Source organism: Roseibium sp. AS2 (assembly GCF_038900065.1).
GTDB lineage: Bacteria > Pseudomonadota > Alphaproteobacteria > Rhizobiales > Stappiaceae > Roseibium.
This window is the reverse complement of the sequence record NZ_JBBMQN010000004.1, coordinates 450,313-505,976: the sequence shown is the minus strand read 5'-3', so window position 1 is coordinate 505,976 and position 55,664 is coordinate 450,313. Positions and strand designations below refer to the sequence as shown.

Here is a 55,664-nt window from a genome sequence, read left to right as displayed (position 1 = left end):
GATGCCATGCGTCAGTTCACGCCGATGGAGGAAAAGCTCTACACCTGGTGGAGTTACCGCGCCAAGGACTGGGCGGCCGCCGACAAGGGCCGCCGCCTCGATCATGTCTGGGTCTCGGCACCGCTGGCGCCCTACATCAAGGGAACAAGCGTGCTGCGGGACGCGCGTGGATGGGAAAAACCCTCCGACCATGCCCCCGTGATCGCCGAGTTTTCCGTCTGAGGACATAGAACTGCCGGCTCTGCCGCCCGATTGTCCCGTGCAGATTCTCAAGGCGTCAGGATGACCTTGCCGCGCACGCGGCGCGCGGCGATTTCCGCAAGGGCGGTGGCAATGTCCTCCAGAGGATAGATCCCGTGAACATGCGGTTTCAGCCGGCCGTCCTCAATCCAGGAAAGGACCTGGACCATGTTGGCCCGGTGGCCGTCCGGGTCCCGGTCGAGCGCGGCGCCCCAGAACACGCCGCGCATGTCGCAGCCTTTCAGCAGCAACAGGTTGAGCGGAATTTTGGGGATCTCTCCGGCGGCAAATCCGACCACCAGGAACCGGCCTTCCCAGGCGGTCGCCCGCAGGGCCTGTTCCGACAGGTCGCCGCCGACCGGGTCATAGACGACATCGACTCCCCTGCCGCCCGTGAGGTCCTTCAGGGTGTCCTTGAGCGGCTGTGTTGAATAGTCGACGGTCAGCTCGGCGCCGAGTGTCCGTGCAAACGCCAGCTTGTCCTCCGACGAGGCGCAGGCAATCACCTTTGCCCCCATGATCGCGGCAATTTCCACCGCCGCCTGGCCGACCCCGCCCGAAGCGCCAAGGACGGCGACGGTCTCTCCGGCCTTCAGCCCGGCCCGGTCCCGGTAGGCATGCAGCGTGGTGCCATAGGTGACCGACAGACCGGCGGCGGTTTCAAAGGACACGTCGTCCGGCAGACCCACCAAGGCGTTCTCGCCGACCACGACCTTTTCCCGCGCCGCGCCCCAGCGCATGTACCCCATGACCCGGTCGCCCGGCGATACCGACGTGACGCCGTCTCCGACCGAATCGACAACACCGGCAAATTCGGCGCTGGGTGAAAACGGCAGGTCGGGCTTGTACTGGTATTTGCCCCTGATGATCAGCGTGTCGAAGAAATTGAGCGCGCAGGCCCTGACCCGTACCAGAACCTCGCCCGGACCGGCCACCGGTTCCGCGATGTCTTCAAAGACCAGGCTTTCGGGCGGACCGAAGGATTTGCAAAGGCAGGCTTTCACGGCAATCTCTTGTATCTTGAGCGCGGGAACGCACCGGTTAAAGGCAAGGCAAGGGTAGCAAGTCATGCGTCCAGCAGGAATTGGCATTCCGGATTAGGAAGCGGTTGAGATACGCCGGAAAACTTTCTGCCCCGGCCGAATTCGGGTATGAGGCTGCAAACCGAGAAATGGACGGATGAATGCGCGGGTATTTTGCGATCGGGGCCGAAGGCCTCTCGAAACGGATGAACCTCGGCACGCTGATGCGCTCGGCGCACGCGTTCGGGGCGAACTTCTTCTTCACGGTGGACGCCGACAGGAAAATCCGCAACGCACCGCCGTCCGACACGTCCAAGAGCCCCGGCCACCTGCCCGTGTTCACCTGGGACAGCGTCGATGCCATGGATCTGCCGAGAGGCTGTCAGCTTGTTGGCATCGAACTGACGGACGAAAGCATCGACCTGCCCAGCTTCGGCCACCCGCTTCAGGCGGCCTATGTACTCGGTCCCGAGCGCGGCTCGCTGTCGCCGGACATGCTGGCCAGATGCGACCACGTTGTGAAGATCCCGACCAGTTTCTGCATCAACGTGGCGATGGCCGGCGCGATCGTCATGTACGACCGCCACAGGGCGCTCGGACGCTTTGCGGACCGCCCGGTCACCGCGGGCGCACCCAAGACCGAACGTCCGAAACACGTCAGCGGCGGCCCGGTCATGCGCAGTGGACGGAAGGTGCCGGGGACCTAGCCTGCCGCCTCACATTTGCAAGGCCGTGACCTAATCCACATCGACGGCCTCGTCCGCCTCGATGATCTGGCGCAACCTGCCGAAGGCAAGGCGTATCCGCGATTTGACGGTGCCAAGCGGCAGGCCGGATGCTTCGGCGATTTCGCTGTGCGACTGGCCGATGAAAAAGGCGAGCCTGACGACTTCCCTCTGCTCTTCCGGCAATTGGGCCAGAGCCGACCGCACGCGCTCCTCCCGGAGCCGGGCATCCATTTCATCGGCGATATCAGGCAGGGGTGTCGGCTGAAGCGCGGGCTCTTCCGGATTGAGATCGGCAGCCTTGCGCCGCCGCAACCGGTCGATCCGGCGGTTGCGTGCAACCCGGTAGAGCCAGGTGCTGGCGGACGATTTGGTCGGATCGAACAGTGCGGCCTTGCGCCACAGCGTGACCATGACGTCCTGGGCGACTTCCTCGGCCGTGGCCTCGTCAGCGCCCTGTTTCATCAGATAACCCTTCAGGCGTGGCGCGAAGTGGTCGAACAATTCGACGAAGGCGGCCTTGTCCCGTTCGGCCGCAACCTTGACGATAAGACCCGATAAGTACTGTGCATGCGCCAACGACCGTAACACTCCCTGCCAATCCTCGGGCCCTCGACAATCTTTAGAGCGTTTCTCGCTTGTAGGAAACCATTTGATGGCGATTTACGATCCACCCGGCAAGGCCCGCGGCTTGGCGCGCGATGCGTTCCTTGTTCAAGGTGGCGCCACGGTGCGGGTGGCCCGTTTGTCATCAGCCTTGAAGGATCCGGCTTCGCGGAAGCCGTTCGACCCGAAAGTGTCCGAGCCACGCGGGTGGCCGGCACCGGAACCAGACTGTCCCGGTCGCACAAGACCATTTGTGCGGGAACGGCTCCGGCAGGTTCGCGACGATTCGAAAGAAGGCAGCGGCCTTCGCCACACTGTTGCCGCCTTTTGCCGCAACAGCCTGTGGGACAATCAGGGACGCCGGGAAACAGACAAAAATCGATTGTCGGGCTTCAACCCTTTCGTAACCCGCTTTAAGTTATCATTAAAGCAAGGTTTATATGTCAAACGGCAATTGAATAGAATTTGACGGAAACTCAAAGCCAAACGGTGTGGAGATGATGAAAGCAAAATCGCTGGTTCTAGCCCTCGCAGGTCTGGCCGTTTCGAGTGCAGTGGCTTTCGCGCAAACCCCGACGCTCCTGAAGCAGCACAAGGATTGGGCGGCCTATGCGCTGACCGGCGGAAGCGGAAAGGTCTGTTATGCGCTGACCAAGCCAACCACAATGCTCCCGGGCGACCGCAATCACGGAGATGTCTTCTTCTTCGTGACATCGCGGCCCGCCGAGGGTGTCAGCTCCGAACCGAGCCTGCTGGTCGGCTACCCCTTCAAGGACAAGTCTTCCGTGACCGTCAATATCGACGGCAAGGACTTCTCCCTGTTCACCAACAATGACGGGGCCTGGGTGGAAAACGCGGCGACGGAAGCGCAGCTGGTGGCTGCCATGAAAGCCGGGCGCGAAATGTCGGTCAACGGCGAATCCAGCCGTGGGACCCGCACCACCTACAAGTTCTCGTTGTCCGGCGTCACCGCCGCGATCGACACCGCGGCCCAGGCCTGCCGGTAACGGCGTCTGTTGCCGCTGCAACACGGATGGAACCCGGATCGGCACGCCAGTGCCGGTCCGGGTTTTCGCATTCAACGGCCCCGCTCCTGCGCGCATGGCTCCCCTGCGCAGCGGAAACCTTGATTTTTCCGCCCGATTGTGGTTTTGGAGGCCCTTAGGTTCCTACCTGCTGGCCAGGTAACCCGGCGGCCGCGTTCGAAACTGAAACGCCCTGACATGCGCCGGACGAAACAACGGATCATGACATGGCGATTACGCTCGACATCGCGCGGGACAATCCGAACGCGCAAACCGTCCCAGGTGCAGCGGGCCCGCTCCTGCAGGCCGAGGACAAGCCGACACTGATCGGCCTGTCCCGCGACGAGCTTGGCGAGGCCCTCGGCACGATCGGCGTGCCTCAGAAACAGTGGCGGATGCGATCCTCCCAGCTGTGGCACTGGCTCTATGTACGGGGCGTGTCCGACTTCGCGCATATGACCAATATCGCCAAGGACCTGCGCCAGAAACTCGCCGAGGCCTTCACGATTGCCCGTCCGGAAATCGTCACCGAGCAGATTTCCGTCGACGGCACCCGCAAGTGGCTGTTCCGCTTTCCACCGCGCGGCGCCGGCCGTCCCGTCGAGGTCGAGACCGTCTATATTCCCGAAGAAGGCCGGGGAACCCTTTGCGTCTCCTCCCAGGTCGGCTGCACGCTCACCTGCACCTTCTGCCACACCGGCACCCAGAAACTGGTCCGCAACCTGACTGCGGAGGAAGTCCTCTCGCAGATCCTGCTGGCGCGCGACCGTCTCGGCGATTTTCCCGACGCCCACACGCCCCAGGGCGCTGTCGTTCCCTCCGAGGGCCGGCTGGTCACCAACATCGTCATGATGGGCATGGGCGAGCCGCTCTACAATTTCGACAACGTCAAGAAGGCGCTTCTGATCGCTTCCGACGGCGACGGCCTGTCGCTGTCCAAGCGCCGGATCACCCTGTCGACATCCGGCGTGGTGCCGGAAATCTTCCGCACCGGCGACGAGATCGGCTGCATGCTGGCAATTTCACTGCATGCGGTTCGCGACGACCTGCGTGATGTTCTGGTTCCGATCAACAAGAAGTGGAACCTCGAGGCGCTGCTGGAGGCCTGCCGCAACTATCCGGGCCTGTCCAACGCCAAGCGCATCACCTTCGAATATGTCATGCTGAAGGACATCAACGACAGCAACAAGGACGCGCTCGATCTGGTCCGCCTGCTGAAGGGCATTCCGGCCAAGATCAATCTGATCCCCTTCAACCCCTGGCCGGGCTCCGAGTACGAGTGCTCCGACTGGGAACGGATCGAGGAATTCGCCGACATCGTCAACCGCGCCGGCTACGCCTCCCCCATCCGCACCCCGCGCGGCCGCGACATCTTCGCCGCCTGCGGCCAGCTCAAGTCCGCTTCGGAACGCATGCGCAAGAAGGATCGGGACGCACTGGCGGCTGTCTGACAAGGCCCGCCTGCATTCCCGTCCTGAACTGATTTACGTTCCGAGCGTCTTCCAGACATCGAGTTGCGACCAGTCTTCCAGAAACCCGTAAGGATATGCGGGCAGGCCGGGTGAGGACACTTTCGTCAAGGCTTCCAGTTCAGGCGTTGCCAGAACCAGATCCCTGGCCGCAAGATTGTCGGCCAGTTGCTCCGCGGTGCGCGCGCCCAGCAGGATCGAGGCAACGCCGGGGCGGCTGCCAAGCCAGGCGAGCGCCACATGGGCAGGAGGCCGGCCGTGGTCGGATGCGATGGACCTGAGCGTCTCGAGAACGGCATGCGTCCGGCTGGTGTTGCGCAGGTCATAGGCCTCCACGCCCCGGTCAGGATCCTCTCCCAGCCGGGTCGCTCCGGTTGGCCGCGCGTCAGCGGTATATTTGCCGGTCAGCCAGCCGCCGCCCAAAGGCGACCACGGCGTCAGTGACATTCCCTCCTCCAGGCAGCACGGCAGGACTTCGAGTTCGATCCCCCGGTCCAGTAGATTGTATTGAGGCTGGACGGCCACGGGAACGGGATACCGCTGTGCCCGGGCCGTCGAGACAATTTTCTGAATCTGCCACCCACAGACATTCGACCACGCGATATTATGGATTTTGCCCGCGCTGACGAGGTCGTCCAGCGTGGCCAGGCTCTCGGCGACATCGGTGTGGCGATCCCAGCCGTGAATGAAATAAACATCGATGGCCTCGACCTGCAGCCGCTTGAGGCTGGCATCCACGGATCGCACGATAGCGCGCCGAGAGGCGCCGTGGCTTCCTGGCGGCGGCGCGAACCGTCCCTTGGTCGCAAGAACAAGCTCTCCCATGCCGCCGCGCCGGCGCCCCCATTTGCCGATGATTTCTTCCGAGGTCCCGCCGCCATATACATCGGCGGTATCAAGGAAGGTTCCGCCCTGGTCGACGAAAAGATCGAGCTGCCGGAAAGACTCTTCCTCGTCCGTCTCCGCGCCGAAGGTCATGGTACCGAGCCCCATTCGGGAAACCAGCGGGCCTGCCTGTCCCAAGGCGGTTTTTGCCATGGAGGGACTGCTGTTCTTGGCTTGCGTCATACATGCTCCTGTTTTGACACTGCGGAAGGTTCCGGGCTTGCCTTTAGAAAAGTCCGCAGAAATTTGAGAAACCGCCGCCACAAGGGCTCACCGCCAGACGCGATCGCTTCGACAATTCGAAACAGCACGACGCAACCGGCACCGCCATGCGCCTCCAGAAAGGCGTCTTCATCGCGTCGTGCCTGCGTTTGCCGGGCGTGGGGAAACAGCACTTCGCCCGTTCCCAGGTTCGGGGGAAACTTCATATCCGTCTCCGTCACTTCTCGGGCCGGCGTGCTTCACTCCGTCCTTTTCTCCCGCAGAGGGCTTGCCGGACCACGGCTACGGCACTTGACCTGCCCATAAAATAAAGTCTTTGTCTGAATGACGAAATGAAACTGTTTGAACGGATCTTTTCATGGCTGAAAAGGATTTGGACTGGAGCGATCTGCATCTCTTCCTCGCGGTGGCTCGGGATGGCGGCCTTTCGGCGGCTGCGAAATCGACCCGGCGCAGCCCCGCGACCCTGGGTCGCCGAATGCACGCGCTGGAACGGACGTTGAAGCGCGAATTGTTTATCCGGCACGACCGCGGCTACGAATTGACCGCCGAGGGGCGCGACTTGATGGTGGCGCTCACCGAAATCGAGACCCGCATCCTCAGACTGGCGGCGACGCCGGAACAGACCGAGCGGCCACTGATCAAGATTTCTGCCGGAACGTGGACAACCCTGGCCCTGCTGGAGTGCCTCGATGACATCACGGGCAGGCCGCCGGATATCCGGCTGCGATTCATTTCGGCGGAAAAAACCCTGAACATTCCGCACCGCGAAGTTGTGATCGGTTTCCGCAATCAACGCCCCTCTGGAGAAAACCTCGCGGGCCGAAAACTCATGCAAGTCGAGTTCGCACCTTACGCCCTGCCCGGCGCGCCCGAACGGTGGATCAAGGTGCTGGCGGACACACCCTCTGCGCGATGGCTGGACAGGACCGTCGGGAATGATGCTCTCTGCGAGGTCAATGCGCCGCGCAACAGTCTGGATCTGGCGTTGGCGGGCATGGGCATCGCCCTCCTGCCAACGTTTATCGGCGACGGGCAACAGGCCCTGCAGCGGACCGGAAACACGATACCGGAACTGTCCCACGACCAGTGGCTCGTCACACATCAGGACGATCGCCACCTTCCCGAAGTGAGACGCACCATTGACCGGCTCTGCAACGTGCTGAAAAGACCCGGCCCACCGCGTCCGTGACATCTTTCTGAACCCGCATTTTCGGCCGGGAAGTGACCTTTCCCTGGCTCGATGTCATTTTACGGAAGCACCCTCCGGCTGATCCGTGAGCGTCAAACCGACAAATTGCGCAAGGTGATCCGAATTTCCCTCCGGATCGAGTTGCTCAAACCGGTCAACCCGGATGTCATTGCGGATCAGGAACCAGTCGTTGCGCCACAGTTTCGGCAGCTGTCCTCCGACCCGCCACGTGGCCGGATACACGATCGAGCTGAAGGCGGCGGCGTCCTGGCTCACGGCGAGAAGCTCCCGATTGTCGCCCATTGCCGGGCTGGTATTGAAATCTCCGGCGACGACGAGCGGCAATTGGTTCCGGGAGACATCCGCCGTCAGAGCCGCGAACTCGTCCTTTCGGATGAAATGACGCCGCCTGATTTCGTTGTAGAAATCCCATGAGAACCAGTTTTTCTCGATGATGATCTGGATCGGCATGTGGATGTTGTAGGTGGACAGGACCCGTTCACCGACACGCACATCGACTTTCAACGCGTAAGGTGGCGGCGGCAGCTGCAGGATAGGTGGGTTGTCGGAGCGCACAATGGCGTGTTCCGACACCGGCAGACGGCTCAGTGTCAGCAGGGTTCCCGCCGCGATCGCCTGATATTCGGGAAAGACTTTCGCGACATCCGACAGATCCGTCACCGGGGGCGCGGTATTGCCCACCCGCTGCATATGTTCCTGCAACAGGTAGACATCGGCGTCCAGGGACCGCAGGTACGCCAGCATGGCGTCCTTGTTTCTCGGATCCGTGAGCGTTCCGTCGCGGAGTTGGCCCCAGTAGTCCGTGTTCATCTGAACCACCGAGACCGCGAGGCCGGGCTGTACGGCTTCCGCCCGGGGCGCCAGCACCGAGAAGTTAAGTCCGGTTGATGGCACGGAAACAACAAACGCGGCCAGGGCGACCAGAAAAACGGCACCCCTGTAGGATCGGATGAACACAGTCAGGATCGCGAGAACAAGGGGAACCGCCGCGAACAGGATCGGCGGCGCCACTCCGGGAACAACCCAGAGCCAGAACCTTCCGGTCAGGATCTCATGCGTTATGGCGAATGCGAGCCACAGGACGGACAGGGCAAGGACCGTTTTCGACAAGATCCCGCCGCGGATACGCGTGCCCGGCTTCCTGTGCCATAAGTGTCTCACCCAAGATCCAGCGTTGCGTTCAAACATCCCGATCGCCTCGAATTTGTAATTTTAAAACATGCACTTGGCCAGACCGAGCGCGCCTTGCTTCCAGGGTTCCCGACTCGTGCGACCGGTCTGCCGGCTGGCCGCCTTCGACATGTTCTGCTGCCGCCACCACTGAAACGTCCTCAGGATGGCATGCCTGCTTGAATGTCTCGGACGGAACCCGAGCGTGGTTTCCGCATGACTGGTGCTGACATAGGCATCGCGGCTCAGCTTGTAGATAAGCCGCTTGTAAACTGGCGAGACCCCCGACATTTCCAGAAGGCGCAGCAACCCGATTGCCGGGCCGACTGGCAGCGGGATGACTTTCTTGCCCTTGCCCGCAGCGTCGAGCACAGCCTGGAAATCGTCGTGAAGTGTCGTGAAGTCGGTTGCGGCGACATTGAAATTGTCGTTCACCTGAACGTCCGGCAGGGTCATCGCCGCCACGACCACGTCGACCAGATCGTCGACGTCAAGCAGCTGACTCCGGTAATGGCCGCCTCCGATAAGCGGAAAATTGCGTCCCTCCTCGGCCCACTCGAACAGCATCGAGAAGATGCCAAGCCGATGGGGCCCCAGAAAGGTCTTCGGCCGCAGAATGGGAATGCACATGCCCTTGGCCCGATACGCTTCACAAATCAGCTCCGCGTCGATCTTGGCGCAATTGTACGGATCGACTCGCTCCCGCGGATAGTCTTCCGTTGTCGGCACCACATCGGGCAGTCCATAGACCGCCGAAGAGGATATCTGAAGAACCCGTTCGGTCCCGGCCGCATGGCAGGCATCCATGACGGTCTGGGTGCCGCCGACGGAGATGGACCGGATGTCCTGCGGGCGGTAGCTTGGCAATGCCGCAGCCGCATGGATCACAATGTCCGCACCCGAAATCGCCTGTGCCACAGTCCCTTCATCCCGGATATCGCCAATGATCTGCCTGCAGTTCTCGATTTCCGGCATGGGGGACAGATCCAGGCTGGTGACACGATGCCCCATCGCGACAAGCCGCCTTGTCAGGTTTCGGCCCAGGACACCCGAGCCGCCGGTTAGCGTGACTTCCATCTTCATCTCCTGATCATCGGCATTGGGTCAGAACTGCGCCACAGGGCCTCGCGTTGCGCCGTCATTCCTTGACGGCCATTGCGACAGCGGAACGGGTATCGACCGCCTGGGTTCTCGAAAGGCGGGAAAACAGCGCGGCATACCGCTCGATACAGCTTTGCGCGCTGTAGAGCGCCCGTGCCTTTTCAGCCAGGGATCGCTTTTGCGCGGCAGGAAAGTCGCGCAATTCGCTCAGTGCGGCGGCGATGCCGGAAACATCGCGCGGCCGGGTAAGGATGCCGAATCCGGTCTCCACGACCGGCACGCGCCCGCCCGGCAGATCGGAGCCCACGACCGGCAGCCCGCACATCATCGCTTCGGCCTGGACGATCCCGAACGACTCCGCGACCGAAGTCAGCGCGAAAGTGTCGATCGAGGCATAGAAATCCCGTGTCTCGTCCCGTTTGAGCGCCCCCAGGAAAAGGATGCGCGGATCGCCGTCCACCAGTTCATGGAGCCGTGCGATATTGCTGCCGCCGGCGACGGTGTCGTATTCGCCCCCCAGGAGCAACCGGTCTTCAGGCCGCGCCGTGCGCAGGAATGCCTGGATGAGAAACTCGATGCCCTTGTCGGGCACGATCCGGCCGAGGAAGCCGACGTGGTGCCCGTCCCCGTCGCGGTAGACCGGATAACCGCCGCGCGGGTCCAGACAGGGCGCGGCAATGGACGACCACGGGACCGAATCGATCGACGGCCAAAGCAGCGAATGATGCGCCTGGTCGTCGCTGTTGACCACCACGTGATCACTGCGGCGGAGCGCGATACGTGCCGACAGGTTGACCGCAGCGATCTGTAGCCGGCTGGTTAGCGAGGGCGCCAGCCAAAGGTCGATATGGTAGGTCGAGACAACCGGAATGCGCGGAGCGATGGCCGCGATTGCTCCTGCTTCCAGCATCGGCAGATGCAGATGCAGAGCCTTCGAGCGCGCCGCAATCCGCCGGGCCAGTGTCAGAAAACCCGGGCTGACCGGTCCCCGCCCGACCTTGAAGAGAACCGGTGCCCGGAAGACATGGACACCGCCAATGATTTCTTCCTCGGGGAGCCCCGGCTCGTGCCGGGTCGCCACCACGGCCACTTTCCAGCCCCGCTCCGCCAGCCCCTCGGCCACGACACGGGCAGTCTCCGTCAGGCCCGAAACATAGGGCGCGTAATAGTTCAACAGGACCGCGACGTCGAAGTCTTGCTGCGGCATGGGAGGGTCCTTTCGTTCAGGTGTGAACATTGATCCGGCGTCCCAGCGCTAGGGCGGCGGCCCCGGTTCCGATGACGTCTCCGGCGATGATCAGGGCCCGGCTCAGCAGTGCCAGCATCAGGGCGTCCGCCGGCGCCAACTGCAGGGAAAGGATCGCCAGCAACGCGCCGTCACGGATACCGACCGCCCCGGGCAGCACCGCGAAAACGATGCCGGCGATGGCAGAGAAGCTGTAGGCCGACACAAGGAACACGGCGCCTGCCCCGGTATGCAGACCCAGTGCGGCCAGATGCAGCCCGGTCAGGGTCCAGGCGCCCGCCATGATCGCCACCGTTGCCGCGAAAGGGACCGGAGCGGGAACGCCTATGCGCTCAAGGCTCCGTGGCACCACAGGCCAACGCCGCATCCGGCAGGCAAGCCCCAGCCCAGCCACCGTGGCAAGGACTGCCGGCACACCAAGGACCCAGACATTGATACCGAACAGGGCGGACACCGCGGGCAACCCGATCAGAGCGGCCGCGAGACAGGCAGCCAGCGCCGTGCCCACGAAGACCCGCAGCAGGAGGATGCTTCCGGCATTCTCCGCGCGCAGAAGCCGATGCTGAATCGCGAAAGCCAGCACGCCCCCCGGCGTGTACTTCCCGATCCCTGAACGGAGATAGACCAGAACACCGCGCGCGGCAGGCACGCCGGGCAGTTCCCGGGCCAGGAGCCGTTGCCAGGCCAGTGCGCCCGGCAACAGGCCAACCAGGACCCAAAGCATTGCGCTGCCCAGCGCGCCCGGATCGATTTCGGTGAGGGCCAGGACCAGTTTCTCGCGATGCTGGTTGAAGAAGGCCGCGATCCAGACAAGCGCGACGAGGGTGAGCGCGGACCGGACTACGGTCAGGGCAAGACGGGCATTCAACATGGCATCCTCCTGGGTCGGGGCCGCTGCAATTCTGCCGTAGCCCTCAGTGCGCGGCATGTGCGGTCTGCAGCGCGGTAATCCCGTCGAAAGTCCCGAAACTGTCCAGAAGCGCGGAAGAGCCCAGCACCAGGGCCCAGACCACAAAGGCCACGTGGATGGTCCGGTCGGAAAGGAGCAGGCGTGTGGGATTGCCTGTCCCGGTCCCGGCAAAGGCAAGCAGAAGATAGCGTTTGAAGAGATAGACCGCGAATGGCAGACTGATGAAGAACAGCACGCGCTGGTCCAGCGCATCGAAGAACTGGATCATGGTGGCCAGGCCCGTACCGAGACAGGCAACTGCCGCGACCAGAAGATACGCATCCAGAAGTGGCTCGGAATAGTGCCTCAGCACCGGCCGGTGATCCGCGGAAGTCTTGACGCGGCGCAGCTCGTCCCGCCGTTTGCCCACAGTCAGAAGCAGGCTCCCCGACAGCACAGTCGCGATCACCCAGGGGTCGGGAACAACACCGAAGGCCACATAGCCTGATACTGTCCGCAAGGCGAAGCCGGCGGGAACAATCAGCATCTCGACGATCGGTACGTGCTTCAGCCAGAAACTGTAGCTCAGATTGCACAGCAGGTAGAGGACAACGATCACCGTCAGGAGGGCCGGGAGAACAATCGCCAGCAGGGTCAGAGCCGTCAGCAGCCCGGCCAGCATCCACAGGGCCGCCTGCGGTGTCACCACGCCCGAAGCGAGCGGCCGGTTGCGCTTGCTTGGATGCGCCCGGTCCCGTTCTATGTCCGAGAGATCGTTGACGACATACACTGCGGCCGAGGCAAGGCTGAACATCGTGATCGTCCCTGCCAGGACAAGCAGGCCGGGACCTGTTGCATCGCCGATCATCAGCACGGGACCGATCGGGATCGCGATCAGCGACTTGCTCCAGTGCGAGGGGCGCAGGAGTGAAACATGCTGCCAGAGGCGCCGCACCTGTTGATCGGAGGAAGGGCGGGCAAGGCCAATCTCGTGTGTCATATCAACCGACTCCGGTTATTGGTGACGAAAGATGCAAAAGTCCGTTCACCGCGGCGATGCCGGCGATGGTGTATGAAGTCATCCTGAGTTGAGCTTTCCGACCGGATGTCGGGTCTCGGCGTATCGCGTGCCGATTGCGCTTTTGTCCGTACCCTAGTTCAGCAACAGGGCCTCGAAGGTCTGCCCGCGGGCCTGGTCATACGGGTAGTTCAGGTAGATTTCGATGGGGCCCAGGCGGGGCGGCTTGGCCGTCTCCTCAAAGCGCGCTTCCTCAAGGAGGCTGTAGCAACCCTCAAAACAGCCGTAGATCCCGGTAACGCCCTGTGCCTTGACCGCATAGTAAAGATCTTCGGGAATGAAATACTGCTTGTAGTCGTCGAGGTTGGACGGCACCGCCTCCGGCGCCTCCTTGAAACAGGTTACCTTGACTACGCTATCTTGCTCATTTTCGTAACGCGCCGCGAATTTGCCCGTATCCAAACCGCATTCACGGATCTGCATTGCGAATTCGGTTACAAAATCGGCAACGCTTTTCTTGTCGACGACAGCTTCTGTTCCCAGTGCCCAGTAACCGCCATGACGCAGTTTCCGAACCTGCTTTTCCTGACATGCAAAATACGTTTCCAGCTTCTGTAGCGCGTCGTGAGTGCTTGCGACGGAGGCATGCAGCAGATCTCTTATCGCGTCCACTTCCTTCAGGGGCGCCGCCGGGCCCGGACGCAGAATCTCCTCGATTTGCGCGATCGGGACGCCGGCCTGACGCAGCGATTTGATCAGGATGGCTGACTCCACATCTTCCTGGCGGTAGACCGCTTGCCGTTTCGCATTCAGTCCCTGGACCAGCAGCCCTTTTTCCTCGTAGATGCGCAGGGCTTTTCGCGTAAGGCCTGCTTGCAACTGCAATTCCGATCTGGTCAGCATGTTCTTGCCCATCGTGAATTCGAAGACCTACTTCTAGTAAATGCTGCATAGCACAATTACTATTTCAAGTTGAACCGGCCCCAAGGGCCAATGCAAGTGACTCAATACAATTTTTTTGGCCAAAAAAACGCCATTTTCCTGCGGTCAAGCCACGAAGCATTTGATTTAAAAGAAAAAAATCCGTCAGAAAGCCTGTCTTGAAACCTTCTCCAATTGCCCTGACAACGAAAAAAAGGCCGCCCGGGGGCAGCCTTTTTCTTTTCGCACAGCACAATAAGTCTACACGACACCTGCCCTGGAGAACGGCAAACTCGTGATCCAGTCGCCCTTCGCAGCGGCGATCGCGTTGGCGACGGCCGGGCCGATCGGGGGTGTGCCGGGCTCGCCGATGCCGGTCGGTGCTTCGTTCGAGGCGACGATATGCACCTCGACTTCCGGCATGTCGGACATCCTGAGCGGCTCGTAGGTGTCGAAGTTGGTTTCCTCGACCACGCCGTCGACCAGGCTCACCTGGTTGCGCAGGATCGCCCCGAGACCGTAACCGATGCCGCCCTCAACCTGGGCCCGGATGTTGTCCGGGTTGATCGGCGTTCCGCAATCGACCGCCGCCACGACTTTCTCCACCTTGACGGTGTCGTCATCGCGCAGGGAGATTTCGGCCACTTCGGCGACATAGGATCCGAAGGACTTGTGCACGGCAACGCCCCGGAACCGGCCGTCCGGCACAGGCGTGTCCCAGCCGGCCTTTTCTGCCGCCAGTTTCAGCACGGCCACCTTGCGCGGATCGTCCCGGATCATTTCCAGGCGATAGGCGACCGGGTCCTTGCCGGCTTCCTTCGCCAGCCGGTCGATCATGGTTTCCATGACATAGGCCGTGTGCGTGTGTCCGACAGAGCGCCACCACAGAACCGGAACCTTGGTTTCCTGGTAGGCCAGATCCATGTTCATCAGCGGGAAGGCGTAGGATGTATCATGCGCGCCCTCGGTCATGCTGTGATCGACACCATCCTTCATGAGCGCAGCCTCGAACGCCGTGCCCTTGACGATCGATTTTGCCGCGATGTTGTACTTGAACGCGGTGACACCGCCCGCCGCATCGAGGCCGACCCGGATCCGGTGCGCCGACATCGGCCGGTAATACCCGCCCGCCATGTCGTCTTCGCGGGCCCAGACGACCTTCACCGGCGCGGGCGCCATTCCGGCCGCCTGCATCGCCTTGGCCAGCGTCGCGATTTCGGCAACGGGATGGGCATCGGCCTGGGCCCGCCTGCCGAACGACCCGCCTGCCCAGAGCGTGTTGATCCGGACCTTCTCGAACGGGATGCCGAGCACGGTCGCCGCCACGTTGTGGTCGATGGTCTGGATCTGGGATCCGAACCAGAACTCCGCATTCTCGCCGTCGAACATCAGCGCGATGTCGAGCGGCTCCATGGCGCCATGGGCCAGGAAGGGAAATTCGTAATCCGCCTCGATCACCCTGGCAGAGGCCTCCAGGGCCGCGTCGACGTCGCCATCCTCGCGGACCTTAACACCGGGTTTCCCGGTCATGTCCTTCAGTTCGGCGAGCATGGCATCGCTGGACCGGGTTTCGGCCTCGCTGTCATCCCATTCGATTTCGAGCAGGGACCGGCCCTTGATCGCCGGCCAGGTGCTCTCGGCGAGCACCGCGACCCCGTTCGGGATTTCCAGAACGTCGACCACACCGGAGACTTTCTTCGCCTCCGCCGCGTCGAATGATTTGACCTTGCCGCCGAAGCGGGGGGACCGTGCGACGGTTGCCACCAGGAGACCATCCCGCTGGAAATCCATGGTGTAGGTGTTCGGCGCACCGACCGACTTGTTCTTCACGTCGAGGCGCGGGAACGACTTGCCGATGTAGACCCACTGATCCGGCGTTTTCAGAACCGGTTCGGCCGGAACCTCTTCACCGGCAGCAAGGCCTGCCAGGTCGCCCAGCGTCGCCGACGCGCCGGACCCATGCGAGACAACACCGCCGGAAACAGTGATTTCGGACGCCGGGACACCCCAGTCCTTTGCGGCGGCGGCCACGATCATGGCCTTGGCCGCAGCGCCTGCCTGACGGTACTGCATGAAGGAGTTGGCCATGGCGGTGGAGCCGCCCGTGCCCTGAACGCCGAACAGCGTGTTGGCGTAGACTTGCGGATTGGATGGGGCGAACTCGACCCTGACCTGATCGTGTGCGGCGTCGAGTTCGTCGGCGACAAGTGTCGCCAGACCCGAGGCCGTGCCCTGGCCCTTGTCGAGATGTTTGGAGAGCACCACGACCGTGTTGTCCGGACGGATATGCACGAACGGCTGGATGAATTCACCCTCGGCTGCGGCCTTGGCGGAGCGCGGCAGGTTCAGTGCCAGGACGAGACCCCCAATGGTGCCCGCGGACACCTTGAGGAAGGTCCGCCGGCTCGGGCGAGCGGCCTCGAGAGGTTTTTGCAGGAGATGCAACATGGATCAGCCCTCCATCTTGTCGGCAGCAAGGTGGATCGCCTTGCGGATACGGGCATAGGTGGCACAGCGGCAGACATTGCCGTCCATGGCCGCGTCGATGTCTTCGTCCGTCGGCTTCGGCGTCTCCGCCAGAAGCGCGGTCGCGGCCATGATCTGGCCGGACTGGCAATAGCCGCACTGCGGCACTTCCAGCTCGGTCCATGCGGTCTGGACCGCGTCGGCCGCCTTGGTGCTGATCCCCTCGATGGTGGTGATCTCGGCACCTTCCAGGTCTCCGACCATCGTCTGGCAGGATCGGATCGGGTCGCCGTCCCAATGCACGGTGCAAGCACCGCAAGCGGCGATGCCGCAGCCGAATTTGGTTCCGGTCAATCCCAGTTCGTCACGCAGCGCCCACAGGAGCGGGCTTTCGGGGTCGGCGTCGAGCGTACGCGGTTCCCCGTTGATTTTAAGTGATACAGACATCAGGAGACGTCCCTTTTGGCTGGTCTGGTCTGGCTAAAGGAAGTAAACTACACCGTGCAGTGTAGTCATTGACTGCGCGTCTGTAAACGCCCTGGTTTACATAGGGCGCGATTTTTGGGATGAAAGGGGCGGGGGCTCTGCCAATGGGCAGAAATGCAACGGGGTGTCTATGAGCTGAGAATGTCAGTATCCGATCAGAAAAAGAAACAGATCGTCCAGGCTGCAATCGCCGAATTTCAGGACAAGGGATTTGCCGGTGCGAGCATGGACCGCATTTCCGAGCGTGCCCAGGTATCGAAACGGACCGTCTATAACCATTTCGAAAGCAAGGACGTCCTGTTCAAGGCCATCAGCCAGTGCCTGGCCGATCAGGTCAATTCCGCGCTGGAGCTGCAATACGATCCGGCTCTGCCGATCCGGGACGCTTTGGTCCGCCTGGGGTGGGCCGAGGGCGAATTGCTGACCAATCCGTGTTTCATGAGCCTTGCCCGCATGGTCATGGGTGAAACCATCCGGGACCCGGAGCTGGCGGCGGACATGAACAGCCGCATGACCAAGCTTGCCGTGTTCACGCAATTCGTGGAACGGGCAATCCGGGAAGGCAAGCTGACCGCCGAGGACCCCGGGGTCGCCGCCTCCCAGTTTCTCGGTCTGATCAAGGCGCGCGCCTTCTTTCCCAACATCCATGCCGGCCGTGTGCCCGAGCGTCAGGAAATCGGCAAGATCATCGAGGAAAGTGTCGACATGTTCCTGGCCAGATATGGTGTGGTCGACGCAGAGGCGGCCATATGAGTCAGGCCTCTTGCCTGTCAATCCCGTGCTAGCCTGGATCTGCGCCGCGTCCGGGATGAACAACCTTCTCAGAACTCACATTTAGGTCACGAAAAGTGCATGCGCGAGGGGCAGGGCGTTCGCGTAGTCTCTTTCTGATATCGCCGGCCGCCGACGGCCAGAGTCTCAGTCAGCCTGTCAGCCGGCCTCCTCGACCGGCTTTGCCAGAAGTTCGCCCCAGCGGGTGCGCTCTGCCATCTGCTGGCGGGTCTTTTCGGAAATCAGGCCCTTGACGTTGTCCGGCATCCAGCCGCCGCCGAGTCCCTTGTAGACCGCGATCAGACTGGTCAGCACACTGGCCTGCGCCGCGATCAGGCGTTCCTCGGCCACGAGCAGGCTTTTCTGGGCATCGACCACGCGATTGTAGGACGCCGTACCGTCCTCATATTGCGCATCGACCTCTGAAACTGCAGCGTGCGCAGCACGCAGGCTGCGGCGCAGATAGACCGCCTGCTGCTTGGCACGGAGGAACCCGGTCAGCGCGTTCTCGACTTCCGAATAGGCGGAAAGCACGGTGTTTTCGTAACTCAGCAAGGCTTCCTGGAACTTGGCGTCCTGCACCCGTACATTGTTGCGGATCCGGCCGTAATTCAGGAAATTCCACGAAAATCCCGGATTGATGAAGCCGGCCGTGGTGCCGTTGTCGAACAGATTGGCAAAATCGTCCGCACGGACGCCGATGGCTCCGGAAATGGAAAAGGCCGGAAACAGGTCCGCCTTGGCCACACCTATCTGCGCCGACTGGGCGGCAGCCAAATATTCGGCGTAGCGGATGTCGGGCCTCCGGCGCAACATGTCTGCCGGCACGCCCACGGCGACCTCGGCCGGCACACCGGGAAACCGGGCCCTCCCGCCGAGGCGTGTCTTCATGCCGCCGGGAGCTTCGCTTACGAGAACACTGAGCGCATTATAGGCCTGTGCCAGCTCCGCCTCGTAGCCGGGAATGCTGGCCAGCGTGTTGTTGTAGAGAACGGTTGCCTCGTTGACGTCGAGGCGGGTCGCCACGCCGTTGTCCAGACGCAGTTTCGTCAGATCGAGCGATGTCTTCTGCAGGCCCGCGTTGCGGCGCGCGGCGGCGATCAGCTGCTGCAGCTCACGCACTGTGACATAAGTCGCGGCGATATCCCCGGTCAGCGTCACCAGTGCGTCGTCGTAAGAGGCAAGACTGGCCTTCAGATTGGCGTCCGCCGACTGAACGTCCCGGCGGATCTTGCCCCAGACATCGATTTCCCAGCCGGCATCGAAACCCGCATCGACCCTGGTGATGTGATCGTTGACCAGACCGACCCGCTCCAGATCGCGGATGAACGGATCCTTGGCACTGAACCGGATGCTCTTCGCTCCGCCCTTGATCTCCTGCACCTGGGGAAACAGCTCTCCCCTGGCAATGCCGAGCTGCGCCCGCGCCTGATAGACGCGCACGCCCGCGGCCTGCAACCCGACATTCTGCCGGTAGGCTTCGGCAATCAGGCTGTTGAGCGTCTCGTCCCCGAAGACATGCCACCAGGGCACTGAATGGGCGCTGCGGCTGGTGAAACCGGTGCGGCTGTCGACAGGCAGGTTGGCACCCTTGCCCCAGTTGTCGAGGATCGGCGCGTCGGGCCGCTCGAAGTCCGGCCCTACCATGCATCCACCGACCAACAGCATGCCTGCCAATGCCGGCAAACACCCCAAATGCCGCAAACGCCCCCAATGCCGCAAACGCCCCATGCCCGCTGCTTTCCTAAACATCAAACGGCACGATGAAATTGACCCATGCGTAGAGCCGCATGTTGACCCGCCTCAGCACGGCGACCCAGTCCCCGCCGCCGCCGGTATAGATCGCGGCCGCACCGTGGGCACCCGCCGGGTAGCGTTTCAGCGCCGGATCCTCATCCAGATCGATCTCGACTGCGAACCGGCCCTGCGGGCTCATGAAAAGGAACTCCGGCACACGTCCATGGGGCACGATTTGGCCTTGGCCCGTGCCTTCCCAGATTGACTTGACCTTGCCGGCGAAAATCTGGCCTGGATAGATATCCAGCGCCACTTCCACTGGTTGGCCGGGTTCGACGAATTTCAGGTGTTCCTGATAGAACGTTGCCAGGAAATAGGGATCTGCATCGGCGACGAAGGCCGCGATCGCGCCGATGCGGAAGCCGCCGACCACCAGGCCCGGCCGCGCCTGCTGGCTGATGATCACACCGTCCTCGGGCGCAAGAATGGTGGTTTGGTCGACGTAGTATCGCGCCTGGTCAACCTGCGCCTGAGCCGACGCGACCTCAGCATTGACGCCATCATACTGCGCATCGGCAGCCAGTTGCGCCTTTTTCAGGTCGGCCTCGGCCTCGGCGACCTGCGCATTGGCCGATGTCTGCTGGGAGGTCCATTTATCAAGCGTTTCCTGCTTCGCCCCGCCACGCGGTACCAGATCCGTATACCGATTGACCTGGTCGGTCGCGTATTGCGCGTTGGCCTGCGCCTCCTGAAGCGCCTCCTGAGCCAGAACGATGTCCTGCTGAAGGATGAGCGCGTTCTGGCGGGCGCTCGCCAGATTGGCCTCGGCTTCCTTGAGCTGGGCTTCATAAAGCGTCTTGTCGAACAGATAGAGCTTGTCGCCTTTTTTCACCTTCTGATTCTGCGCAACGAAAACCTCTTCCAGCACGGTCGGATGCGGCAGACGCGGCGCGATCTGGATCGTCTGGCGGATGACATGGCCGTCGATCGTGTAGGGCGTATAGAAGCGCATGAACACGACCAGCAGGAACAGGACATGAAAGCCCACCCAGAAGGAGACCACACCCCAGGCGATGTTGAACTTGAGCCAGCGAAATTTATAGAACACCAGCCACATGAAGATGGCATAAGCGCCGAGGATCAGAAGCGCGACGGTCACGCCGAAGCTCCGTCCCTGGTATCCGAAGGAAGTACATTGCCTGCCTCGACCTCCGACGGCATCGCCCGCGCGGAGCCCGCTTCCAGCGTCTCGCCGGTTTTCAATCGTTCGCTCGAACCGGCCTTTCCGGCACCGCCATCAGGCAACTCGCGGATATCTACAGTCAGGGAGTCGTGATAGGCCCAGATCAACGCGTGGATCCAGGGAAACACGGTGAACAGACCGATCCACCCGCCGAGCTTGACCGATTCCGCATGCGGATGGTTGCGCTTTTCCGCCATCTTGCCCGGCAAGCCGCCGAGCGTGACGATCACATAAAAAAACCCGATCACGACGGCCAGGAAAATCACGAATGTAAGATAGTCGTAGGTATCGAGTTCAAAATCAATCAGGCCCATGCCGCCTCCCGTGTCGCAAAGTCCTTCATAGACTGTTCGTCAACACCCTCAATCGCTCCGCCGATAATTGCAAGGTGTCAAGTTGCTGTCTGGCTCCAACCGGGTGTTGCGGTCAGGCGACAGGCTCCCTGACCATTTCTCCCTCCCGGGGGCTTGCGCCGTGCCTAGAACCGGCTAAATTGCGGCAAATTTTCAACATCGCGGCACGCCGCATACAACCAACAAACTGGACCTTCCCGACAATGGCGTATGGTGACATCAAGAAAGTCGTGCTGGCTTATTCCGGCGGCCTCGACACTTCGATCATTTTGAAATGGCTGCAGACCGAACTGGGCTGCGAGGTTGTGACCTTCACCGCGGATCTCGGTCAGGGCGAAGAGCTGGAACCGGCGCGCAAGAAGGCCGAGATGCTCGGTATCAAGCAGATCTATGTCGACGACCTGCGCGAGGAATTCATCCGCGACTTCGTCTTTCCAATGTTCCGCGCCAATGCCGTCTATGAAGGTGTCTACCTGCTTGGCACCTCCATCGCCCGACCGCTCATTTCCAAGCGCCTGATCGAGATCGCCAAGGAAACCGGCGCCGACGCCATCGCGCATGGCGCCACCGGCAAGGGCAACGATCAGGTCCGCTTCGAACTGGCCGCCTACGCGCTCAACCCTGACATCAAGGTGATCGCACCCTGGAGGGACTGGAGTTTCAAGTCGCGCACCGATCTGGTCGATTTTGCCGAAAAACACCAGATCCCGGTTCCCAAGGACAAGCTCGGCGAAGCGCCCTTCTCCGTTGATGCCAACATGCTGCACTCCTCCTCCGAAGGCAAAGTGCTGGAAGATCCGGCCGAGGAAGCACCCGCCTATGTCTACCAGCGCACGGTCGATCCGACCGAGGCGCCCGACGTCGTCACCGAAATCGAGATCGGCTTCGAAAAGGGCGACGCGGTCTCGCTCAACGGCGAGAAGATGTCTCCGGCGACCCTCTTTGCCAAACTCAACGATTATGGCCGCGACAACGGCATCGGTCGTCTCGACCTGGTCGAAAACCGCTTCGTCGGCATGAAGAGCCGCGGCATCTACGAGACCCCGGGCGGCACGATCCTGCTGACTGCGCACCGGGGCATGGAATCCATCACGCTTGACCGCGGCGCGTCCCACCTCAAGGACGAACTGATGCCGCGCTACGCGGAGCTGATCTACAACGGTTTCTGGTTCTCACCCGAACGCGAGATGCTGCAGGCCCTGATCGACAAGAGCCAGGAGCACGTCACCGGGACGGTCACCTTGAAGCTCTACAAGGGCAACGTCATCCTGACCGGCCGCGCTTCGCCCTATTCGCTCTATTCGGAAGAACTGGTGACTTTCGAGGACGACCAGGGCGCCTATGACCAGAAGGACGCGGCCGGGTTCATCAAGCTGAACGCCCTGCGCCTGCGCACGCTGGCCAAGCGCGACCGGCTCGGCTGACGGTGCCGGCATGAGGGGAGCGGCTGCAGCGGTGTTCGAAAAGGACCTCGCGGCCGCCGGCTTCCTGTGCCTTGGCGGCTTTGCCCCCGGTGTCGGCGACAGCGTTCCCGCTCTTGCCGGCGGCGACCGGCCGAATACGCTGCTGCTGGTCGGCAGCACCGGACCCTCGATCTGGCCTGTCCTCACAAAAAGCCCGGAATGGGCGGATGGTGCCGCCGACCCGCTCGACCGCTACACGGCACGGGTTCTCGGCGCCCTCGCGCAGTCACACGGGTTCGAGGCTCTCTTTCCGTTCGAGGGGCCGCCCTACCATCCCTTTCAGCAATGGGCGGCGGCCTGCGGCGGTTTTTCCCCAAGCCCCATGGGTGTTCTCGCCCATCGTGACTTCGGTCCCTGGGCCGGCTTCCGGGCCGCGTTCCTGACAGCGGGAACCCTGGATGCGCCGCGTGGCGCCGACGGGTCCGGCCCCTGCGAGACCTGCGCGGACAAACCCTGCCTGGCCGCCTGCCCTGCAAACGCACTGTCGCTGTCCGAAGGTTACGACGTTCCACGATGCCGGGACCATCTGTCGCAGAGCCGCGCGTTCGACTGCTGGTCGGGATGTCTGGCCCGCCGCGCCTGTCCCTATGGCACGCCCCATCGCCAGGATCCGGCGAGCGCACGGTTTCACATGGAAAGTTTCATCGGGCTGTAGAGACATCGCGAACCGGGCACCGGCATGCGCCGGCCCCTGTTCGACAGTGTCTCACACAGGCAATTCTCCGGGCCTTTCATGCGGCGTGCGATACCGGCCGCACGCGCTTTCCTGCCGCGAAAACGTGGCGGCCGCATGGGCCAGGACGGCAACGGCGATCGCTGGAATGAGGCTCGAGAAATAGAAGGCCGCGCCGGCGTCATAGACGTTCAGGACATCATGCACCACGGGAGCGATCCACAGCAGCCCGGCAAGTGCCTGCAGCGACAGCGGCCATGCCGGAGCCAGCTTGAGCATCAGGAGCAGCGCCATCGCATACATCAGCCAGTCGTAGAACAGGAAAGACGGCGCTGCCACGCTCATCGCGAGCAGGGAAAGCGGGGCTGCCGCTTCCCTTCGCCAATGACGGGCGACAACCCAGACCACCACGCCGGACACAACGATACAAATGATCTGCGCGATCATCTTGAGGTCGGCACCGGCACCGATCTTGCCCATCGACTGGCCGAAGGTGACCATCATGTTGTGCGAGATCTGGAACTGGATCGAATGCACCCCGCCGGTCATCGACGCGAAAAAGGCCTGCCAGACCGAAACGCCGTAAACACCGATGGACAGGGCGACCAGCACGAGGGTTCCGCAGGCCGCCACGCCGAAGGCCCGCCAGTCCCGCATTGCCAGCAGATAGACCGGGACCAGAAGTCCGTATTGCGGCTTGATCGTCAGGACGCAGAGCGCAAGACCGCTGAGCACGGGTTTCTGCCGGCTGAAAAGCAGCGCGAACAACAACAGAAACGTTGTGATCGGAGACAGTTGCAGCAATTGCAGCGAATAGAGTGTGCCGGCCGAAAACGCCACGAACACATACGGCCAGAATCCGGCCTGCAACCGGATCAGCCGGACGGAAAGAAACAGGCAGAGGACGCTGAGGCCGAGAACAAGGCCCCGCGCGGCCGGATAGGGCGTCTTTGCGAGCAACTCGTAAAACAGCAGGGCATGGGGAGGGTTGAGGAACAACAGGGACTGATTGTCCCCGGAAAGGCCTTCGACGAACCGGCGGTAGTCGTAGACCTCGGCCGCCCTGCCCTCGGCCGCCATCTGGCCGCCGCGATAGAACGCGGCAAAGTCTTCATGCTGGGCAACGGCCGGGCTGTCGCCGAATTCCAGCAAACCGATGTCGGATCTGATCCAGGTTGCGGCCAGGAACAAGGAAGTGGCCACCAGCATGGCAACAAAAAGAGGCCCGCCGAACCGGTTGTTCAGCTCGTCGGACTGCAGCATCTTGAGATAGAATTGCCTGATCCCGTTCATGAAAACTCCCGCGAATCCTGGCCGAAGACTGACCTGAATCCGTTTCAATAACGTGAAGGCCGGGGCAATCCGGAGCCCCCCTCCGCGTCTGGCGAGGGCTTTGGCGCATCCTTTGACGTCCTGTCCCGGGCTCTGCCAGAAAGCCTAGCCGTCCAGCCTCACCACACCCTCCTGGTCCGGACAGGTTTCCAGCGCTTCGGCGGCGGTGCGTCCGTCGGCCAGCGGGGCGTCCGGCCAGATTTCGGCCAGCGGGATCAACACGAAGGCCCGATCGCCCATGCGCGGATGCGGGATCTCCAGATCGGCTTCCGCGATCCGTTCCATGCCGTAGATCAGGACATCGATATCGATCGTCCGCGGGCCCCAGCGCTCGTCGCGCACACGGCCAAGTTCGAGCTCGATGGCGAGGCAGCGCTTCAGGAGATCGCGCGGGCTCAGCACCGTGTCGACCACAACGCAGATATTGCGGAAATCATCCTGCTTCACCGGCCCCCAGGGCGGTGTCCTGTAGTCCGACGAGCGGGCCACAAGCGTCACGCCTTCGGTCTGCTCCAGCCGGCGGACAGCCTCGTCCAGGTTGAACCTCGGATCGCCGAGATTGGAGCCCAGCCCGAGGGCAGAGCGGGTCGGCGCATTGCGTTTCGTTTCTGGTACGGTCATTCAGGTCGGGTTCCGCTCAAGCAGGGTTGCTTCCAGCATACGCACACAATCGGCATGCGGACCCACGTCATGAGCGCGCACGATCGACGCCCCCTTGAGCATCGCGGTCATGTGGACCGCCATGGATCCGTAAAGCCGGTCCGCCGTCTCCGCCTGAAGCACCGCACCGATCATGCGTTTGCGCGACGCGCCGGCAAGCAGCGGCAGGCCGTGTTTCTTCAGTGTCTCGAACCGGTTCAGAACAATGAAGTTCTGGTCGATGGTCTTGCCGAAGCCGAAGCCGGGGTCGAGAATCTGCTTGTCCTTCGCAATGCCTGCCCTCTCGGCAAGCTGCATCGAGGTCTCGAAGAACCGGTCGATGTCCGCCAGGATGTCGAGCCCGGCGTCGGCTTGCGGGCGGTTGTGCATCATCACCACGTGGACACCGGCCTCGGCTACCGTGTCGGCCATGGCGGGATCCTTCTGCAGTCCCCAGACATCATTGACGATGACGGCGCCTGCCGCACACGCGCGCCGGGCAATCTCCGCCTTGTAGGTATCGATGGACACCGGTGTTCCAAGGGCAATGACTTTGTCCAGGATCGGGTCGAGACGCGACCATTCCACATCGAGAGACACCGGGTCGGACCCCGGCCGGGTGCTTTCCCCGCCGACATCCAGAATGTCGGCCCCTTGCGCGATCATCGCTTTGGCATGAGCAATCGCGGTCTCCGCAACCGCATGACGCCCACCGTCGGAAAAGGAGTCCGGGGTGACGTTCAGGATGCCCATCACGTGGGGGCGGTCTGTCGGCAGACGGTAGGCAGCGGCTTTCGCCATGGCGCGGTTCCTTGATCACGGCAGCCCCTGATGCCCGCTCCCTTGGAACGGGTCAAGCACCGTCGGACCGGCGGCCTCCATTATCCCGGCTCGTCACCTCCGGCTCATCCCCTAATGCGCGGCGGCCGATTGCGGGACCTGGCTTTTGAAAAACAGACTGCAGGCTATTCCGATAATCGGCATCGCCGGAAGAATCACGGCAAGTCCGAGGACGGGATCATGCAGGGCCGCGACAATCAGGCTTGCAACGATACCGCCGCCGAACTGCAGAAATCCGACCAGGGACGACGCCGCGCCGGCGATATCGGGAAACGGCGCCATGGAGTCGGTGAAACTGGCCGGCAGCACCAGTGCCAGGCCGAAGGCAAACAGGGCGACCGGCGCCATCACGGTGATGATGGTCGGTTGCTGGGTCAGGTTCAGCCAGCACATCAGCACCGAGGCGGCAACCCAGATCGCCATGCCGTAAGGCACCAGCCTGTGCGCTTCCACGACCCTGAGCAGACGGCCGGTCACGATGGTGCCCGAGATGAAGGCCACGGACTGGATGATCATGCTCATGCCGAATTCGGAGGGCGACAGCCCGACCTCATAGATCAGCACGAACGGCAGAACGGTCGCCAGCGCATAGAGTGTTCCCAGTCCGAACCCGATCAGGAGGCTCGGCCCCAGAAAACGGGGATCCTTGAGAAGCGTCAGGTAGTTGGTGGCAAGACGGCCGGGCTTGAGGTGGTGTTTGCCGGGATTTGGATTGGTCTCCACCTGGAAGACGACAACCGCTATCATCAGCAGGGCGCCGTAGATCACCATACACCAGAAGACTTCCTGCCAGCCGAACAGCTCCAGCACGACACCGCCGATGGTCGGCGAGATCGCCGGTCCCAGCGCCAGCATCATGGCAATGGCGTTCATGATCCTTGACGAGGCCTGGCCGGTGAACTGGTCCCGGACAATCGCGCGGGAAACGGCGATACCGATGGCCGCGCCGACACCTTGAAGCGCGCGCGCGCCGATCATGAATTCCACCGTCGGTGCAAAGGTCGCCAGCACGCTGGAGATCAGGTAAAGCGTCAGAAAGGCCAGCGTGACCGGCTTGCGCCCGAGCGCATCGGTGATCGGGCCGCTGATCAGCTGGGCCAGGGCAAAGCCGGCGAAATAGGCGGTCAGGGTCAGCTTGACCGCTGAATCGCTGGTGCCGAAGGCCTCGACAAGCGCGGGCATGGCTGGCGTGTAAAGCGCCATTGAAATGGGGCCGATCGCGACAAGACCGGCGCCCAGAAGCGACGTACGCCGTGCGCTCATGATCGTGCTGTCGGAGGTCATTTCTGCTTTCCCTTTGAAACCTCGGGCAGCAGGCTGTCCTTCATCGTCTGCAGCAGGGTTTCCAGGACCTTGCGGTTGTCCTCCGGGATGTCTTCCAGCGCCTGCGACCGCACTTCGCCCAGGGCGGTCCCGATCCTTTCAAGCACCGGATCGGCCAGCGGCGTCAGGGCAATCAGCTTGGCCCGCTTGTCGTTCGGATCGGGGCAGCGCCGGATCAGTCCGGCTTTTTCCAGCGTGTCGAGATACCCGACCAGGGTCATCGGCTCGACATACATCAATTCAGCCAGAATGGCCTGTCTGTGGCCCGGATTACGCCAGACATAGAACAGCGTGCGCGCTTCTCCGGCCGTCAGTCCCGTGTCGACCCTGGACAACTCCGCTTCGAAGCGCCGCCGGAGCAACCGTGCCAGATCGACAACCAGCATGGTGACAGCAACATTGGGATAGGCAACGCTCATCAGAGCTCCAATTTAGTAAGGTTTCCTTACGGATAAAACGCGGCGGGATGCGAAGTCAATGCGCAGTTATCGCATTGCATTGCACAAATGCCGCGCTCCAAGTATAAAGGCGCCAAATTCGGCGATTTGCCGTTCCATCGATCAAAAACGTCCAGACAAGGTGCGGGCCCGCGAAGGGCCCCGCTGTCTTTTGGAGCTTCCCTTATGAACCTTCGTAATATTGCCATTATCGCGCATGTTGACCATGGCAAAACGACCCTCATCGACGTTCTTTTGAAACAGTCAGGCGCCTTCCGGGACAATCAGCGCACCGAAGAGCGCATGATGGATTCCAATGACATCGAGCGCGAGCGCGGGATCACCATCCTCGCCAAGGTGACATCGCTCGTCTGGAAGGACACGCGAATCAACATCGTCGACACGCCCGGCCACGCCGATTTCGGCGGTGAGGTGGAGCGTATCCTGCACATGGTCGATGGCGTCATCCTGCTTGTCGACGCCGCCGAAGGCCCGATGCCGCAGACCAAGTTCGTGCTCGGCAAGGCGCTGAAGCTCGGCCTGAAGCCGATCGTCGCGATCAACAAGATCGACAAGCCCGAGCAGCGCGCCGAGGAAGTCCTCGACGAGGTGTTCGACCTGTTCGCAGCCCTCGATGCCAACGAGGACCAGCTCGATTTCCCGGTTCTGTACGGTTCCGCCAAACAGGAATGGATGGCGCTTGAGCCGGACGGACCGCAGGACAACATGGACCCGCTGTTCGACATGGTTCTGGACCGGATCGCCGAGCCGGAAGCCGAGCCGGGTGATTTCCGCGTGCTGGCGACCACCATTCAGTCCGATCCGTTCCTCGGCCGCATCCTGACCGGCCGCATCGTTTCAGGCACCGCCGTGCCCAACATGCCCGTCAAGGCCCTGGCCCGCGACGGCAGCGTCGTCGAGACCGGCCGCATTTCCAAGGTCCTCGCCTTCCGCGGCCTGGAGCGCCAGCCGATCGAGCAGGGCGAAGCCGGAGACATCGTCTCCATCGCCGGCCTGACCAAGGCCACCGTCGCCGACACGCTCTGCGCACCCTCCATCAACGAACCGCTGCAGGCCCAGCCGATCGACCCGCCGACCCTGTCCATGACCTTCCGCGTCAACGACAGCCCGCTGGCCGGCACGGAAGGCGCCAAGGTGCAGTCGCGTGTCATCCGCGAGCGCCTGATGAAGGAAGCCGAGGGCAACGTTGCCCTGAAGGTGGAAGAAACAGACGAGCCGGACGCCTTCGTCGTCGCCGGTCGCGGCGAATTGTTGCTGGCGATCCTGATCGAGAACATGCGCCGCGAAGGCTTTGAACTCGGTGTCGGCCGTCCGCGCGTCGTTTTTCAGTATGACGATGCCGGCAACCGGCTGGAGCCGGTCGAGGAAGTCATCATCGACGTCGACGAGGAACATTCCGGCGCGGTCGTGCAGAAGTTGCAGGAACGCAAGGCCGATCTTCTGGAGATGAAACCCTCCGGCGGCGACCGCACCCGCCTCGTCTTCCATGCACCGACCCGGGGCCTCATCGGCTACCAGGCCGAGCTCATGTCCGACACCCGCGGCACCGCGATCTTCAACCGCCTGTTCCATGGCTACGAGCCCTACAAGGGTCCGATCCAGGGCCGTCACACCGGCGTGCTTCTGTCCAATGGCACCGGCGAAGCCGTCGCATACGCCCTGTTCAACCTGGAAGACCGCGGCCCGATGATGATCGACCCGGGCACCAAGGTCTATCCGGGCATGATCGTCGGCGAGCACACGCGCGGCAACGACCTGGAAGTCAACGTGCTGAAGGGCAAGCAGCTCACCAACATCCGCTCCGCAGGCAAGGACGATGCGGTCAAGCTGACCACACCGAAGAAGCTGACCCTGGAAGCAGCGCTTTCCTACATCTCCGATGATGAGCTGGTGGAAGTGACCCCGGTGTCCATCCGCCTGCGCAAGGCCATGCTCGACCCGCATGAGCGCAAGCGCGCCGAACGCACGGCCAACAAGGCCACCGCCTGACGGGAACTTCAGAGCCCCGGCACCTTGCCGGGGCCCGGCACCGCCGCGCCCGGAAGAACGGCCGCGTTGAATGGCCCGTTTGATCTGAACCAGTTGACCGGTTTCTGCATTCGGAAATCCGGCGAGTTGCGTGAAGTGACCACAAGAAGAGAAAAAACGCCCGGCGCTGCATGCGCCGGGCGTTTTTCGTTCCTGCCGGCGTTACCTGATGGCAAGGATATCGTAGTTGTGAACGTTTGCGACGACACCCTCGTCCCAGCCGCCTTCAACGAGATCGACGGCCTTTTTTTTCAGCAAACCAGCGACCTGACCGGAAAAATGGGCTTCGCGACCGGAATTGTCTGCGAAAATGTCGAAGATCGCGAAACGTGTCTCGTCGATCCGCAACGCCACCCAGAACAGGGTTTTCTTCTCGGTTTCAGCGACGACCGGCCCGGCTGAGCGCAGCAGTTCCGCGAGGTGTTCAGCCTGGCCCGGCGCCGCCTCAAGCGCGATATAGGTCGCGGTTGCCGCGCTGTAGAGATCGACCGGCGCCTTTGCCGACAGCACCTCCGAAGTCTTGATATTGGCAACCACGCCGTCGTCCCAGCCGCCTTGTACCAGGGCCTCGGCACTGGTGTTCAGAGCACCGGCCACCGCGCCGGAGAAATGGGCGTCCCGCGCCGCCTTGTCGACAAAGACGTCAAAGATGGCAAGCGTGTCATCGGCACGCAGAGCGAACCAGAGTTCGGTGCCGGGCTCGGTCTCTTTCACCACAGGCGCCGCTCCGGTCAGGAATTCGGCCAGGGCCTCCGACTGGCCGTCAGCGGCCTGCATTTCGATATAGCTTGCCGTGTAGTCGTTCATGACGGTCTCCTGTGCGGCACCCGGTGCCGCGGTGGCGAGAAAGGCGAAAGCGGACAGCATCGGAACAAATTGCATTCTCATGGGTCATCTCCGGATTTGGGTTGCATCGATTTCAAGTCCTGATGTCACCTTGTCCCACGAGGCAGCCTTCCGCCTCCAATCCTCATGTTCTATTCTTCGATAGGCATTGACTATACATCCGGTTCTGCCGAAGCTGCCGGAACGACATCCGGGAACAGCCTATGGAAATGAACCAGATCCGCTATTTTCTGGCCGTATGCGCGCATCGCAACTTCACGCATGCGGCCAGTGCCTCCAACGTGTCACAACCCTCCCTGACCGCTGCCATCAAGAAACTGGAAGATGAACTTGGTGGGGCGCTGTTCATCCGGGACCGTGCCGGTTGCCGGCTCACACCTCTTGGAAAGCTTGTATATCCAAGGCTGAATAGAGTGCAGATCGAGGCCGGGGAAGCAAAGGCGGCGGCGGTCCGGCACACACGGCTCGAGCGGGTCCCGGTCAGTATCGGCATCGGCGAAACAATTGGTCTCAACACTATTTCGGCAGCGGTGGAACGGTTCAGGGGGCGCCTCCCCCAAGCAGAAATCGAATTGATTGTCGCGGCCCCGGACGACCTTCTGAATGGACTGCGGGAGGGAGACTTTGATGTCGTGGTCTCTGCCGACGAAGTCAGTCCGGAGCTATATCGGATAGACCCTCTCTATCGAGAGGTTTATCATGTGGTTGTTTCGAAAGAGCACCCACTGAGCCGTCTTGATGCCGTCACACTGGATGCGCTTGCCGCAACGGCCATGCTCGACAGACCGAATTGCGAGATGCGCGACACCCTTCACGGCACCTGCGCCGAGCGTGGCCACGTGCTTTATGCTGCCTATCGGTCCAACCGCGTCGACTGGCTGCTCGGATTGGCCCGGCAAGGTTCGGGGGCCGTCATCCTGCCCGAGACCGCGATCCCGATGGATGCAGGCCTTGTTTCGCGCCCGATCGAGGACATCGATATTGCGCGCGACGTGATGGCACTGCGCCATCGCCATCAGGCGTCGCGGCCCGAAACAAACGCGTTGATACGCGAATTCTCGCGCGGCCAGCGCCCCGGCAATTGACGACGCACCGGCAATTGGCAACGTGAATGTGAACTTCGGCATCCCGGCGCGCTCCCCGGATGTGTCGGCGTCCCCGGAATCCGCAAATTCGTGCCAGATACGGAGCGCTTTCTGGGTCAGGAATCCGGACGCTCGCTGAAAATTGAAACGCCATCCCTGTCTCCGGCAGGTGGACAGGCCTAGAGTCTGCGGCAACAGACCGAAAGCGGCCCGGTCCAGAACAAGCAGGCCGCCCAGCAGGAAAGCTGATCCCATGAAACACTTCGCGCTCGCATTGGCGATGGCCGCCGGCCTCGCGACTTCCGCCCAGGCCGCCACCTACGGACCTCTGGTCGAAGCCTCGGACCTGTCCGCATCTCTGGAGACCACGCAGCCGGTTCTTCTCGACATCCGCAACGCGGGCTACGAGGACGGCCATGCGGACGGCGCCCTGTTCGCTCCCTACCGCATGTTCCGCGGTCCGGCGGAAAACCCTGGCGGTCTCGTCGATGTCGAAAAGCTCGAAGCCGAACTGGAAGAACTCGGCCTGGAGCAGGACGCCCCGATCGTGATCCTGTCCGAAGGCAAGACCGACACCGACTTCGGCGCCGCGGCACGGGTCTACTGGACCCTGAAATCCACCGGCTTCACCGACCTGTCGATCCTCAACGGCGGTCTGACCTCGTGGCGGGCCGCCGGCCTGCCTGTCAACAAGACAGTCGAATCCGCCATGCCGAGCGACCTGGAGCTGACCTTCGACGACACCTGGCTGGCAACGACCGCCGACGTCGCGGCCGTCGCCGTCGGCGAAAAGGACGCGCTTCTGGTCGACGCCCGTCCGGCGGCATTCTTCAACGGCGAGAAGGCCCATGCGGCGGCCGCCCGCCCCGGCACCCTGCCGACCGCGACCAACCATGCCTATACGACCTTCTTCGAGAAGGACTCACCGGCCATGTCGACGGCTATCGACCCGGCCGCCCTCAAGGCGACCCTGGGCGTCCGGGACGGCAAGGATACGGTGTCCTTCTGCAACACCGGTCACTGGGCCGCGACCCACTGGTTCGCCGTGTCGGAGCTGGCCGGTGTGGAAAACGCCAAGCTTTACCCGGGCTCGATGGTGGAATATTCAAATGCGGGCTATGAAATGGCCAACACGCCGAGCCTGTTCGAAAACCTTCTGATCCAGATAAAGCAGATCATCAACTGACGTGACCACGCTGACCGACACTTCCGTCAAGACCACGGCGCCTTTCCTTGGCCCCCTCCTGCGCCCCCTCCTGCGCCGTGGTGTCCTCGTTCTGGCCGCCCTCGGCGCCGTCTTCGCCGCAGCGCTTCTGGTCGGCGGCCGCTTCGGGCTGATGCTTGCCATCGGGCTTGGCTTCGGCATCGTGCTGGAGGGCCTGCGCTTCGGATTCGCCGGCCCCTGGCGCGCCATGATCCTGCGCCGGGATCCGGCCGGCATCTGGGCGCAGCTTCTGTCGATCGGCCTGGTGGCGCTGGTGGCGCTGCCCCTGATATCCGCCGGTTCCGGTGAACTGGCGGGCGCGCAGGCCCCTGTCGGCTTTGCCATGATTGCCGGCGCATTCATCTTCGGCGCCGCCATGCAGGTCGTGCTCGGCTGCGGCTCGGGAACCCTGGTCAACGCGGGCTCCGGCAACGCGGTCGCCCTCGTGGCCCTGCCGTTCTTCGCCATCGGCAGCTTCGCGGGCGCTTATCACCTGATCTGGTGGACGGACCTCGGCGCGCTGCCGATCATCAAGTTTTCCGGCTGGCAGGGCGTCGCCCTCACGCTGGTCGGTCTCGCGGCAGTCGCCGCAGTCCTGTGGAAGCTCGCACCGCCCGAACACCGCCGCCTGCCGCGCCGGCTGATCATTGCAGCCGTTCTGCTCGCGGCTTTCGCCATCCTCAACCTGATCGTCGCCGGACAGCCCTGGGGCGTCGTCTACGGGCTCGGCCTGTGGGCGGCAAAGGCCGCTTCCGCCGCCGGCGCCGACCTGTCCGGCTCCGCGTTCTGGAGCGCGCCGGGATCGATCGAGCGCCTGAAGGCCAGTATCCTGACGGACTACACCTCGCTGACCAATATCGGCATCATCCTGGGGGCCTTTCTGGTTGCGAGCTGGCGGACCGGCGGTCTGTCGCAAAAAGTGCCCGGCCTGCCGGCCCAGGCCTGGATCGCGGCCATCGTCGCCGGCTTCCTGCTGGGCTACTCGTCGCGGATCGCCTTCGGCTGCAATGTCGGCGCGTTCTTCTCCGGCATTGCGACGGGCAGCCTGCACGGCTGGGTCTGGTTCGCCGCCGCCTTCGCCGGATCGATCTACGGCGTCCGTTTGCGCCCGCTGTTCAAGCTGGAGCCGAAACCATGACCCGGCTGGTGACCGCCGCGATCGCGGTGCTTGGCATCGCCGCGCTGATCGCCCTCGACGCCTCTGCCACACCGCCCAACCCCTACAAGGCCCCGCCCCTCATCGCCCTCGGCTCCGGCACCGCACCCAGCGGCGGCTTCTGCGGCGCCTTGCCGGACGGCGCGGGGACAAACTAAGCCTCTCCCTCCGCAAAAGGTCCAGCTTGCCCGCGTGCGCCGCAACAGGCTTAATGCGCACCAGCGAGATCACAGTGAGGAGGCAGTGTTGAGCAAGACCGATCAGGGCAATTTTTTCGAGGATTTCGAGGTCGGTCAGGTGATCCGGCACGCCACCCCGCGCACCGTCACCAGCGGCGACCAGGCGCTTTACACGGCGCTTTACGGGTCCCGTTTCGCGGTGCAGTCCTCCGACGCCTTTGCCAAGTCGCTCGGCTATGCCCATGCACCGGTGGATGATCTGCTGACCTTCCACATCGTCTTCGGCAAGACCGTTCCCGACATTTCCCTGAACGCCGTCGCCAACCTCGGCTATGCCGGCGGCCGGTTCCTGGCACCGGTCTTTCCCGGCGACACGATCTCGACCGTCTCGGAGGTGATCGGCAAGAAGGAAAATTCCAACGGCAAGACCGGCGTGGTCTACGTGCGCTCCACCGGCTACACCGCCAACGGCACCGAAGTGCTGGATTATGTCCGCTGGGTCATGATCAACAAGCGGGTCGCCGCCAATCCGGCGCCCGAACCGGTGGTGCCGGAACTGCCCGCCGCGCTTGACCCGCAATCGCTGGGCACCGCCGTGCCGCTGCTCGACACCGCCAACTGGGACAATGACCTGGCCGGATCGCCGTATCGCTTCGGCGACTACGAGATCGGCGAGAAGATCGATCACGTCGACGGCATGACGGTGGAGGAAGCCGAGCACCAGATGGCGACGCGCCTCTACCAGAACACCGCCAAGGTGCATTTCAACCACCACACTGAAGCCCACAACCGCTTCGGCCACCGCCTGATCTATGGCGGACACGTGATTTCCATCGCCAGGGCGCTGTCCTTCAACGGCCTCGCCAACGCCTTTCACATCGCCGGCATCAATGGCGGCCGCCATGTCGGGCCCCTGGCCGCAGGCGATACCGTCTATGCCTGGTCCGAAGTTCTGGACAAGGCCGAAATCGCGGGGCGCATGGATGTCGGCGCGCTGCGCCTGCGTCTCGTCGCCACAAAGAACCGGGCCTGCAACGATTTCCCCGGCCGCGACCACGAAGACAGTTATCTTCCCGAAGTCGTGCTCGATTTCGACTATTGGGCCTTGATGCCGAAATAGGCAGGATAGCAGGGAAGATTCCCTAGCACCGGCCACGGCCGTCCAGGCAGCAGAAGACCCGCACAATGCCTGAGAGGCGCAATTCGGGCGCTTCCGGCCCTGCGGGGCGCACGGGACTGGACAGGAGCGCCTTTCCCTGTTCCCCTTGCCGGACAATCGGAGAGCGCGCCATGAAAACCGTATCCTTCACCCAGATGAAAGACGGCACCAGGGAAGATTACGAGCTTCTGGAACAAGCCGAGAAGCCGTATCACGCCCTGACCGCGGACAGGATCCTGGCCGAACTGCACCGGCAGGACGAAGACACGCTGTCCGGCTACCGGATTACCCGGATGCAGCATGGCCTGCAAGCAGCCACAAGGGCCCGGCGTGAAGGCGCGGACACCGACTGGATCGCCGGCGCCCTGCTGCATGACATCGGCGACGGGCTGGCGCCGCAGAACCACGACCGGTTTTCCGCCGAAGTGATCCGGCCGTTCGTCCGCGACGAAGTCGCCTGGGTGGTCGAGCATCACGGCATTTTCCAGATGCTCTACTACGGCAGGCATTATGGCTGGGATGAAAACGCCCGGGACCAGTTCAAGGATCACATTCACTTCCGGGCCTGCGCCGACTTCTGCGAACGCTGGGACCAGAGTTCGTTCGATCCGGAATATCCGACTGATTCGCTGGAAAGCTTCGAGGCGCTGGTCAGGGAGGTGTTCGCGCGCAAGGCCTACGACCCCGCCATCCTGCGCGCGGGCGTCTCCACCGGTCTGCCGCCGCTGCAGGTCAGCGGGCGTTAGCGCCTGTCGTGATCAGTCCGGTTTTTGGCCCGGCACGATGTCCGTGGTGATCGGTCCGACACCCGCCTCGTCGGAGGCTTTCGGTCCGAACGGCACCCAGCGCTTGAAGAATTTTCCGACAGTACTGTTGCCCTTGGGCGGCGCCAGAGGGGCGAACGCGGTCTCGACTGCGGCGCCGGGGCGTTTCTGTGCCTCGGCGGCAGTCCCGGTGGCTGCCGTAACCGTCTCCACCGGATTGTCCGGTGTGCCGGCCGTTGCGGCGTCCGTATCCGCCGCAGCCGTGACGGTGTCTTCCTCGCCGCCGCCGAGCGCTTCCGCCAGCCGGTTGGAGCGCTCTTCCCAGCGCTTCTGCCGCTCTTCGCGGGCATCGAGACGGGCTGCGATCTGCTGGTATTTCTCGTTGTCCCGCTTCTGCTTGGATGCGACAACCGAGGCGATCCGGGGGCTGACCCGGTAATCGGGGCATTTGGCGCTGGCGCGGAAGGGGATGCCCTCGACCAGGGGAACCGCGTCGAACACGTATTTCCGCTCGCAGACCGAAATCTCCGGCGGCGTCTTGGCAACCTCGAAATGATCGTAGCCGGTTTTCAGCATCTGCCAGAATTCCAGATGCGGACTGGTGCGGTGGCGCGCCATGTTTTCCGGAGTCATGCGGAAGGGATAGGCCTGCACCTGAAAAGACCGCTGACCGCCCTTGAAGCTGTCCCGGGCCAGCGCGTAGATGTCCTGAACCTGTTCGTCGGTCATTGCGTAGCAGCCGCGCGACGAACAGGCGCCATGCACCATCAGATGCGAGCCGGTGCGCCCGTGGGCACGGTCATAATTGTTCGGATAGCCGAGATTGAAGGCAAGGTGATAGCTTGAATTCGGGTTCATCAGCGCCGGGGTGATTTCGTAGAAGCCTTCCGGGGCCTGCCGGTCGCCTTCCTTGAATTTCGGCCCGAGCTTGCCCGACCATTTGCAGATTTCGAACTCTTCAAGCAGCTTGTACTTGCCGTCGCGGGCCTGCTTCCAGACTTCAAGCTCTGAATCCTCCTTGAAGATCCGGATCAGGATCGGCGACTTCGAACTCATGTTGAGGTCGTTCATCTTGCGTTTGAGCGACGCGCTGATCGGAAGTTTTGCCTTGTTGGGCCCGGCGCTGAACTCATCGCCCTGGCAGCCGGCCAGAACGCCGGCGGCCACGATCGCGGCGCCGAGCCTCACGGCCATGCGGCCGCGCGGATGCTGACTTCTTTGCTTAAGGCCGGATGGCGTCGTAAAATAGCGCCCGAAGACCATGGTCAAATCCCAAACTGAACGAAACCCGAAACGGCCCGGAGTGTTCGAACCCTCCCAGGGAAGGTTGTCCGAACGGCCCGGCCGCGTTTCCTGACGTCTGCGCCCCCGCGTAAAGGCTAGGGGGTGATGGTTGACGATAAGTTACTGAACCCGGATTGTTCCCGCGACCCACATTCTGGTGATAGGAACAAAAAATTCGCTGCACGGTCCGTCCGACCGTCCCGACCCAGCCTGAATGACGGCAAATTCTGGCCACACAATGGCGGGCAGGTGCCGCTGCGTCGGGCCCGGAATGTCAGGACCGGCCGGACCGGTGATCGATCTGTCAGCCCAGCGTCCGGCCGATGGAGATGAATTTCTCCCGCCGCTGTTTGCGCAGCTCTTCCGGCGACAGGCCCGCGAGTTCGTCCAGGGCTGCTTCGATCGCCTTGCCGGCATTGTCGATAACGATCTCCCGCGCGCGATGCGCACCGCCGACCGGCTCGGTGATGATGCTGTCGATCACGCCAAGTTGTTTCAGGTCCTGCGCGGTGATCTTGAGGGCCGTCGCGGCGTCCTGCGCCTTGGCGCTGTCGCGCCACAGGATCGAGGCCGCACCTTCCGGCGAGATCACCGAATAGATGGCATGCTCCATCATCAGCACCCTGCTTGCGGTAGCCAGCGCGATCGCGCCCCCAGATCCGCCTTCGCCGATCACCAGGGCAACGGAGGGTGTCCCCAGCCCGAGACCCGCGTCCGTCGACCGCGCGATGGCCTCGGACTGGCCGCGTTCTTCCGCACCGCGTCCGGGATAGGCACCTGAGGTGTCAACAAAACTGATCAGGGGCAGGCCGAACCGTTCGGCCATTTCCATGATCCGGACCGCCTTGCGGTATCCTTCCGGCCGGACCATGCCGAAATTATGCTTCAGGCGGGACCCGGTGTCATGGCCCTTTTCCTGGCCAAGCACAGCCACCGACTGGCCGCGAAAGCGGCCGATCCCGGCGATCAGCGCGTGGTCCTCGGCGAATTTCCGGTCACCGGCCAGCGGTGTGAAATCCTCGATCAGACCGGCGATGTAGGAAACCGCATGCGGCCGGTCCGGATGCCGGGCCACCAGCGTTTTCTGCCAGGGGGACAGTTTGCCATAGAGGTCTTGGAGAGTTTGCGAGGACTTCGATTTCAGCCGCTCGATCTCGCTGTCCACATTAACGGCTTCGCCGTCTTCCGCGGCCAAGGCCCGCAGTTCCTGGATCTTGCCTTCAATATCCGCAACGGGCTTCTCGAAGTCCAAATAGCTGTGCATGTACTCGGTTACCTGAAACAATCGGGCTTCGCCGGGGAGGACGGCGGAAGCTCGGGAAAATTGCCGCACAGGCACCGGAACGTGCCTGAATGCGTAACGTGGAGGGCTGTATCAAGAGACGCAAGAGGGCGCAAGCCTCGGCATGCGCGCCCGATGCCCGGTCCCGGCGCTTTTTCCCGCCAGAAAACCGGCCCTGACGGTCGACGAAGTGTCAGTTGGCCGCTGCGCTGTCGCTTCCCGCGCCCTGGATATTCAGCTTCGAGGCCTCGACAACCAGACGCCCGTTCTTGGTGTCCATCGAGATCCGGTAGGGAACCAGCACGTTGTCGCGGCCCATCGGCGCCATCCAGACTTCCATTTTGGCCTTGGCCATGTATTTGACCGAATCCTTGGACGGACGGTGTCCGGCAATCGGAACCCAGCGGGCCTTGCAGACAACCACCTGTCCGTCATAGCCGCGTCCGGAGACGTCCCTGGTGCCCTCGTAGCTCAGCTTGATGTCGAAGCGGGTCCAGCCGTCGAACACCGGCAGCTTGCGCGCGCAGGCCTTCGGGCCCAGGCTGTCCTTGGCGCGGCCGACCGGCATCAGCACGGCGCTCAGCGGATCGATCGCGTTGCGCGTATGCCGGTTGGTCACCTTGATCCGTTCCGCGTTGGGCTTGAACCGGGGCGCGACATCCATGGACCGGATGCTGCCCGATCCCTGGCTCAGGTTGACGCGGAAATCGAGATTGGCTGCGTGGGAGGCCATGCGGTACTTGGAGGGAACGACCCGTGACCCGACAAGCCAGCCCGCCGCCTCGGCTCCGCCCTTTCCGGTCGTGAACAAGGTGCCGATGCCGGCGGGTTCCAGGTTGACCTTGGCCGAATAGGCGTTGCCCTGCATCACCAGCGACAGGGTTCCCCGGCCGACCTTGAACCCGGCGATGGAGATACTGTAAAGACCGCCGATGCTGCTTTTCCCGGCCTGCGCCGGCGTCGCCAGCAAAGCCGCGGCAAGCATTGGCAGGGCGACAAACCGCCCGAAAGACGTCAAACCAAACACTTAAAACCTCCGGACTGCCCAAAAGGCAACGAGTTGCGCCCCCGCGCCAACAGTGTTCCGTCACGGAAAGCCTAACATGAGTCCCGTGCTATGAACGATCACAATCATTCTAAATTATGGTAACTCAGTGGTTAACGCGGACGCGTGAGGCAAATAAAAGCGGTGAATCATGGCAAAGCACCGGAGATGTCTTGACGAGGGCGCGCGCTGCGATTATAGCGGGGCAACTTTTTCCGAGAAATGCCGGAGATGATGTCGCCGGGCCTCAGGTCCGCGCCGTTTCCGGTTTGGACTTGCCGGGTTCCATGTAGCGGCCCGGCCACGAAAACAAAAGGTGATATCATGGCACGCCGCTGCGAACTCTCCGGCAAAGATGTGATGACGGGCAACAACGTTTCTCACGCGAACAACAGGTCCCGTCGCCGGTTCCTGCCGAACCTGTGCAACGTGTCTCTGATCAGCGACACGCTCGGCGAAACCTTCAAGCTGAAGGTCAGCGCCCACGCCCTGCGCTCGGTCGAGCACCGCGGTGGCCTGGATGCCTACCTTATGAAAGCGTCCGACGCGCAGCTGTCCGACGCCGCACGCAAGATCAAGGTCAGCGTCAAGCGCAAGCAGGCTGCATCCGTCGCCGCTGCCTGACCCATCAGGGTGACATCATGACAGAGACCCGGAGTTTCTCCGTGGGCCATCACGCCATCGCGATCCTCGCGATGGCGGTTGTCGTTGCGGCCTCCAATTACCTGGTCCAGTTTCCGGTCGAGCATTTCGTCGGAAGCGTGAACCTCGCCGACACGCTGACCTGGGGTGCCTTCACCTATCCGGTCGCATTCCTGGTCACGGACCTGACCAACCGCCGGTTCGGACCGGCGGCTGCCCGCAAGGTCGTCGTTTCCGGATTCCTGTTGGCGATTGTCGTGCCGCTGCTGTTCTGGACATTCGACGAAACCTTCACCACACCGCGCATCCTGATCGCATCGGGCACCGCCTTTCTTGTGGCCCAGCTGCTCGACGTGACGATCTTCGACCGCTTGCGCCGGCTGACCTGGTGGAAGGCTCCGGTCGCCTCCTCCCTGATCGGCTCTATGGTCGACACGATCCTGTTCTTCGGCATCGCCTTTTCCGCGAGCTTCGCTTTTGTCGACGGCCTGTTCGGCATGGAAGACGGATCGCTGGCGTTTCCGGTGCCGTTTCTCGGCATCGGCGGGGAAACGCAGGTCCAGCTCTGGACGTCTCTGGCCGCCGGTGACTTCCTGGTGAAGATGCTGGTCGCTGTCGCCCTGCTGGCGCCCTACCGCGTCTTGCTGAGCCTGTTTCAGCCGGCAACCAACGGCAAGGCCGCCTGAACAGGCGTCAGCGCCTGTCTTCCTGACCCGGTCAATCAGCCTGTGGTTTCCCATCGATCTTCGATTGCCTGGGCCGCCCTGCGGCAGCACCTGCCGAGACCAGCCGCCGGCCCTGCCGGGCCCGGGTCGGAAGCATCCCTCTCTGTTCCCTTCGCCCCACAAGTTCTGTCGCCCGCCACGTCTGTTTCCAGGTCTGTTTCTTGGCCTGTTTCTTGGCCTGTTTCCGGGCCTTGGCAATTTTCGCTCATGCGCGGCCGGTAACAACACGCGTGTGGATGGGCACGCATGATCGTGGAAATACAACCAGATCAAAAATCAAAATACATCTATAGGTTTGACAAAACACAAAACACAACCTATTAATTAATGCATGCACTAAATCTTGGGAGGATGTTATGCGTAAGTTCAAAATTGCCATCTGTTCCGCGGCCCTGCTTGCAATGAGCGCTTCCGGGCAGGCCCTCGCCGACAATCACATCCCCAGCGGAAGCTATTCCGATTCCTGTACCCAGATTGCAATGGAAAACGGCACCCTTTCCGCCGTCTGCAAAACGCTCAACGGTCAGGAAATTGGCACCTATCTGGCAAAGGCGGCCGACTGCAAGGGCGACATTCCGAACTGGAACGGCCATTTGTCGTGCCAGGAACCGGGAGGCTCATGGAGTCAGACCTGCAGCAACCTTGCCGTGGACAACAACAGCGGTGTGATCACCGCCGAATGCCGCCGTGTCGACCAATCCGTCAACAATGCAAGCTCACAAGCAGCGGGTTCCCTGACCAATTGCAACGGCAATCTGGTTCTGGCAGGCAGCTGCTGAAACCGTCCTGAAATCAATCATCATGGGAGTATGCCCGCGATCAAAAACACGGCATACTTCCATTGATAAACCTACAGAATGAAAAAATTTTATCTCGACAAGAACACAGCCCCCCTGTCTCTGACGGGCTTTCCCTGAATTCTATTCGTCAATTCTAAAACGAAGCAACAAGGTTCTCTGCAACAACGACCGGTTGTCGTCCGAGACCAGGGTCAGGATAGTGTCTCCGGCGCCCGTCCGGTGCACACCGAGAGCTTCCATATTGTCGATCTGGTAGCCGAAATCCGCCTCCAGCAGCACCGCACCCTCCAGCACAGCGCCTTTCCGGATGTCGGAACCGGCAAAGCGGCGCAGACGCAGGCCGATCAGGTCGCGCAGGCTGAACCGGCGTTCCATCAGCAGAAGATCGCCACCGGGCAGAAAGACCGCGTCGGTGGCGTCGAAGCGGTCGCTGCGGCGGATGGCGAAGCGCTCGGTGCCGGCCGGACCGATGATGAATCCCGACAGGTCGTGCAGATCACTCCTTGCGGATTCCGCGATGGCGACCAGCTTGCCCGCCAGGGCGCTGTCCTCTGGCCCGGCCGCCAGCGCTTCCAGGCCCGCGTTGCGGGGCAAGTCGCGAATTGCCTTCGGCAGGGCGACTTCGCCGATCATCCTTTCCGTTCCCGTAGTCAGTGGCCAGGGGTAGCGGTAGATTGCATTGCGGGTTTCGGCGGTCACATAGAGCCCGGACCCGGTCAGGGCGAGCGCCTCGGTGTCGTGACCCCAGCGGGCGACGAGCGTCCGGCCATCGGCGCCGAGCAGCGGCGCGACCCGCACATCCGACAGTCCGAGCGGCTTGCCCGCGGTCGTCTGGTTGACGCGCGCCGTGACCCAATGACCGTTGTCGGTTACCGCCAGGAACCGGTTGCCGCCGTCCAGGCTGACCAGACCGGACAAGCCTCCGGTCTTGCGCCCCGAGGCGATCAGTTCCAGTCCGCCGAGAAAGGTCAGCTTGCCGAACCGGGTCTCTTCACTGCCGATCCGGAAGGTCTCGATCGGCCTGGTGCGCGTTGTCACAGATTGCCCGTCCGCGAGCAGGTCCTGTGCGGATATCGATTGCGGAGCGGACAACAGGCAGAACACGGCGGCAAGGATCGCCCCGGCAATCCCCGGACGGCGATGCGGACGGCGAAACGGCCGGTTGCGCGTTGCCGCCACGGCCCATCTCATCGGACCAGCCTACCGGCGGCCCGCACGGCGGCGGCCACGCGTTTGACCGCCGGTGTCGACATTGTCGTCGAAAAGATCGGCCAATTGGTCGGTCATCGCCCCGGCCAGTTCTTCCGCGTCGACGATGGTGACCGCCCGCCGGTAGTAGCGCGTGACGTCGTGGCCGATGCCGATCGCGATCAGTTCGACAGGCGACCGGGTCTCGATGTCCTCGATGACATAGCGCAGGTGCCGCTCCAGATAGTTGCCTGGATTCACCGACAGCGTGGTGTCGTCCACCGGAGCCCCGTCGGAAATCATCATCAGGATGCGCCGCTGTTCGGGCCGCGCCAGCAGTCGGTCATGGGCCCAGAGCAGCGCCTCGCCGTCGATGTTTTCCTTGAGCAACCCCTCGCGCATCATCAGGCCGAGATTGCGCCGGGCCCGGCGCCACGGCGCGTCCGCGGACTTGTAGATGATATGGCGCAGGTCGTTCAGCCGGCCCGGGGTCGGCGGCTTGCCCGCACCGATCCAGCTTTCGCGCGACTGCCCGCCTTTCCAGGCCTTGGTCGTGAAGCCCAGGATTTCCACCTTGACACCGCAGCGTTCCAGCGTGCGCGCCAGAATGTCCGCGCAAGTGGCCGCCACCGTGATCGGGCGGCCGCGCATGGACCCGGAGTTGTCGAGCAGCAGCGTCACCACCGTGTCGCGGAAATTGGTGTCCCGCTCCTGTTTGAAGGCCAGCGGTGCCATCGGATCGGTCACGGCCCGGGTCAGGCGCGCCGAGTCCAGCAGGCCTTCCTCAAGATCGAAATCCCAGGCGCGGTTCTGCTGCGCCATCAATTTGCGCTGCAGCCTGTTGGCCAGCCGCGCCACGGCGCCCTGCAGATGGGTCAGCTGCTTGTCGAGAAAGCCGCGTAGCCGGTCCAATTCGGCGGCATCGCAAAGATCTTCGGCAGTGACGGTTTCGTCGAACTGATGGGTAAACACCCGGTAGTCGGTCTCGGGCCGGTTGGAAAAGGGTGATTCGCGCCGCTCGCTCTCGCCCGGCTCTTCGGAGTCCTCGGACATGTCCTGATCGGCGAAGTCGTCCATGTCGCCATCGGCCGCCTCGGTGTCGCCGCTGTCCTGTTCCTCGCCGGAAAGCTCCATTTCCTGCGGCGCAGCTTCCTGTTCGCCGCTGTCCTGGTCGCCCTCGTCGCCGCTCTCCGCGTCGTCGCTGTTGCCGTCGTCCTCATTCTGATCGGGATCCATGTCGTCGTCGTGATCGCCGAGCTCGTCGGCCATGTCGAGCGACTTCAAGACATCGCGCAGGCGGGAGGCAAACGAGGTCTGGTCCTCGACCTCGGTCTCCAGCCGGTCCAGATCGGCCCCGGCCTTGTCCTCGATCCAGCCGCGCCACATATCGACGAGCTTCGCCGCGCTCTCGGGCGGCCTGGAGCCGGTCAGCCGCTCGCGCACCATCAGCGACAATGCGTCCTGCAACGGCGCTTCCTCGCGGCTGGTAATCTCCGGCGCGCCCGATTTCCGGAAACGGTCATCGAGCATGACCGACAGGTTTTCCGCAACACCCTGCATGCGCCGTGCGCCGACCGCCTCGCAGCGTGCCTGCTCCACGGCCTCGAAAATGGCACGCGCGTCCGAACCCTGTGGCAGGTTCTTCGCATGCACTGCCTTGTCGTGGCAGGCGATGCGCAGCGCCATGCTGTCGGACAGGCCCCGCGTGACGGCGATGTCCCGCGCGGTCACCTTGCGCGGCGGTTCGGGCAGGCGCGCCGACAGGCCCGACAGGCCCGGGCGGTCGCCGGAAAAGACGACTTCCAGTTCTCCCTCACCGGAAATTGCCCGCATGGCACCGGTCACCGACTGCTTGAACGGCTCGGTGGTCGGTGTGGGCTTGTTGCCCGGTAGAGAATTGCTGCCTGGCCGCGGTGCCATCTTACCCTCAGCTCATCACGACGTTGACGGATGATTCCGGCAGCTCTTCCCCGAAGCAGCGTTGGTAGAATTCCGCGACAAGGGACTGTTCCATGTCATCGCACTTGTTGAGGAACGTCAGCCGGAAGGCAAAGCCGACATCGCCGAAAATCTCCGCATTCTCCGCCCAGGTTATCACCGTCCGCGGGCTCATCACCGTGGACAGGTCGCCATTGATGAAGGCGTTGCGGGTCATGTCGGCGAGCCGGACCATCTTGGAAACCGTGGTACGGCCCTCGTCCGTCTGGAAATGCTTGGCTTTCGACAGAACGATATCGACTTCATTGTCGTGCGGCAGATAGTTGAGCGTGGTGACGATCGACCACCGGTCCATCTGCGCCTGGTTGATCTGCTGGGTGCCGTGATAAAGCCCGGACGTGTCGCCGAGACCAACGGTGTTGGCTGTCGCGAACAGGCGGAAGGCCGGGTGCGGACGGATGACCCGGCTCTGGTCGAGCAGTGTCAGACGCCCGGAGGATTCCAGGATCCGCTGGATCACGAACATCACGTCGGGCCGGCCGGCATCGTATTCATCGAATACCAGCGCCACGTTGTGCTGGTAGGCCCAGGGCAGGATTCCGTCCTTGAACTCGGTGACCTGCAGGCCATCCTTGATCACGATCGCGTCCTTGCCGACAAGATCGATGCGGGAAATGTGACTGTCCAGATTGACGCGGATACACGGCCAGTTCAGACGCGAGGCGACCTGCTCGATATGGGTCGACTTGCCCGTTCCGTGATAGCCGGTCACCATGACGCGCCGGTTATGGGCGAATCCGGCGAGGATCGCCAGGGTGGTTGCCCGGTCGAACAGGTAATCTTCATCGCGCTCGGGCACATGTTCCGAAGGCTCGGAAAATGCCGGCACCTTGAGGTTGGACTTGAAGCCAAAAACCTCTTCTACAGAAACTTCCGTGTCCGGCATCGCGGTGGCCGCAGTCGTCGTCTCAGTCATCAGTCCTCCGCAGTCCCGACGGGTCGGAATGGGTCGATAGGGGAAAGCCGGCAGGATTCTGCAGGCTCAAAGAAAACCGGCTTTCTTCAGGACATTGTAGGCCTGAATGATTTCCCGCAGGCGGTCTTCGGAAGACCTATCGCCGCCATTGGCATCCGGATGGTTCAGTTTTACGAGTTCCTTATAGCGCGCTTTGATATCCGCGCCACGGGACGTGTAGGAAAGATTGAGCACATCCAGCGAACGTTTTTCAAGCGCTAGCAGCTTTCTTTGCCGCGGACGGCGCACCTGCTCCGTGCGTCTCTGGGCGTTTTCGCGCATTCCGGCACGACCGTCGTGACCATCCGGACCTTCCGCCGCCTGTTTGTTCACGCCCATTTTCCAGGTCGGACGGTGCCCCGTCAGGCTGTCCTTCTGGTAGGAACGAACGTCATCATCGGGCATGCCGTTGAAATAATTGTAGGACTTGTTGTACTCGCGAACATGGTCGACGCAGAAATTGAAATACTGCCCCTCCCGGTCGCGCCCCTTCGGCGCCCGGTTCGTACCTGGCCGCTTGCAGCCCGGATGGTCGCAGACCGGATGACGGCCTTCTTCGACCCGTCCCTTGCCCGATTTAACCCGGATGCCGTCAAAAATTTTCGAGTCCAGTTTCATATCGCAGAATATTGGAGTCCGCCGGCCCTTGGGCAAGCTGCAAGTGGATGGAATGTCCCGGTATCCAAAGCTAATTGGCTCAGCCTGTCTCCGGGAAGTCGAACAGCCAGCGAGTCTATCAGCCGCCATCAGCGGCGCATAGACTTGAACTTCAAAAACGGTGCCTTTAACTAAATCACATGAACATCCAGCAAACGATAACCGACAAGCTCACGGCCGCATTCCAGCCGTCGTTTGTCGACGTCATCGACGAATCCGAGAATCACCGGGGCCACGGCGGCTGGCGGGAAGGCGGCGAGACCCATTTTCGGGTCCGGATCGCCGCCGCAGCATTCGAGGGCATGAACCGGGTCGCCCGTCACCGGGCGATCAATGACCTGCTGGCAGACGAACTGGCAGGCAAGGTCCACGCGCTGGCGCTGGAAATCCGCGCCGACAGTGAGCCCGATCCCCGTGCCGCGCGGGTCGACGACGTCTGAATCCGACAGGTCGGTTGCCTTCCGGAGAGCCTGACCCGCGCACGCCTCATGCGCCGGTCCGGACTGGCGCGCCGTCCGCGGTCTCGCCCGGCGGCACTGCGGCCGAGACCGGTGGTTTCACACCCGGGATCTGGCCGAGCGGCATGATACGCAGCCGCGTGATCCGGTTTTTCTCGCGCCGGAGCACCGTGAAGCGGAACCCGTGGAAGGTGAAGATCTGGCGCTCTTCCGGGATCATCCGGGCCTCGTGAATGACCAGACCGGCGATCGTGGTCGCCTCGTCGTCCGGCAGGCTCCAGTCGGCCGCCCGGTTGAGGTCGCGGATCGGCACCGAGCCGTCAATAATCACCGAGCCATCCGCCTGTGGCCGCAATCCCTCCAGTTCGACATCGTGCTCGTCGGCGATTTCTCCGACGATTTCTTCCAGGATATCCTCCAGGGTCACGAGGCCCATCACTTCGCCGTATTCGTCGACCACCAGCGCGAAATGCGACTTGTGCCGCAGGAAGGCGTTGAGCTGATCCTGCAGGCTCGTCGTATCCGGCACGAACCAGGCCGGGGCGGCAAGGTCAGGAATATCGATCCTGGAAGCGTCACCGCCGGCCGCATGCAGGGCACGAAGCAGATCCTTGGCGTGCAGCACGCCGATGAAATTGTCGCTTTCGCCGCGCCACAGCGGCAGACGGGTGTAGGGGGACGCCAGCGCCGCATTGACCAGTTTCCCCGGATCCTCGTCCGCGTTCAGTGCGACCATGTTGGTGCGGTGAACCATCACGTCGGACACTTCCAGATCGGCAAGATCGAGCAGGCCGCCCAGACGGTCCCGTTCACCTTTTTCAAGACCGCCCTCGATATGCTGCAGGTCGACCGCGCCTCTCAGCTCATCATGCGCGGACAGCACCGAGGTGTCGGCGCCGACGGTGACGCCGACCATCCTCAGGAGGAAGCGTACGATCCACTCGACTCCGATGACCACCGGCCCGAACACCGCCACCACCACGCGCACGGTCGGCGCGACCGTGACCGCAAAGCGTTCCGGGTTGGAAATCGCCCAGGTTTTCGGCAGGACTTCAGCGAAAATCAGCACCAGCGCGGTCATGACCAGGGTGGCAAGCGCGACACCGGCCTCGCCGAACAACGTCATGAACACACTTGTCGCCAGGGCCGACGCCAGGATGTTGACCAGATTGTTGCCGAGCAAAAGAGCGCCAAGCAGGCGTTCGCGATTGGAGATAAGTCCGCTGGCCACCCGGGCGCGCCAGTCACCTCTCTTTTCAATCTGGTGTATCCGCGCCCGCGAGGCCGCCGTCAGCGCCGTCTCCGAACCGGAAAAGAATCCGGACAGGATCAGCAACACGAATATGGCGGCGATCGCCAGCCAGAGAGCCGTTTCCATCATGCCTGGAGTTTCTCCTTGAGGAAGTCCGAAACCAGATCGGGATCCACACCCTTTTCGACAAACGCGTCGCCGATCCCCCGGGTCAGGATAAAGGTGAGTGCGCCCCGGCTGACCTTCTTGTCCTGCGCGATAATGTCCAGAAAGGTCCCCGCCGTCGGCAATTGTCCGGGAATGTCCTGAACGCTCACCGGCAGCCCGACCTCGGCCAGATGCGCGCGCACACGAGCAACGGGTTCAGCCCCGATCAGCCCCAGCCGTTCGGAGAATTCATGGGCAAGCATCATGCCGATCGAAACGCCCTCGCCATGCACCAGCCGTCCCGTTTCATAACTGACGGCGGATTCCAGTGCGTGGCCGAATGTATGGCCCAGATTGAGCAATGCCCGGCGGCCGGTTTCCAGTTCGTCTGCGGCCACCACCTCTGCCTTGGCCCGGCAGGAGCGAGCGACGGCCTCGTCGCGTTCCGGACCGCCTGCGAAGACAGCCTTCCAGTTGGCCTCCAGCCAGGCGAAGAATTCGGCATCCCCGAGAAGGCCGTATTTGGCCACTTCCGCGTAGCCGGCCCGGAAGTCCCGGAGCGGCAGCGTGTCGAGCACGGCGGTATCGGCCAAGACCAGAACAGGCTGGTGGAATGCCCCGATCAGGTTCTTGCCGTAGCGCGAGTTGATCCCGGTCTTGCCGCCGACGGAACTGTCCACCTGCGCCAGAAGACTGGTCGGCACCTGAACGAACGCCATGCCGCGCCGGACAGCGGCGGCGACAAACCCGGTCAGATCGCCGACGACACCGCCGCCAAGCGCGACAATCGCGTCACCGCGCTCCAGCCGTGCCGCCAGCACTTCATCGCACAGGCGCTCGAATTCCCGCATGCATTTGGTGCTCTCCCCAGGCGGCACCGTGATCGCCGTATGGCGCAGACCTGCCCGGTCAAGACTGTCCGCGAAAGCCTCCAGATGCAGGCTTGCCACCGTTTCGTCGGCAATCACCGCGAGCCGCGCCCCCGGCAGAACCGCCGCGATTTGAGCGCCGGCGGTCTCAAGAACGCCGCGTCCGATCCGGATGTCGTAGCCGCGTTGCCCCAGCTCCACACGCACCGTCTGTTCGTCCCCGCCCGTCAATGCGCGCGCCGTTGCCGTGTCTGTCATGCCGTTTAGCCATTCACCGTCAAGATTGAGAGGTCTGCGCGGCGTGCTGATCCGCGCTGCCGAAAAGATGATCCGCCAGGGTGACGACGATCTGGTCGACCACCGCTTCATGGGGAACGTCCTTGGAGATCACCGTCAGCGCCGCCTTGGCGTAAACCGGTTCGCGGTCCGCCATCAACTTGCGCATCGTGCCCTCCGGGTCCTGGTTCTGCAGCAGCGGCCGGGTCGACCTGCGGCGCACGCGCGCCATCACCGTTTCGAAATCCACCTGGAGCCAGATCGACAGGCCCCGTTCGGCGATCTCGGCGCGAGTCGCATCGCTCAGGAAGGCACCACCGCCCGTCGCCAGCACCTGCGGCCCCTCGCCAAGCAGCCTGGCGATGACCCGCTCTTCGCCGCTGCGAAAATAGGGTTCGCCATGCTCGGCGAAAATCTCCGCGACCGTCATGTTCGCTGCCCGCTCGATTTCGGTATCGGCGTCGATGAAATCAAGACCGAGCCGTTGCGCAAGCCGTTTGCCGACAGTCGACTTGCCGCACCCCATGATGCCGACCAGAACGATGGATCGACGGCCCAAGGCGCGCACCAGCCGGTCAAGGTCGACAGATTTCGCGGGACTGCCGGCGATGTCTCCTTCCGGAGCCCGGGTGTTATCGAATTGTCTCATGGGCGCGTTTTAACATATTCGCCAAAAAAGACACGGGGGAAGTCTTGCTGGCGGAGCCTGCATCCGTCTTGCGCCACCCCCACCCTTGTTGAGACAATCGGGCAAACGATTCGCCCTGAGGCGAGCTGAACGGAAGAGATCCACCGTGCCGACCCTGACCCGCCTGTTGTTCGTGCTTTTGCTGCTGGGGGCCCTCGGCTATGGCGCGATCTATGCCCTGGCGACATTTGTCGATCCGCGCGAGCGGCAAATCGAGGTTCGTGTGAAGAAAGATGGTTTCGGCCGCTAGGGTCATTTGCTGGTCGGCATTCCGTGAAGGCGTCTGGAAGAGAAGCATGGCAACCGGATTCGATCTGGAAAATTTCCTCGAGATGTTGGCCGCCGAACGCGGCGCGGCGGAAAACACGCTCGATGGCTACCGCCGCGATCTCGAGGATTTCTCCGAATTTCTGGGCCGCAAGACACTCGCCCGGGCGACTTCGGACGACCTCACCGCCTACCTGGGCACGCTCAACCGGCGCGGTTTCGCGGAAACCTCGCAGGCAAGACGGCTCTCGGCGCTGAAACAGTTCTTCAAGTTTCTCTATGCGGAAGGCCTGCGGGAGGACGACCCGACCCGGACCCTGTCGGCCCCGAAAAAACGGAGCAGTCTGCCGAAGGTCCTGTCCGAGGAGGATGTCGACAAGCTGATCGGCACCGCCGCTTCACATGCGCAAGCCGCGCACAATAGCGCTGCCGCCCGGCTTCGGGCCCAGCGCATGTACACGCTGATCGAAGTGCTCTACGCAACCGGCCTGCGGGTCTCCGAACTGGTTGCCCTGCCGGTCTCGGCCGCGCTTCGGGACGCCCGCCTGATCGAGATCCGGGGCAAGGGCGGCAAGGAACGCCTCGTGCCGCTGTCCAGGCCGGCACAGGCCGCCATGAAGGACTATGTCGCGCTGCGTGCGGCCGAGGGGGCCTTTGAGAAAAGCCCCTGGCTGTTTCCCTCCCATGGCGGCAGTGGCCACCTGACCCGCCAGCATTTCGGGCGTGAACTGAAGGACCTGGCAATTGCCGCCGGCCTCGACGCGGGCAAGGTGTCACCGCATGTCCTGCGTCACGCCTTCGCGTCCCATCTGCTTCAGAACGGCGCCGACCTCAGGGTCGTCCAGCAGCTGCTGGGCCACGCGGATATCTCGACCACGCAGATCTACACCCATGTTCTGGACGAACGCCTGCGCGAGCTGGTTGAGACGGCGCATCCGCTGGCCGGCACGTGAGCACCGGTGTCTATTGCACTGCAGCAATCTCCGCACTAAACTCCGCTGCCTAATTTTACAGCACCGGACGCCTTTCTATGCTGCAGCCTGCCAGCGACTATGACACGCTGAAAGCCCGTTTCCGATGGGCCCTTCCTGATACATACAACATGGCCGGGGCCATCAGCGATGGCTGGGCCTCGCGCGACCCGAACCGTCTGGCGATCCGCCACGTATTGGCCGACGGGTCGTGTCAGGACTGGTCTCACGCCGCTCTCAACCGCGCCGCCAACAGGTTCGCCAACGCGTTGCAGGGCTGCGGAATTGCCCCCGGCGACCGGGTCGCGCTGCTTCTCCCGCAGCTCCCCCAGACGGCCATCACCCACCTTGCGGCCTACAAGACCGGCGCCATCGCCGTGCCGCTGGCGTCGTTGTTCGGACTGGAAGCACTGCGGTACCGGCTGGCCGATTCCGGGGCCCGCACTCTGGTCACGGATGCGGCCGGTCTTCAGAAACTGGCCATGATCCGCGACGAACTGCCCGGCCTGGAGGTGGTCGTCTCCGTCGACGGACCGCAGGCCGGCGTCGCCAGCTTCGACGCGCTCCTGTCCGCGGCGTCGGACCGTTTTGAAACCCTGGCCACCACACCGGACGATCCGGCCCTGATGATCTACACCTCCGGCACCACCGGGCAGCCCAAGGGGGTGCTTCACGGGCACCGGGTGCTGCTCGGCCACATGCCGGGGATCGAGCTTTCCCAGAATTTCCTGGGGCGCGACGGCGACATGTTCTGGACACCGGCCGACTGGGCCTGGGCGGGCGGGCTCCTGAACGCGCTGTTTCCCGCGCTTGCGCTCGGCGTCCCGGTCGTCTGCCACGCGGCGCGGAAATTCGATCCCGAATTCGCGTTCCGGTTCTTGGAAAGCCAGCGTATCCGCAATGCCTTCATTCCGCCGACCGCCCTGAAAATGCTGCGTTCGGTCGAAACTCCGAGCAGCCGTTTCAAGCTGGATTTGCGCAGCGTCGGTTCCGCGGGCGAATCGCTCGGCACCGAGACCTATGACTGGTTCCTGGAGGAATTCGGCTTTCCGGTCAACGAGTTCTACGGGCAGACCGAATGCAATGCGGTGCTCGGGTCCGCATCCGAACTGGGCGTGAGCCGCTCGGGCGCCATCGGCAAGGCGACCCCCGGGCACGACGTTGCGATCATCGACGGAGACGGCCGGCCGCTTCCACCCGAAAGCCTCGGCCAGATCGCGATCCGGCGCCCCGACCCGGTCATGTTCCTGGAATACTGGAACAAGCCGGAAGCCACCGCCGAAAAGTTCGTCGGCGACTGGATGATCACCGGCGACCAGGGGCTGATGGACGAGGACGGTTATGTTCATTTTGTCGGCCGCGACGACGATATCATCACCTCCGCGAGCTACCGCATCGGCCCGGGTGAAATCGAGGACTGCCTGCTCCGCCACCCGGCCATCGCCCTGGCGGCCGCCATCGGCAAGCCGGACCCGCTGCGCACCGAAATCGTCAAGGCCTATGTCGTCCTGCACCCGGGGCAATCGGCCGGCACGGATCTTGAGAACGACATCCGCGCCTTTGTGCGCGAGCGCCTGTCGGCGCATGAATATCCAAGGGAAATAGAATTTGTGGACACGCTTCCCATGACCACAACGGGCAAGATCATCCGCAGGAAGCTCAGGGAACAGGCCAGCGCCGGCGGCTGACGCCGGTCAGCCGGTCAGTCGCCGTTTCAGGGACCGTGCGGCACGCCGCGCGGCCTGCTTGAGCTTGAGGTCGGCAACACACAGCGTTCTGAGCAACCCGCCGAAGGTACCGCGCGCATACAGCAGCGTCCCGGTTTCCATCCGGCCGCGCCACAGCGGCCCGATCATGGTGTGTCCCGGAACCGCAAGCGAGTCGGCCCCGGTGAAACCCGGACTTGCCAGGTTTGTCCGGAACGCCTGAAGCGCGATCTGCGCGCCCGGAGAATAACGCGCATACGCCTCATCGAACGCAATCTTCCAGGAAAAGACCCTGCCGCGGTCCTGGAACAGCACCAGCGCGGCGACCAGTTCCTCCCCGACCCGGAGCTGGTCGATGCGCACGCCGTCGCCCCGGGACATGTTCGCGACCACACCGCGCGCGAAGGCTGCTGTCTGCGGTGCATTCAGCAGGGCCGTGCCCGTGCGGCCCTTCCAGCCGCCGGCCTCAAGATGCAGAAAGGCTTCGAAGGCCGCGATCGCATCTGCGCCCTGATGGCTTGAGAACCGGGTCTTGCCGTGATCTCCGAGACGCCGCAGGAGACGCCGCATTTCCTTTCGCCTCTTGCCGCTGTCGGCAGCCGCGAGCTGGGCGGCGCCATTGCCACCAGACCCATGGCTCGCGCGTGCCGACCTTGCGACCACGCGCGTCCGGCCCGGCACGGCGGCGATCAGCCGCTGCGCGGATTTCGAATGAAGGGGCAGGTAGGACATGGCAAACACGCCTCCGTGCCCCGCGCAGGCCTCGAAGAAACACCGAAGCGCATCCTCGCCGGCATCGGGATGGATCAGGGGTGTCCCGAGCGGGGAATAGTCCGTCGACCAGGTGGCGCTGGTCGCCAGCGCAAGACCCAGCCTGCGCCGGCCGACCGGGGCCGCGACCAGCCACCGCCCCGTGACGCGATCGCGCACGACAACCAGGCGGACGGATCCCCGGCCCATGTTTTCCAGCAGGGGACAGAGGAAACCGGGGCTGAAAAACGGGTTCCGATCGATGGCCGCATCGCAGAGCGCCTGCCACCCGACACCCGGCGCATCCGGGTCCAAAGGGTCGAGGAACACGAGCTCGTGCTGGCCGGCACCGGGCGTATCAAGGGGCATCCGGCCGGTCCCTGATGGTGGAAATCAGCGGCAGAAGGACAAAGGTCGTGATGTCGAGTTTGCGTTTTGCCGTCAGAGCGAGGGTCGTGGCCTCGAATAAAATGGCGCAACTCGTCGCGATCGCCGCTCCGGCGAGGCCCAAGAGGGGGATCAGGATCAGGTTGAGCACAATGTTGAGCAGGAATGTTGCCGAATAGATCGCCGCGCAGGATTTCTGGTGCCCGGTCATGGTCAAAAGCGCATCCGCCGGACCGATGGAAGCCCGCGCAAGCACCCCTATCATCAGCAGCGCAATCAGCGGATATCCACTTGCAAATTCACTGCCGAACATGCGCAGCAGCAACGGCGCGACCAGAAGCAGCCCCGCGCCGGCGGCGACAGACGGCCAGAAGGTCCATTGGGTCGCCTGGCGCATGTAGGTCGCAAGCCCTTCCCGGTCGTCGTTCTGGAGATAGCCTGAGAACCGGTGAGCGGACGCTGCCCGCACCGCGAAATAAACGAAATGGACAAGGGCGAGGGTCTTGGACGCGGCAAAATAGACCGCCACTTCATCCGGGTCATGAAAGAAGCTGACCATGATGACGTCGGCACTGGTGATCAGCTGCAGGGTGCCTTCCACCAGAACCATCGGCATGGAAACCGCCAGCCAGTATTTCAGTTCGGTCCTGCGCGGTCCGGACGGAATCTTCTCCGCCAGCCGCGTGTGCAAATGAAAATGCTGATAAAGGGCGACAAGAAGTGTCGCCAGCACGACCGCGAGCGTTGCGGTCAGGGCATCTGTTTGCCAGCCCGCGAATGCTGCGAGGACAATCAGCGACAAAATCACGAGAGGCCGCCAGATGTAGGTCGGCGCCATCGCCAGCGACGGCCAGTCGAAGCTGCGTGCGATTCCGTCCTGAACCTGGCCGAAGGAGAAAAACGGCAGGGCGATCAGAACAACGATCAGCGGCTGGACATAACCGGAATCGATTTCGGTTCGCAGCAGGAAAACTAGAGCGATGCCCACGACCGCGGCCAGCGTCGCGAGGACAACCGCGACTTGCCGGCTGACCCGCAAAAATCCGCGCAGGCCGTCCAGGTCATTCTTTTGAAGGTATTGGGGAATGAACCGGCTGACGGAACTGGAAAACCCGCCACACATCATGGCACCCAGAATGATCAGGAAGGTCCAGGCAACCGAGTAGATGCCGTAGTCATGCGCTCCCAGGAGACGGGCCAGAACGATCTGGGACAGGTAGGCAAGGCCCGCCCCGCCAACACGGATCGCGAATGTCGTGACGGCCATGCGTCCCGCGGCGCCCTTGTCCATTGCGCTGCCCCGCAGCAGCCCGGACGCCGGCTCGGCAAGCCTGCGCAGGGCCGTAGGCCAGCCGCCGCG

General features: G+C 62.9%; 55 protein-coding genes (2 of these 55 only partly in view). 23 read left to right on the top strand and 32 right to left on the bottom strand.

Annotated elements, in window-relative coordinates:
* Nucleotides 1-222, top strand: partial view of an exodeoxyribonuclease III gene (gene xth, locus WNZ15_RS14410; protein ID WP_342893679.1) — the end only. The gene continues 588 nt to the left of window position 1, outside the view; the window shows 222 of its 810 coding nt (coding positions 589-810); the start codon falls outside the window, past its left edge; its stop codon occupies nt 220-222.
* A gap of 47 nt (nt 223-269) precedes the next feature.
* Here xth and WNZ15_RS14405 read toward each other — a convergent pair whose 3' ends face one another.
* The gene (locus WNZ15_RS14405; RefSeq protein ID WP_342893678.1) at nt 270-1,244 is read right to left on the bottom strand and encodes an NADPH:quinone oxidoreductase family protein; all 975 of its coding nucleotides are present in this window, start codon (nt 1,242-1,244) and stop codon (nt 270-272) included.
* A gap of 179 nt (nt 1,245-1,423) precedes the next feature.
* On the opposite strand from WNZ15_RS14405, the gene WNZ15_RS14400 reads away from it, so the two are divergent.
* Nucleotides 1,424-1,969 carry an RNA methyltransferase gene (locus WNZ15_RS14400; protein ID WP_342893677.1) on the top strand — a complete coding sequence of 182 codons (546 nt, stop codon included), beginning with the start codon at nt 1,424-1,426 and terminating at the stop codon, nt 1,967-1,969.
* 30 nt (nt 1,970-1,999) lie between these two features.
* On the opposite strand, the gene WNZ15_RS14395 is transcribed toward WNZ15_RS14400, so the two are convergent.
* Entirely contained in the window at nt 2,000-2,566 is a 567-nt protein-coding gene (locus tag WNZ15_RS14395; protein ID WP_342893676.1) for a sigma-70 family RNA polymerase sigma factor, read from the bottom strand.
* Between the two features lie 76 nt (nt 2,567-2,642).
* Between WNZ15_RS14395 and WNZ15_RS14390 the strand changes: the two genes are divergently transcribed.
* From WNZ15_RS14390 to rlmN, 3 genes are all read left to right on the top strand, one after another.
* Nucleotides 2,643-3,062 carry a hypothetical protein gene (locus WNZ15_RS14390; protein ID WP_342893675.1) on the top strand — a complete coding sequence of 140 codons (420 nt, stop codon included), beginning with the start codon at nt 2,643-2,645 and terminating at the stop codon, nt 3,060-3,062.
* 28 nt (nt 3,063-3,090) lie between these two features.
* A complete protein-coding gene (locus tag WNZ15_RS14385; RefSeq protein ID WP_342893674.1) occupies nt 3,091-3,600 on the top strand; it encodes an invasion associated locus B family protein in 510 nt (169 codons plus the stop codon).
* Nucleotides 3,601-3,845: 245 nt separating this feature from the next.
* Nucleotides 3,846-5,069 carry a 23S rRNA (adenine(2503)-C(2))-methyltransferase RlmN gene (rlmN, locus tag WNZ15_RS14380; RefSeq protein WP_342893673.1) on the top strand — a complete coding sequence of 408 codons (1,224 nt, stop codon included), beginning with the start codon at nt 3,846-3,848 and terminating at the stop codon, nt 5,067-5,069.
* Between the two features lie 33 nt (nt 5,070-5,102).
* Here the strand turns inward: rlmN and WNZ15_RS14375 are convergent, their stop codons facing one another.
* Nucleotides 5,103-6,155 (bottom strand): aldo/keto reductase, encoded by a 1,053-nt coding sequence (locus WNZ15_RS14375; protein ID WP_342893672.1) that lies wholly within the window; start codon nt 6,153-6,155, stop codon nt 5,103-5,105.
* A 397-nt stretch (nt 6,156-6,552) separates the two neighbouring features.
* Here WNZ15_RS14375 and WNZ15_RS14370 point away from each other — a divergent pair, with 397 nt between their 5' ends.
* On the top strand, nt 6,553-7,386 hold the full coding sequence (locus WNZ15_RS14370; RefSeq protein WP_342893671.1) for a LysR family transcriptional regulator: 834 nt from the start codon (nt 6,553-6,555) through the stop codon (nt 7,384-7,386).
* Between the two features lie 54 nt (nt 7,387-7,440).
* On the opposite strand, the gene WNZ15_RS14365 is transcribed toward WNZ15_RS14370, so the two are convergent.
* The 8 genes from WNZ15_RS14365 to WNZ15_RS14330 form a co-directional block, all read right to left on the bottom strand.
* Nucleotides 7,441-8,517, bottom strand: coding sequence for an endonuclease/exonuclease/phosphatase family protein (locus WNZ15_RS14365; RefSeq protein WP_342893670.1), 1,077 nt, complete (start codon nt 8,515-8,517; stop codon nt 7,441-7,443).
* Between the two features lie 102 nt (nt 8,518-8,619).
* Nucleotides 8,620-9,654 carry an NAD-dependent epimerase/dehydratase family protein gene (locus WNZ15_RS14360; protein WP_342893669.1) on the bottom strand — a complete coding sequence of 345 codons (1,035 nt, stop codon included), beginning with the start codon at nt 9,652-9,654 and terminating at the stop codon, nt 8,620-8,622.
* Nucleotides 9,655-9,715: 61 nt separating this feature from the next.
* The gene (locus tag WNZ15_RS14355) at nt 9,716-10,885 is read right to left on the bottom strand and encodes a glycosyltransferase family 4 protein (protein ID WP_342893668.1); all 1,170 of its coding nucleotides are present in this window, start codon (nt 10,883-10,885) and stop codon (nt 9,716-9,718) included.
* Between the two features lie 16 nt (nt 10,886-10,901).
* Nucleotides 10,902-11,795: a hypothetical protein gene (locus WNZ15_RS14350; protein WP_342893667.1), complete on the bottom strand. Its 894-nt coding sequence runs from the start codon at nt 11,793-11,795 to the stop codon at nt 10,902-10,904.
* 43 nt (nt 11,796-11,838) lie between these two features.
* Nucleotides 11,839-12,813, bottom strand: coding sequence for a UbiA prenyltransferase family protein (locus WNZ15_RS14345; RefSeq protein ID WP_342893666.1), 975 nt, complete (start codon nt 12,811-12,813; stop codon nt 11,839-11,841).
* 153 nt (nt 12,814-12,966) lie between these two features.
* Nucleotides 12,967-13,746, bottom strand: a complete 780-nt coding sequence (locus WNZ15_RS14340; RefSeq protein ID WP_342893665.1) for a MerR family transcriptional regulator — start codon at nt 13,744-13,746, stop codon at nt 12,967-12,969.
* Between the two features lie 267 nt (nt 13,747-14,013).
* Nucleotides 14,014-16,200 carry a molybdopterin cofactor-binding domain-containing protein gene (locus WNZ15_RS14335; protein ID WP_342893664.1) on the bottom strand — a complete coding sequence of 729 codons (2,187 nt, stop codon included), beginning with the start codon at nt 16,198-16,200 and terminating at the stop codon, nt 14,014-14,016.
* Between the two features lie 3 nt (nt 16,201-16,203).
* Nucleotides 16,204-16,665, bottom strand: a complete 462-nt coding sequence (locus tag WNZ15_RS14330; RefSeq protein ID WP_342893663.1) for a (2Fe-2S)-binding protein — start codon at nt 16,663-16,665, stop codon at nt 16,204-16,206.
* 180 nt (nt 16,666-16,845) lie between these two features.
* Here WNZ15_RS14330 and WNZ15_RS14325 point away from each other — a divergent pair, with 180 nt between their 5' ends.
* On the top strand, nt 16,846-17,457 hold the full coding sequence (locus tag WNZ15_RS14325; protein WP_342893662.1) for a TetR/AcrR family transcriptional regulator: 612 nt from the start codon (nt 16,846-16,848) through the stop codon (nt 17,455-17,457).
* 177 nt (nt 17,458-17,634) lie between these two features.
* Here WNZ15_RS14325 and WNZ15_RS14320 read toward each other — a convergent pair whose 3' ends face one another.
* The 3 genes from WNZ15_RS14320 to WNZ15_RS14310 form a co-directional block, all read right to left on the bottom strand.
* Entirely contained in the window at nt 17,635-19,143 is a 1,509-nt protein-coding gene (locus tag WNZ15_RS14320; protein ID WP_342893661.1) for an efflux transporter outer membrane subunit, read from the bottom strand.
* A 76-nt stretch (nt 19,144-19,219) separates the two neighbouring features.
* On the bottom strand, nt 19,220-20,371 hold the full coding sequence (locus WNZ15_RS14315; RefSeq protein WP_342893660.1) for an HlyD family secretion protein: 1,152 nt from the start codon (nt 20,369-20,371) through the stop codon (nt 19,220-19,222).
* Nucleotides 20,368-20,769: a DUF3302 domain-containing protein gene (locus WNZ15_RS14310; protein ID WP_342893659.1), complete on the bottom strand. Its 402-nt coding sequence runs from the start codon at nt 20,767-20,769 to the stop codon at nt 20,368-20,370. The genes WNZ15_RS14315 and WNZ15_RS14310 overlap by 4 nt, the downstream gene beginning before the upstream one ends.
* Nucleotides 20,770-21,011: 242 nt before the next feature.
* On the opposite strand from WNZ15_RS14310, the gene WNZ15_RS14305 reads away from it, so the two are divergent.
* The gene (locus tag WNZ15_RS14305) at nt 21,012-22,232 is read left to right on the top strand and encodes an argininosuccinate synthase (protein ID WP_342893658.1); all 1,221 of its coding nucleotides are present in this window, start codon (nt 21,012-21,014) and stop codon (nt 22,230-22,232) included.
* Nucleotides 22,233-22,242: 10 nt separating this feature from the next.
* Nucleotides 22,243-22,926: a hypothetical protein gene (locus WNZ15_RS14300; protein ID WP_342893657.1), complete on the top strand. Its 684-nt coding sequence runs from the start codon at nt 22,243-22,245 to the stop codon at nt 22,924-22,926.
* Between the two features lie 51 nt (nt 22,927-22,977).
* Here WNZ15_RS14300 and WNZ15_RS14295 read toward each other — a convergent pair whose 3' ends face one another.
* From WNZ15_RS14295 to WNZ15_RS14275, 5 genes are all read right to left on the bottom strand, one after another.
* Nucleotides 22,978-24,237 carry a glycosyltransferase family 87 protein gene (locus tag WNZ15_RS14295; RefSeq protein WP_342893656.1) on the bottom strand — a complete coding sequence of 420 codons (1,260 nt, stop codon included), beginning with the start codon at nt 24,235-24,237 and terminating at the stop codon, nt 22,978-22,980.
* Between the two features lie 144 nt (nt 24,238-24,381).
* A complete protein-coding gene (gene folK / locus WNZ15_RS14290; protein WP_342893655.1) occupies nt 24,382-24,897 on the bottom strand; it encodes a 2-amino-4-hydroxy-6-hydroxymethyldihydropteridine diphosphokinase in 516 nt (171 codons plus the stop codon).
* A complete protein-coding gene (gene folP / locus WNZ15_RS14285; RefSeq protein ID WP_342893654.1) occupies nt 24,898-25,716 on the bottom strand; it encodes a dihydropteroate synthase in 819 nt (272 codons plus the stop codon).
* 111 nt (nt 25,717-25,827) lie between these two features.
* Nucleotides 25,828-27,039 carry a multidrug effflux MFS transporter gene (locus WNZ15_RS14280; protein WP_342893653.1) on the bottom strand — a complete coding sequence of 404 codons (1,212 nt, stop codon included), beginning with the start codon at nt 27,037-27,039 and terminating at the stop codon, nt 25,828-25,830.
* Nucleotides 27,036-27,497, bottom strand: a complete 462-nt coding sequence (locus WNZ15_RS14275) for a MarR family winged helix-turn-helix transcriptional regulator (RefSeq protein WP_342893652.1) — start codon at nt 27,495-27,497, stop codon at nt 27,036-27,038. The genes WNZ15_RS14280 and WNZ15_RS14275 overlap by 4 nt, the downstream gene beginning before the upstream one ends.
* Before the next feature lie 204 nt (nt 27,498-27,701).
* Between WNZ15_RS14275 and typA the strand changes: the two genes are divergently transcribed.
* Nucleotides 27,702-29,525: a translational GTPase TypA gene (gene typA / locus WNZ15_RS14270; protein ID WP_342893651.1), complete on the top strand. Its 1,824-nt coding sequence runs from the start codon at nt 27,702-27,704 to the stop codon at nt 29,523-29,525.
* Between the two features lie 201 nt (nt 29,526-29,726).
* Here typA and WNZ15_RS14265 read toward each other — a convergent pair whose 3' ends face one another.
* Nucleotides 29,727-30,452, bottom strand: a complete 726-nt coding sequence (locus WNZ15_RS14265) for a hypothetical protein (RefSeq protein WP_342893650.1) — start codon at nt 30,450-30,452, stop codon at nt 29,727-29,729.
* 161 nt (nt 30,453-30,613) lie between these two features.
* On the opposite strand from WNZ15_RS14265, the gene WNZ15_RS14260 reads away from it, so the two are divergent.
* The 6 genes from WNZ15_RS14260 (at nt 30,614) to WNZ15_RS14235 (ending at nt 35,939) form a co-directional block, all read left to right on the top strand.
* Entirely contained in the window at nt 30,614-31,495 is an 882-nt protein-coding gene (locus WNZ15_RS14260) for a LysR family transcriptional regulator (protein WP_342893649.1), read from the top strand.
* Between the two features lie 253 nt (nt 31,496-31,748).
* Nucleotides 31,749-32,681 carry a rhodanese-like domain-containing protein gene (locus WNZ15_RS14255; protein WP_342893648.1) on the top strand — a complete coding sequence of 311 codons (933 nt, stop codon included), beginning with the start codon at nt 31,749-31,751 and terminating at the stop codon, nt 32,679-32,681.
* Nucleotide 32,682: 1 nt separating this feature from the next.
* Complete coding sequence (locus WNZ15_RS14250) at nt 32,683-33,837, top strand: YeeE/YedE family protein (RefSeq protein ID WP_342893647.1); 1,155 nt, start codon at nt 32,683-32,685, stop codon at nt 33,835-33,837.
* Nucleotides 33,834-34,013 (top strand): hypothetical protein, encoded by a 180-nt coding sequence (locus tag WNZ15_RS14245; RefSeq protein ID WP_342893646.1) that lies wholly within the window; start codon nt 33,834-33,836, stop codon nt 34,011-34,013. Before WNZ15_RS14250 ends, WNZ15_RS14245 begins: the two co-directional genes overlap by 4 nt.
* 88 nt (nt 34,014-34,101) lie before the next feature.
* Nucleotides 34,102-35,154, top strand: a complete 1,053-nt coding sequence (locus tag WNZ15_RS14240; RefSeq protein ID WP_342893645.1) for a MaoC family dehydratase — start codon at nt 34,102-34,104, stop codon at nt 35,152-35,154.
* 170 nt (nt 35,155-35,324) lie between these two features.
* Entirely contained in the window at nt 35,325-35,939 is a 615-nt protein-coding gene (locus tag WNZ15_RS14235) for an HD domain-containing protein (protein ID WP_342893644.1), read from the top strand.
* Nucleotides 35,940-35,951: 12 nt separating this feature from the next.
* Here WNZ15_RS14235 and WNZ15_RS14230 read toward each other — a convergent pair whose 3' ends face one another.
* From WNZ15_RS14230 to WNZ15_RS14220, 3 genes are all read right to left on the bottom strand, one after another.
* Nucleotides 35,952-37,151: a murein L,D-transpeptidase family protein gene (locus WNZ15_RS14230; RefSeq protein ID WP_342893643.1), complete on the bottom strand. Its 1,200-nt coding sequence runs from the start codon at nt 37,149-37,151 to the stop codon at nt 35,952-35,954.
* A 394-nt stretch (nt 37,152-37,545) separates the two neighbouring features.
* Nucleotides 37,546-38,505, bottom strand: coding sequence for an acetyl-CoA carboxylase carboxyltransferase subunit alpha (locus WNZ15_RS14225; protein ID WP_342893642.1), 960 nt, complete (start codon nt 38,503-38,505; stop codon nt 37,546-37,548).
* Between the two features lie 211 nt (nt 38,506-38,716).
* Nucleotides 38,717-39,550, bottom strand: coding sequence for a DUF3108 domain-containing protein (locus WNZ15_RS14220; protein WP_342893641.1), 834 nt, complete (start codon nt 39,548-39,550; stop codon nt 38,717-38,719).
* 342 nt (nt 39,551-39,892) lie between these two features.
* On the opposite strand from WNZ15_RS14220, the gene rpmB reads away from it, so the two are divergent.
* The 3 genes from rpmB to WNZ15_RS14205 all read left to right on the top strand — a co-directional run bounded on the left by rpmB (nt 39,893) and on the right by WNZ15_RS14205 (nt 41,714).
* Nucleotides 39,893-40,192 (top strand): 50S ribosomal protein L28, encoded by a 300-nt coding sequence (rpmB, locus tag WNZ15_RS14215; protein WP_342893640.1) that lies wholly within the window; start codon nt 39,893-39,895, stop codon nt 40,190-40,192.
* 17 nt (nt 40,193-40,209) lie between these two features.
* The gene (locus tag WNZ15_RS14210) at nt 40,210-40,896 is read left to right on the top strand and encodes a queuosine precursor transporter (protein ID WP_342893639.1); all 687 of its coding nucleotides are present in this window, start codon (nt 40,210-40,212) and stop codon (nt 40,894-40,896) included.
* A 395-nt stretch (nt 40,897-41,291) separates the two neighbouring features.
* Complete coding sequence (locus tag WNZ15_RS14205) at nt 41,292-41,714, top strand: CVNH domain-containing protein (RefSeq protein WP_342893638.1); 423 nt, start codon at nt 41,292-41,294, stop codon at nt 41,712-41,714.
* 141 nt (nt 41,715-41,855) lie between these two features.
* Here the strand turns inward: WNZ15_RS14205 and WNZ15_RS14200 are convergent, their stop codons facing one another.
* The 4 genes from WNZ15_RS14200 to WNZ15_RS14185 form a co-directional block, all read right to left on the bottom strand.
* On the bottom strand, nt 41,856-42,926 hold the full coding sequence (locus tag WNZ15_RS14200; RefSeq protein WP_342893637.1) for an esterase-like activity of phytase family protein: 1,071 nt from the start codon (nt 42,924-42,926) through the stop codon (nt 41,856-41,858).
* A gap of 9 nt (nt 42,927-42,935) precedes the next feature.
* Entirely contained in the window at nt 42,936-44,843 is a 1,908-nt protein-coding gene (cobT, locus tag WNZ15_RS14195) for a cobaltochelatase subunit CobT (RefSeq protein ID WP_342893636.1), read from the bottom strand.
* A 7-nt stretch (nt 44,844-44,850) separates the two neighbouring features.
* On the bottom strand, nt 44,851-45,837 hold the full coding sequence (gene cobS, locus WNZ15_RS14190; protein WP_342893635.1) for a cobaltochelatase subunit CobS: 987 nt from the start codon (nt 45,835-45,837) through the stop codon (nt 44,851-44,853).
* Nucleotides 45,838-45,903: 66 nt separating this feature from the next.
* Nucleotides 45,904-46,494, bottom strand: coding sequence for a J domain-containing protein (locus tag WNZ15_RS14185; protein WP_342893634.1), 591 nt, complete (start codon nt 46,492-46,494; stop codon nt 45,904-45,906).
* 179 nt (nt 46,495-46,673) lie between these two features.
* Here WNZ15_RS14185 and WNZ15_RS14180 point away from each other — a divergent pair, with 179 nt between their 5' ends.
* Complete coding sequence (locus tag WNZ15_RS14180) at nt 46,674-46,973, top strand: BolA family protein (RefSeq protein ID WP_342893633.1); 300 nt, start codon at nt 46,674-46,676, stop codon at nt 46,971-46,973.
* A 46-nt stretch (nt 46,974-47,019) separates the two neighbouring features.
* On the opposite strand, the gene WNZ15_RS14175 is transcribed toward WNZ15_RS14180, so the two are convergent.
* The 3 genes from WNZ15_RS14175 to WNZ15_RS14165 are packed head-to-tail and all read right to left on the bottom strand — an operon-like array spanning nt 47,020 to nt 50,184.
* Nucleotides 47,020-48,372: an HlyC/CorC family transporter gene (locus WNZ15_RS14175; RefSeq protein WP_342893632.1), complete on the bottom strand. Its 1,353-nt coding sequence runs from the start codon at nt 48,370-48,372 to the stop codon at nt 47,020-47,022.
* Nucleotides 48,369-49,517 carry a 3-dehydroquinate synthase gene (gene aroB / locus WNZ15_RS14170; RefSeq protein ID WP_342893631.1) on the bottom strand — a complete coding sequence of 383 codons (1,149 nt, stop codon included), beginning with the start codon at nt 49,515-49,517 and terminating at the stop codon, nt 48,369-48,371. The genes WNZ15_RS14175 and aroB overlap by 4 nt, the downstream gene beginning before the upstream one ends.
* A gap of 19 nt (nt 49,518-49,536) precedes the next feature.
* A complete protein-coding gene (locus WNZ15_RS14165; RefSeq protein ID WP_342893630.1) occupies nt 49,537-50,184 on the bottom strand; it encodes a shikimate kinase in 648 nt (215 codons plus the stop codon).
* Nucleotides 50,185-50,329: 145 nt separating this feature from the next.
* On the opposite strand from WNZ15_RS14165, the gene WNZ15_RS14160 reads away from it, so the two are divergent.
* The 3 genes from WNZ15_RS14160 to WNZ15_RS14150 all read left to right on the top strand — a co-directional run bounded on the left by WNZ15_RS14160 (nt 50,330) and on the right by WNZ15_RS14150 (nt 53,149).
* Nucleotides 50,330-50,473, top strand: coding sequence for a hypothetical protein (locus WNZ15_RS14160; protein WP_342893629.1), 144 nt, complete (start codon nt 50,330-50,332; stop codon nt 50,471-50,473).
* 46 nt (nt 50,474-50,519) lie between these two features.
* Nucleotides 50,520-51,443 carry a site-specific tyrosine recombinase XerD gene (gene xerD, locus WNZ15_RS14155; RefSeq protein ID WP_342893628.1) on the top strand — a complete coding sequence of 308 codons (924 nt, stop codon included), beginning with the start codon at nt 50,520-50,522 and terminating at the stop codon, nt 51,441-51,443.
* 77 nt (nt 51,444-51,520) lie between these two features.
* Nucleotides 51,521-53,149 (top strand): AMP-binding protein, encoded by a 1,629-nt coding sequence (locus WNZ15_RS14150; RefSeq protein WP_342893627.1) that lies wholly within the window; start codon nt 51,521-51,523, stop codon nt 53,147-53,149.
* A gap of 6 nt (nt 53,150-53,155) precedes the next feature.
* Here WNZ15_RS14150 and WNZ15_RS14145 read toward each other — a convergent pair whose 3' ends face one another.
* The gene (locus WNZ15_RS14145; RefSeq protein ID WP_342893626.1) at nt 53,156-54,286 is read right to left on the bottom strand and encodes a GNAT family N-acetyltransferase; all 1,131 of its coding nucleotides are present in this window, start codon (nt 54,284-54,286) and stop codon (nt 53,156-53,158) included.
* Nucleotides 54,276-55,664: the 3' portion of a lipopolysaccharide biosynthesis protein gene (locus WNZ15_RS14140; RefSeq protein ID WP_342893625.1), read on the bottom strand. It continues 36 nt past the right edge of the window; 1,389 of the gene's 1,425 nt are visible here — the last part of the coding sequence; its start codon lies beyond the right edge, outside the window; it ends in the stop codon at nt 54,276-54,278. The genes WNZ15_RS14145 and WNZ15_RS14140 overlap by 11 nt, the downstream gene beginning before the upstream one ends.

Bases quoted from the DNA above. Each gene is read 5' to 3' on its own strand.
- WNZ15_RS14205 (WP_342893638.1), top strand. From the start codon at position 41,292: ATGCGTAAGTTCAAAATTGCCATCTGTTCCGCGGCCCTGCTTGCAATG.
- WNZ15_RS14375 (WP_342893672.1), bottom strand. From the start codon at position 6,155: ATGACGCAAGCCAAGAACAGCAGTCCCTCCATGGCAAAAACCGCCTTG.
- xerD (WP_342893628.1), top strand. From the start codon at position 50,520: ATGGCAACCGGATTCGATCTGGAAAATTTCCTCGAGATGTTGGCCGCC.
- WNZ15_RS14300 (WP_342893657.1), top strand. From the start codon at position 22,243: ATGAGGGGAGCGGCTGCAGCGGTGTTCGAAAAGGACCTCGCGGCCGCC.
- WNZ15_RS14345 (WP_342893666.1), bottom strand. From the start codon at position 12,813: ATGACACACGAGATTGGCCTTGCCCGCCCTTCCTCCGATCAACAGGTG.
- WNZ15_RS14340 (WP_342893665.1), bottom strand. From the start codon at position 13,746: ATGGGCAAGAACATGCTGACCAGATCGGAATTGCAGTTGCAAGCAGGC.
- WNZ15_RS14245 (WP_342893646.1), top strand. From the start codon at position 33,834: ATGACCCGGCTGGTGACCGCCGCGATCGCGGTGCTTGGCATCGCCGCG.
- cobS (WP_342893635.1), bottom strand. From the start codon at position 45,837: ATGACTGAGACGACGACTGCGGCCACCGCGATGCCGGACACGGAAGTT.
- WNZ15_RS14320 (WP_342893661.1), bottom strand. From the start codon at position 19,143: ATGCTGTTGGTCGGTGGATGCATGGTAGGGCCGGACTTCGAGCGGCCC.
- folP (WP_342893654.1), bottom strand. From the start codon at position 25,716: ATGGCGAAAGCCGCTGCCTACCGTCTGCCGACAGACCGCCCCCACGTG.
- WNZ15_RS14180 (WP_342893633.1), top strand. From the start codon at position 46,674: ATGAACATCCAGCAAACGATAACCGACAAGCTCACGGCCGCATTCCAG.
- WNZ15_RS14265 (WP_342893650.1), bottom strand. From the start codon at position 30,452: ATGAGAATGCAATTTGTTCCGATGCTGTCCGCTTTCGCCTTTCTCGCC.
- WNZ15_RS14390 (WP_342893675.1), top strand. From the start codon at position 2,643: ATGGCGATTTACGATCCACCCGGCAAGGCCCGCGGCTTGGCGCGCGAT.
- WNZ15_RS14210 (WP_342893639.1), top strand. From the start codon at position 40,210: ATGACAGAGACCCGGAGTTTCTCCGTGGGCCATCACGCCATCGCGATC.
- WNZ15_RS14235 (WP_342893644.1), top strand. From the start codon at position 35,325: ATGAAAACCGTATCCTTCACCCAGATGAAAGACGGCACCAGGGAAGAT.
- typA (WP_342893651.1), top strand. From the start codon at position 27,702: ATGAACCTTCGTAATATTGCCATTATCGCGCATGTTGACCATGGCAAA.
- WNZ15_RS14295 (WP_342893656.1), bottom strand. From the start codon at position 24,237: ATGAACGGGATCAGGCAATTCTATCTCAAGATGCTGCAGTCCGACGAG.
- WNZ15_RS14400 (WP_342893677.1), top strand. From the start codon at position 1,424: ATGCGCGGGTATTTTGCGATCGGGGCCGAAGGCCTCTCGAAACGGATG.
- WNZ15_RS14310 (WP_342893659.1), bottom strand. From the start codon at position 20,769: ATGGGCCTGATTGATTTTGAACTCGATACCTACGACTATCTTACATTC.
- WNZ15_RS14335 (WP_342893664.1), bottom strand. From the start codon at position 16,200: ATGTTGCATCTCCTGCAAAAACCTCTCGAGGCCGCTCGCCCGAGCCGG.
- WNZ15_RS14325 (WP_342893662.1), top strand. From the start codon at position 16,846: ATGTCAGTATCCGATCAGAAAAAGAAACAGATCGTCCAGGCTGCAATC.
- WNZ15_RS14385 (WP_342893674.1), top strand. From the start codon at position 3,091: ATGATGAAAGCAAAATCGCTGGTTCTAGCCCTCGCAGGTCTGGCCGTT.
- WNZ15_RS14150 (WP_342893627.1), top strand. From the start codon at position 51,521: ATGCTGCAGCCTGCCAGCGACTATGACACGCTGAAAGCCCGTTTCCGA.
- WNZ15_RS14200 (WP_342893637.1), bottom strand. From the start codon at position 42,926: ATGAGATGGGCCGTGGCGGCAACGCGCAACCGGCCGTTTCGCCGTCCG.
- WNZ15_RS14225 (WP_342893642.1), bottom strand. From the start codon at position 38,505: ATGCACAGCTATTTGGACTTCGAGAAGCCCGTTGCGGATATTGAAGGC.
- WNZ15_RS14330 (WP_342893663.1), bottom strand. From the start codon at position 16,665: ATGTCTGTATCACTTAAAATCAACGGGGAACCGCGTACGCTCGACGCC.
- WNZ15_RS14350 (WP_342893667.1), bottom strand. From the start codon at position 11,795: ATGTTGAATGCCCGTCTTGCCCTGACCGTAGTCCGGTCCGCGCTCACC.
- WNZ15_RS14175 (WP_342893632.1), bottom strand. From the start codon at position 48,372: ATGATGGAAACGGCTCTCTGGCTGGCGATCGCCGCCATATTCGTGTTG.
- WNZ15_RS14355 (WP_342893668.1), bottom strand. From the start codon at position 10,885: ATGCCGCAGCAAGACTTCGACGTCGCGGTCCTGTTGAACTATTACGCG.
- WNZ15_RS14370 (WP_342893671.1), top strand. From the start codon at position 6,553: ATGGCTGAAAAGGATTTGGACTGGAGCGATCTGCATCTCTTCCTCGCG.
- WNZ15_RS14275 (WP_342893652.1), bottom strand. From the start codon at position 27,497: ATGAGCGTTGCCTATCCCAATGTTGCTGTCACCATGCTGGTTGTCGAT.
- WNZ15_RS14260 (WP_342893649.1), top strand. From the start codon at position 30,614: ATGGAAATGAACCAGATCCGCTATTTTCTGGCCGTATGCGCGCATCGC.
- cobT (WP_342893636.1), bottom strand. From the start codon at position 44,843: ATGGCACCGCGGCCAGGCAGCAATTCTCTACCGGGCAACAAGCCCACA.
- WNZ15_RS14185 (WP_342893634.1), bottom strand. From the start codon at position 46,494: ATGAAACTGGACTCGAAAATTTTTGACGGCATCCGGGTTAAATCGGGC.
- aroB (WP_342893631.1), bottom strand. From the start codon at position 49,517: ATGACAGACACGGCAACGGCGCGCGCATTGACGGGCGGGGACGAACAG.
- WNZ15_RS14280 (WP_342893653.1), bottom strand. From the start codon at position 27,039: ATGACCTCCGACAGCACGATCATGAGCGCACGGCGTACGTCGCTTCTG.
- rlmN (WP_342893673.1), top strand. From the start codon at position 3,846: ATGGCGATTACGCTCGACATCGCGCGGGACAATCCGAACGCGCAAACC.
- WNZ15_RS14145 (WP_342893626.1), bottom strand. From the start codon at position 54,286: ATGCCCCTTGATACGCCCGGTGCCGGCCAGCACGAGCTCGTGTTCCTC.
- WNZ15_RS14305 (WP_342893658.1), top strand. From the start codon at position 21,012: ATGGCGTATGGTGACATCAAGAAAGTCGTGCTGGCTTATTCCGGCGGC.
- rpmB (WP_342893640.1), top strand. From the start codon at position 39,893: ATGGCACGCCGCTGCGAACTCTCCGGCAAAGATGTGATGACGGGCAAC.
- WNZ15_RS14360 (WP_342893669.1), bottom strand. From the start codon at position 9,654: ATGGAAGTCACGCTAACCGGCGGCTCGGGTGTCCTGGGCCGAAACCTG.
- folK (WP_342893655.1), bottom strand. From the start codon at position 24,897: ATGACCGTACCAGAAACGAAACGCAATGCGCCGACCCGCTCTGCCCTC.
- WNZ15_RS14165 (WP_342893630.1), bottom strand. From the start codon at position 50,184: ATGAGACAATTCGATAACACCCGGGCTCCGGAAGGAGACATCGCCGGC.
- WNZ15_RS14230 (WP_342893643.1), bottom strand. From the start codon at position 37,151: ATGGCCGTGAGGCTCGGCGCCGCGATCGTGGCCGCCGGCGTTCTGGCC.
- WNZ15_RS14255 (WP_342893648.1), top strand. From the start codon at position 31,749: ATGAAACACTTCGCGCTCGCATTGGCGATGGCCGCCGGCCTCGCGACT.